At 42.7% G+C, this 55,589-nt stretch carries 46 protein-coding genes, 2 tRNA genes and 1 pseudogene; 23 read left to right on the forward strand and 26 right to left on the reverse strand.

Annotation, left to right across the window (positions count from 1 at the left end):
- Window positions 1-357 precede the first annotated feature (357 nt).
- The 4 genes from NWP21_RS18290 (at window position 358) to NWP21_RS18305 (ending at window position 4,865) form a co-directional block, all read left to right on the forward strand.
- On the forward strand, window positions 358-2,043 hold the full coding sequence (locus NWP21_RS18290; RefSeq protein ID WP_271733165.1) for an ABC-F family ATP-binding cassette domain-containing protein: 1,686 nt from the start codon (window positions 358-360) through the stop codon (window positions 2,041-2,043).
- Between the two features lie 71 nt (window positions 2,044-2,114).
- Window positions 2,115-3,713, forward strand: a complete 1,599-nt coding sequence (gene gpmI / locus NWP21_RS18295) for a 2,3-bisphosphoglycerate-independent phosphoglycerate mutase (RefSeq protein WP_280793790.1) — start codon at window positions 2,115-2,117, stop codon at window positions 3,711-3,713.
- Window positions 3,714-3,869: 156 nt separating this feature from the next.
- Complete coding sequence (gene secG / locus NWP21_RS18300) at window positions 3,870-4,109, forward strand: preprotein translocase subunit SecG (protein WP_280793791.1); 240 nt, start codon at window positions 3,870-3,872, stop codon at window positions 4,107-4,109.
- 18 nt (window positions 4,110-4,127) lie between these two features.
- On the forward strand, window positions 4,128-4,865 hold the full coding sequence (locus tag NWP21_RS18305) for a peptidase (protein WP_280793792.1): 738 nt from the start codon (window positions 4,128-4,130) through the stop codon (window positions 4,863-4,865).
- Between the two features lie 59 nt (window positions 4,866-4,924).
- Here NWP21_RS18305 and NWP21_RS18310 read toward each other — a convergent pair whose 3' ends face one another.
- The 8 genes from NWP21_RS18310 to NWP21_RS18345 all read right to left on the reverse strand — a co-directional run bounded on the left by NWP21_RS18310 (window position 4,925) and on the right by NWP21_RS18345 (window position 17,539).
- Complete coding sequence (locus NWP21_RS18310; RefSeq protein WP_280793793.1) at window positions 4,925-5,893, reverse strand: orange carotenoid protein N-terminal domain-containing protein; 969 nt, start codon at window positions 5,891-5,893, stop codon at window positions 4,925-4,927.
- Window positions 5,894-6,096: 203 nt separating this feature from the next.
- Window positions 6,097-7,245, reverse strand: a complete 1,149-nt coding sequence (locus tag NWP21_RS18315) for a glycosyltransferase family 4 protein (protein WP_280793794.1) — start codon at window positions 7,243-7,245, stop codon at window positions 6,097-6,099.
- 126 nt (window positions 7,246-7,371) lie between these two features.
- Complete coding sequence (locus NWP21_RS18320) at window positions 7,372-8,922, reverse strand: MFS transporter (protein WP_280793828.1); 1,551 nt, start codon at window positions 8,920-8,922, stop codon at window positions 7,372-7,374.
- On the reverse strand, window positions 8,909-9,790 hold the full coding sequence (gene recO / locus NWP21_RS18325) for a DNA repair protein RecO (protein ID WP_280793795.1): 882 nt from the start codon (window positions 9,788-9,790) through the stop codon (window positions 8,909-8,911). The genes NWP21_RS18320 and recO overlap by 14 nt, the downstream gene beginning before the upstream one ends.
- A gap of 42 nt (window positions 9,791-9,832) precedes the next feature.
- Window positions 9,833-10,504, reverse strand: a complete 672-nt coding sequence (gene deoC, locus NWP21_RS18330; protein WP_280793796.1) for a deoxyribose-phosphate aldolase — start codon at window positions 10,502-10,504, stop codon at window positions 9,833-9,835.
- Window positions 10,505-10,628: 124 nt separating this feature from the next.
- Window positions 10,629-12,065 carry a DUF697 domain-containing protein gene (locus NWP21_RS18335; RefSeq protein ID WP_280793797.1) on the reverse strand — a complete coding sequence of 479 codons (1,437 nt, stop codon included), beginning with the start codon at window positions 12,063-12,065 and terminating at the stop codon, window positions 10,629-10,631.
- Window positions 12,066-12,414: 349 nt separating this feature from the next.
- The gene (locus NWP21_RS18340; protein WP_280793798.1) at window positions 12,415-16,761 is read right to left on the reverse strand and encodes a carboxypeptidase-like regulatory domain-containing protein; all 4,347 of its coding nucleotides are present in this window, start codon (window positions 16,759-16,761) and stop codon (window positions 12,415-12,417) included.
- Between the two features lie 148 nt (window positions 16,762-16,909).
- A complete protein-coding gene (locus tag NWP21_RS18345) occupies window positions 16,910-17,539 on the reverse strand; it encodes a hypothetical protein (RefSeq protein WP_280793799.1) in 630 nt (209 codons plus the stop codon).
- A gap of 532 nt (window positions 17,540-18,071) precedes the next feature.
- On the opposite strand from NWP21_RS18345, the gene NWP21_RS18350 reads away from it, so the two are divergent.
- The 5 genes and pseudogenes from NWP21_RS18350 (at window position 18,072) to NWP21_RS18370 (ending at window position 22,926) form a co-directional block, all read left to right on the forward strand.
- Window positions 18,072-18,773 (forward strand): response regulator transcription factor, encoded by a 702-nt coding sequence (locus NWP21_RS18350; protein WP_280793800.1) that lies wholly within the window; start codon window positions 18,072-18,074, stop codon window positions 18,771-18,773.
- Between the two features lie 159 nt (window positions 18,774-18,932).
- Complete coding sequence (locus NWP21_RS18355) at window positions 18,933-19,613, forward strand: hypothetical protein (RefSeq protein ID WP_280793801.1); 681 nt, start codon at window positions 18,933-18,935, stop codon at window positions 19,611-19,613.
- A 370-nt stretch (window positions 19,614-19,983) separates the two neighbouring features.
- Window positions 19,984-20,655: a hypothetical protein gene (locus NWP21_RS18360; RefSeq protein WP_280793803.1), complete on the forward strand. Its 672-nt coding sequence runs from the start codon at window positions 19,984-19,986 to the stop codon at window positions 20,653-20,655.
- 177 nt (window positions 20,656-20,832) lie between these two features.
- Window positions 20,833-21,654 carry a hypothetical protein gene (locus tag NWP21_RS18365; RefSeq protein WP_280793804.1) on the forward strand — a complete coding sequence of 274 codons (822 nt, stop codon included), beginning with the start codon at window positions 20,833-20,835 and terminating at the stop codon, window positions 21,652-21,654.
- 401 nt (window positions 21,655-22,055) lie between these two features.
- A pseudogene (locus NWP21_RS18370) lies at window positions 22,056-22,926 on the forward strand (IS630 family transposase).
- Between the two features lie 102 nt (window positions 22,927-23,028).
- Here NWP21_RS18370 and NWP21_RS18375 read toward each other — a convergent pair.
- The 4 genes from NWP21_RS18375 to rsfS form a co-directional block, all read right to left on the reverse strand.
- Window positions 23,029-23,105 (reverse strand) — tRNA-Met (locus NWP21_RS18375).
- A 48-nt stretch (window positions 23,106-23,153) separates the two neighbouring features.
- Window positions 23,154-24,107, reverse strand: a complete 954-nt coding sequence (locus NWP21_RS18380; RefSeq protein WP_280793805.1) for an asparaginase — start codon at window positions 24,105-24,107, stop codon at window positions 23,154-23,156.
- 83 nt (window positions 24,108-24,190) lie between these two features.
- Window positions 24,191-24,691, reverse strand: a complete 501-nt coding sequence (locus NWP21_RS18385; RefSeq protein ID WP_280793806.1) for a CGLD27 family protein — start codon at window positions 24,689-24,691, stop codon at window positions 24,191-24,193.
- Between the two features lie 5 nt (window positions 24,692-24,696).
- A complete protein-coding gene (gene rsfS, locus NWP21_RS18390; protein ID WP_271732177.1) occupies window positions 24,697-25,149 on the reverse strand; it encodes a ribosome silencing factor in 453 nt (150 codons plus the stop codon).
- A 226-nt stretch (window positions 25,150-25,375) separates the two neighbouring features.
- On the opposite strand from rsfS, the gene NWP21_RS18395 reads away from it, so the two are divergent.
- A complete protein-coding gene (locus NWP21_RS18395) occupies window positions 25,376-26,014 on the forward strand; it encodes a DUF3318 domain-containing protein (RefSeq protein WP_271732178.1) in 639 nt (212 codons plus the stop codon).
- A gap of 60 nt (window positions 26,015-26,074) precedes the next feature.
- Here NWP21_RS18395 and NWP21_RS18400 read toward each other — a convergent pair whose 3' ends face one another.
- Window positions 26,075-26,848 carry a 7-carboxy-7-deazaguanine synthase QueE gene (locus NWP21_RS18400; RefSeq protein WP_280793807.1) on the reverse strand — a complete coding sequence of 258 codons (774 nt, stop codon included), beginning with the start codon at window positions 26,846-26,848 and terminating at the stop codon, window positions 26,075-26,077.
- Between the two features lie 222 nt (window positions 26,849-27,070).
- Here NWP21_RS18400 and NWP21_RS18405 point away from each other — a divergent pair, with 222 nt between their 5' ends.
- Window positions 27,071-28,075, forward strand: coding sequence for an anti-sigma factor antagonist (locus tag NWP21_RS18405; protein WP_280793808.1), 1,005 nt, complete (start codon window positions 27,071-27,073; stop codon window positions 28,073-28,075).
- Here NWP21_RS18405 and NWP21_RS18410 read toward each other — a convergent pair.
- A complete protein-coding gene (locus tag NWP21_RS18410) occupies window positions 28,072-29,514 on the reverse strand; it encodes an AAA family ATPase (RefSeq protein WP_280793809.1) in 1,443 nt (480 codons plus the stop codon). The two genes, NWP21_RS18405 and NWP21_RS18410, sit on opposite strands and share 4 nt — an antisense overlap.
- Window positions 29,515-29,715: 201 nt before the next feature.
- Between NWP21_RS18410 and NWP21_RS18415 the strand changes: the two genes are divergently transcribed.
- From NWP21_RS18415 to NWP21_RS18430, 4 genes are all read left to right on the forward strand, one after another.
- Window positions 29,716-30,564, forward strand: a complete 849-nt coding sequence (locus tag NWP21_RS18415) for a DNA methyltransferase (RefSeq protein ID WP_280793810.1) — start codon at window positions 29,716-29,718, stop codon at window positions 30,562-30,564.
- Window positions 30,565-30,587: 23 nt separating this feature from the next.
- Complete coding sequence (locus tag NWP21_RS18420) at window positions 30,588-31,088, forward strand: helix-turn-helix domain-containing protein (RefSeq protein ID WP_280793811.1); 501 nt, start codon at window positions 30,588-30,590, stop codon at window positions 31,086-31,088.
- Between the two features lie 65 nt (window positions 31,089-31,153).
- A complete protein-coding gene (locus NWP21_RS18425) occupies window positions 31,154-31,648 on the forward strand; it encodes an IS630 family transposase (protein ID WP_280793813.1) in 495 nt (164 codons plus the stop codon).
- On the forward strand, window positions 31,632-31,943 hold the full coding sequence (locus tag NWP21_RS18430) for a hypothetical protein (protein WP_280793814.1): 312 nt from the start codon (window positions 31,632-31,634) through the stop codon (window positions 31,941-31,943). Before NWP21_RS18425 ends, NWP21_RS18430 begins: the two co-directional genes overlap by 17 nt.
- Window positions 31,944-32,047: 104 nt before the next feature.
- On the opposite strand, the gene NWP21_RS18435 is transcribed toward NWP21_RS18430, so the two are convergent.
- The gene (locus tag NWP21_RS18435) at window positions 32,048-33,700 is read right to left on the reverse strand and encodes an ABC transporter ATP-binding protein (protein WP_280793815.1); all 1,653 of its coding nucleotides are present in this window, start codon (window positions 33,698-33,700) and stop codon (window positions 32,048-32,050) included.
- A gap of 149 nt (window positions 33,701-33,849) precedes the next feature.
- Complete coding sequence (gene patD, locus NWP21_RS18440; protein ID WP_271734017.1) at window positions 33,850-34,203, reverse strand: heterocyst frequency control protein PatD; 354 nt, start codon at window positions 34,201-34,203, stop codon at window positions 33,850-33,852.
- A 272-nt stretch (window positions 34,204-34,475) separates the two neighbouring features.
- Here patD and NWP21_RS18445 point away from each other — a divergent pair, with 272 nt between their 5' ends.
- Window positions 34,476-36,746, forward strand: coding sequence for a bifunctional (p)ppGpp synthetase/guanosine-3',5'-bis(diphosphate) 3'-pyrophosphohydrolase (locus tag NWP21_RS18445; RefSeq protein ID WP_271734016.1), 2,271 nt, complete (start codon window positions 34,476-34,478; stop codon window positions 36,744-36,746).
- Between the two features lie 35 nt (window positions 36,747-36,781).
- Here NWP21_RS18445 and NWP21_RS18450 read toward each other — a convergent pair whose 3' ends face one another.
- Window positions 36,782-37,828, reverse strand: a complete 1,047-nt coding sequence (locus NWP21_RS18450) for a hemolysin family protein (RefSeq protein WP_271734015.1) — start codon at window positions 37,826-37,828, stop codon at window positions 36,782-36,784.
- A 119-nt stretch (window positions 37,829-37,947) separates the two neighbouring features.
- Here NWP21_RS18450 and NWP21_RS18455 point away from each other — a divergent pair, with 119 nt between their 5' ends.
- Entirely contained in the window at window positions 37,948-38,664 is a 717-nt protein-coding gene (locus NWP21_RS18455) for a class I SAM-dependent methyltransferase (RefSeq protein WP_280793816.1), read from the forward strand.
- A gap of 29 nt (window positions 38,665-38,693) precedes the next feature.
- Here the strand turns inward: NWP21_RS18455 and NWP21_RS18460 are convergent, their stop codons facing one another.
- Together NWP21_RS18460 and murG are read right to left on the reverse strand one after the other, a co-directional pair.
- The gene (locus NWP21_RS18460; RefSeq protein ID WP_280793817.1) at window positions 38,694-39,620 is read right to left on the reverse strand and encodes a cobalamin-binding protein; all 927 of its coding nucleotides are present in this window, start codon (window positions 39,618-39,620) and stop codon (window positions 38,694-38,696) included.
- 103 nt (window positions 39,621-39,723) lie between these two features.
- The gene (gene murG / locus NWP21_RS18465; RefSeq protein WP_280793818.1) at window positions 39,724-40,797 is read right to left on the reverse strand and encodes an undecaprenyldiphospho-muramoylpentapeptide beta-N-acetylglucosaminyltransferase; all 1,074 of its coding nucleotides are present in this window, start codon (window positions 40,795-40,797) and stop codon (window positions 39,724-39,726) included.
- An 86-nt stretch (window positions 40,798-40,883) separates the two neighbouring features.
- Between murG and NWP21_RS18470 the strand changes: the two genes are divergently transcribed.
- On the forward strand, window positions 40,884-41,798 hold the full coding sequence (locus NWP21_RS18470; protein WP_280793819.1) for a nuclear transport factor 2 family protein: 915 nt from the start codon (window positions 40,884-40,886) through the stop codon (window positions 41,796-41,798).
- A gap of 47 nt (window positions 41,799-41,845) precedes the next feature.
- On the opposite strand, the gene NWP21_RS18475 is transcribed toward NWP21_RS18470, so the two are convergent.
- Window positions 41,846-43,486: an alpha/beta hydrolase gene (locus tag NWP21_RS18475; RefSeq protein ID WP_280793821.1), complete on the reverse strand. Its 1,641-nt coding sequence runs from the start codon at window positions 43,484-43,486 to the stop codon at window positions 41,846-41,848.
- A gap of 555 nt (window positions 43,487-44,041) precedes the next feature.
- Here NWP21_RS18475 and NWP21_RS18480 point away from each other — a divergent pair.
- The 4 genes from NWP21_RS18480 to NWP21_RS18495 all read left to right on the forward strand — a co-directional run bounded on the left by NWP21_RS18480 (window position 44,042) and on the right by NWP21_RS18495 (window position 48,228).
- Window positions 44,042-45,727 carry an NAD(P)H-quinone oxidoreductase subunit 4 gene (locus NWP21_RS18480; RefSeq protein WP_280793822.1) on the forward strand — a complete coding sequence of 562 codons (1,686 nt, stop codon included), beginning with the start codon at window positions 44,042-44,044 and terminating at the stop codon, window positions 45,725-45,727.
- 12 nt (window positions 45,728-45,739) lie between these two features.
- A complete protein-coding gene (locus NWP21_RS18485; protein WP_271734007.1) occupies window positions 45,740-46,147 on the forward strand; it encodes a ubiquinol-cytochrome c reductase iron-sulfur subunit in 408 nt (135 codons plus the stop codon).
- Between the two features lie 580 nt (window positions 46,148-46,727).
- Window positions 46,728-47,459, forward strand: a complete 732-nt coding sequence (locus NWP21_RS18490; protein ID WP_280793823.1) for a hypothetical protein — start codon at window positions 46,728-46,730, stop codon at window positions 47,457-47,459.
- A 235-nt stretch (window positions 47,460-47,694) separates the two neighbouring features.
- On the forward strand, window positions 47,695-48,228 hold the full coding sequence (locus NWP21_RS18495; protein WP_280793824.1) for a hypothetical protein: 534 nt from the start codon (window positions 47,695-47,697) through the stop codon (window positions 48,226-48,228).
- Between the two features lie 72 nt (window positions 48,229-48,300).
- Here the strand turns inward: NWP21_RS18495 and NWP21_RS18500 are convergent, their stop codons facing one another.
- The 4 genes from NWP21_RS18500 to pds all read right to left on the reverse strand — a co-directional run bounded on the left by NWP21_RS18500 (window position 48,301) and on the right by pds (window position 52,661).
- Entirely contained in the window at window positions 48,301-49,584 is a 1,284-nt protein-coding gene (locus tag NWP21_RS18500) for an ABC transporter substrate-binding protein (protein WP_280793825.1), read from the reverse strand.
- Between the two features lie 459 nt (window positions 49,585-50,043).
- Window positions 50,044-50,135, reverse strand: a tRNA-Ser gene (locus NWP21_RS18505).
- 170 nt (window positions 50,136-50,305) lie between these two features.
- Entirely contained in the window at window positions 50,306-51,238 is a 933-nt protein-coding gene (gene crtB / locus NWP21_RS18510; protein ID WP_280793826.1) for a 15-cis-phytoene synthase CrtB, read from the reverse strand.
- The gene (gene pds, locus NWP21_RS18515; RefSeq protein ID WP_271734001.1) at window positions 51,222-52,661 is read right to left on the reverse strand and encodes a 15-cis-phytoene desaturase; all 1,440 of its coding nucleotides are present in this window, start codon (window positions 52,659-52,661) and stop codon (window positions 51,222-51,224) included. Before pds ends, crtB begins: the two co-directional genes overlap by 17 nt.
- 254 nt (window positions 52,662-52,915) lie before the next feature.
- On the opposite strand from pds, the gene nagZ reads away from it, so the two are divergent.
- Complete coding sequence (gene nagZ, locus NWP21_RS18520; RefSeq protein WP_280793827.1) at window positions 52,916-54,010, forward strand: beta-N-acetylhexosaminidase; 1,095 nt, start codon at window positions 52,916-52,918, stop codon at window positions 54,008-54,010.
- Between the two features lie 8 nt (window positions 54,011-54,018).
- Here nagZ and NWP21_RS18525 read toward each other — a convergent pair whose 3' ends face one another.
- Window positions 54,019-54,378, reverse strand: a complete 360-nt coding sequence (locus NWP21_RS18525) for a metal-sensitive transcriptional regulator (protein WP_271733999.1) — start codon at window positions 54,376-54,378, stop codon at window positions 54,019-54,021.
- Window positions 54,379-54,472: 94 nt separating this feature from the next.
- A complete protein-coding gene (locus NWP21_RS18530; RefSeq protein ID WP_271733998.1) occupies window positions 54,473-55,156 on the reverse strand; it encodes a DUF975 family protein in 684 nt (227 codons plus the stop codon).
- Between the last annotated feature and the right edge of the window lie 433 nt (window positions 55,157-55,589).

Consider the following 55,589-nt stretch of genomic DNA (forward strand, 5'->3'; position numbering starts at 1 on the left):
AAAACACCTTTGCGAACCTTTGCGCGTACTTAGCGACCTTTGCGTTTAAACCCCGTACAGGCGATCGCCCCAAAGATACCCGACTTCTAGATAAATTATGGTAGAGTATCGCTAATTATGTGAGAATTCCGGGATCTAGTAGACTGCTAGCTAAATGATGGTAGTCAGATTTATCTGACTTCAGCTATCAGACAGGGGTTTATAACCCCTGACTCCCTGGGTAGCATCAAACGGGGTTTATAACCCCTGACTCCTCTAAATAAAAAACTAAATAAAAAACATAAACTTAAGTTAAATTTTGTTAAAATCAGGAAGAGTGTTAACCTTCACAACCATCCCCTACCCCAGAGAAACTTGATGCTGCGACTCGAACATATCAGTAAAATATATCCCACAGGTGAAGTTCTCAAAGATATTAACTGGGAAGTCAAACCAGGAGATCGCATAGGCTTAGTAGGAGTCAACGGAGCGGGAAAATCAACCCAGCTAAAAATCATCACCGGGGAAATAGAACCCACAGCGGGGGAAATAATTCGCCCATCCAGCTTACACATAGCTTACCTGAACCAAGAATTTGAAGTAGATCCGAGTCGCACAGTCAGAGAAGAATTTTGGCGAGTCTTTGCGCAAGCAAATCAAGTACAAATTTCCCTAGGGGAAGTACAGAGGGAGATGGAGACCGCCAGTTTAGAAGAACTAGATAAACTGATTAACAAACTAGATAGACTACAGCGAGAGTTTGAAGCCTTAGACGGGTATAACCTAGATGCAAGGATTGGGAAGATTTTACCAGAAATGGGCTTTGATAGCGAAGACAGCGATCGCCTAGTGAGTGCCTTTTCTGGTGGTTGGCAGATGAGGATGAGTTTAGGTAAAATTCTCCTACAAAAGCCCGACTTATTGCTACTGGACGAACCGACGAACCACTTAGACTTAGAAACCATAGAATGGTTAGAAAATTACCTCAGAGGACTAACCACCCCCATGGTAATAGTTTCCCATGATCGGGAATTTTTAGATAGACTGTGTACCCAGATTGTAGAAACAGAGAGGGGTGTTTCTACTACTTACCTAGGTAACTATTCAGCATACCTCCAACAAAAAGCGGAAAATCAACTCGCCCAGTTAAGCGCCTACGATCGCCAACAAAAAGAACTAGAGAAACAGCAAGCATTTGTAGACAGATTCCGGGCCAGTGCGACCCGGAGTACCCAAGCCAAGAGCCGGGAAAAACAACTAGAAAAAATCGAGCGCATCGAAGCACCCACAGCCAATGTAAAAACCTTACATTTTCGCTTTCCCCCGTCTCCGCGCAGTGGGAGGGAGGTAGTGATCATTAAAGACCTAACTCATGTCTATGATGATAAGATATTATTCTTAGCAACTAGTTTACTAATTGAAAGAGGCGATCGCGTAGCCTTTCTCGGTCCCAACGGAGCGGGTAAATCCACCCTATTAAGGGTAATAATGGGGACAGAACCAGCAACAGAAGGAACAGTAAAACTAGGGGACCATAACGTTATACCGGGATACTTCGAGCAGAACCAAGCGGAAGCCTTAGACCTAGAGAAAACAGTCATGGAAACCATCCATGATCAAGTACCCCAGTGGACAAACGAAGAAGTGCGCACACACTTAGGGAGATTTCTCTTTAGTGGGGACATGGTATTTAAACTAGTAGCGGCTTTAAGTGGTGGAGAAAAAGCGCGGTTAGCCTTAGCAAAAATGCTATTACGTCCAGCCAACCTCCTAATTTTAGATGAGCCGACTAACCACTTAGACATTCCCGCCAAAGAAATGTTAGAAGAGGCGCTACAAAACTATGATGGTACAGCCATAGTAGTGTCCCACGACAGGTATTTTATTTCCCAAGTAGCCAACAAAATCGTAGAAATCCGGGATGGGGAATTTCGTGTTTACCTAGGAGACTATCATTATTACCTAGAGAAAATTGCCGAAGAAAAAGAACAAGCCAGACTAGCAGCAATAGCTGCGGAAAAAGCTGCTAAAAAAGCGGCAAAATCTGCGGGAAAAAGGAAATAAGTAAAAATTCACTTGCACTGTAGATTAGCAGTGGTATTATTCGGATATTACAGAAAGTAAAGGGCAAGACTATGACCAAAGCACCTGTTGCTCCTGTGGTGCTAGTCATTTTAGACGGGTGGGGCTACCGCGAACAGCAGCGAGGAAACGCAATTACCGCCGCTGAAACCCCCATTATGGAAAGCTTATGGGCAGCTTACCCCCACACCCTCATCAGCACATCAGGAAAAGCCGTAGGGTTGCCAGAAGGTCAAATGGGCAACTCGGAAGTTGGTCATTTGAACATTGGCGCTGGACGAGTAGTACCCCAAGAATTAGTCCGCATCTCCGATGCAGTCGAAGATGGTTCTATTCTCAGTAACCCAGCACTTGTGAAGATTTGCCAGGAAGTCCGCAGTGAGAATGGTAAATTGCATATAGTGGGACTGTGTTCTGAGGGCGGGGTACACTCTCATATCAGCCATCTGTTTGGACTACTAGACCTAGCCAAACAACAGGAAATTTCAGAAGTTTGTATCCACGCCATCACCGACGGTCGTGATACTATCCCCAAGGATGGGATTAAAGCCATCCAGTTATTGCAAGCACAAATAGACCAAAAAGGCATAGGGCGTATAGTTACCCTCAGTGGTCGCTACTATGCTATGGATAGAGATAATCGTTGGGATCGCATTCAACGCGCCTACGATGTGATGACACAAGATGCTAACATTGATCAACGTCCAGCCGTTGAAGTTTTGGCTGCATCTTATGCCGAAGATGTGACGGATGAATTCATTAATCCAGTCCGCATTGCTCCTGGGGCTATAGCACCAGGGGACGGTGTGATCTTCTTCAACTTCCGCCCAGACCGCGCTAGACAGCTGACTCAAGCTTTTGTCAGCCCCAAATTCACCGGCTTTACTAGAGCAAAAATTCAGCGGTTGTCCTTTGCTACCTTTACTCAATACGACCCAGAACTACCAGTGAAGGTAGCCTTTGAGCCGCAAAATTTGAGGAATATTTTGGGTGAAGTCATCGCCAATCATGGTTTACAGCAGTTTCGCACCGCCGAAACCGAAAAATACGCCCACGTGACCTATTTCTTTAATGGCGGACTAGAGGAACCTTTCCCTGGGGAAGACCGAGAACTGGTCAGTAGTCCCATGGTAGCAACTTACGACAAAGCCCCAGGAATGTCAGCGGACGCAGTTACAGATGTGGCGATCGCCGCCATTCACAAAAGAATATACTCTTTAGTGGTGATTAACTATGCTAACCCGGACATGGTAGGGCATACTGGGAAAATGGCCGCCACCATGAGCGCTATTCAAACAGTAGACCATTGTTTGGGTCGCTTACTGAGTAGTATTACCCAAGTGGGCGGAACGGCAATTATTACTGCTGACCACGGTAACGCCGAGTATATGCTGGATGAACAGGGTAACCCCTGGACAGCACATACCACTAACCCAGTCCCCTTCATTTTAGTAGAAGGAGAGACGATTAAAATCCCCGGACATGGTACAAATGTAGAACTGTGCAGGGATGGTAAACTAGCGGATATAGCACCCACAATTCTGGAAATTCTCCAGTTACCCCAACCCTCAGAAATGACCGGACGCTCCCTATTCATCCCGTCCGGGTATCAAGTGCAACCCACACGTACCCCTATCAAAGCTGGTATATAAACCAACCCAGCAGTGAAGACCTTCTGACTCCTCACTGCTTCCCCAAAGCCAGGGCACTACCGCTCAAACAACCTGACCAGAATGTGATATAATCCCTATGATTGGGAAAACATAAATAACCATAAATAACCATAAATTATTACGGACAGCCTGACCATGACAGTTAATATTACTACTATTGTGCAAACTATTTGGGCTCTTTCTGCTTTAGGGTTAATTATTTTAGTGTTACTACATAGCCCTAAAGGCGATGGAATTGGAGCCATTGGCGGACAAGCACAATTATTTAGCAGCACCAAAAGCGCCGAAGATACTTTAAACCGAGTTACCTGGGCGCTGACAGTTATATTTATGGGTTTAACATTGCTGTTGAGTGCTGGGTGGTTACCTAAGTAAAAATCCGGTAAGAGTAGAATGGTATATAAAATAAAATACCCTAAGTCTTACAGCCGTCAAGATTTCTATACACAAAGATTACTAGCAGTTCTGTCTTTATTCATCAGTACCGGGCTGCTAGTTGTCTTGACAAATCTGCCATCTATTGCTACAGTAGTAAATACATCCTATACTACCCATCCACTACCCCCATCCCTGGCGCAATGGCAAGACAACACAAATAGTGGTGATTACTTTGACCAAGTAGCAAAAACAGGGGTGGGTTATTTAATCTGGTCAAAATTTCCGATTCAAGTTTATATACAACCCCCCACAACAGCTAATCATACACAAGCTCAAGCATGGGTCAACACTGTTATAGAGACAGTACAAGAGTGGAATGTTTATTTACCCTTGGTGGTAGTAGACAAACCGGAAATAGCTGATATTACAATTATCCGCCAAGTCCCACCTCTACAATTTACCCGTGGTCATACCCCGCAGGCCCGTTCCGCACAAACTACCTATAAAGTATACGAAAATAATAGAATACTAGATCACGAGTTTACCATCTTATTGAGTCCTAGTCAAACAGGGGTATATCTTCAAGCCGCATCCCGTCACGAACTCGGCCACGCCTTGGGAATTTGGGGTCATAGCGATTTACCCACCGATGCTTTATACTTTTCCCAAGTTAGCAATCCCCCGCCTATTTCACCCAGAGATGTGAACACCCTCAAACGGGTTTATCAACAACCAACTCACCTAGGTAATTAATTAGGCGTTGCTGAACCAGAAATTTAAGCCCCAGCAACACCCCAAACTACCCCATAAATCTAAACCCGACGCAGATTTAGTAATTCTTCAGGAGATGCAAGCATATCAATGGCGACAAAGAAAATTTTGCCTTCGGGATTAATTAAAAATCGCCAAGCAATATTCATTCCCACAGTCACACCAAACCAGGGAGTTTGTACAACACCTGTAATTTTTAGCTGCTTAGACCCATCGGAAAGGTTCTCACAGATACCTTTTTGTGGCATCATGTTTAATCCTTGGGCTTCTTCGCGCATATATTTGGCGATCGCCTGATGTCCGACAATGGGTTTTTGGAATGGTGGTTGTAGCGCACCGTCGGGAGTAAATAGACTAATAGCTTGATCAAAGTTATCAGCGTTCATCGCTTCAATGTAGCCCAGAACCGCCGGTTCTGTAATCCCGTCAATTTTTACTGCGGACACAGGTGGCGCAGTCCGAGTAAACGCTGGTTCCTCTACAGCTTTGGGGTAGCTACTTGGCCCTAAATCAGAGGTATCAAATCCCATGTTAACTACGGTGTTCCGCAGCACTGTAATTTGCTGACCCGGATCAAGTTTCTTGGTGGCTTCTAGTACCAATTGCACACCCGGACTCATTTGATAACCAGTGGGGATGGGAGCGACTACACCCTGCTTCATCAACTCTCCCAACTCGTACCAAAAAGCCAGCTTAGTATTCACACTGAAAAACCCATAGGAACGACTGATGGGTGAGTCAGCACGACTCGCAATATCCCGCATCACTCTTGTTTGCTCTTCCGCTGACATTTGCTTAATTTGGTTGAGCAAACTTTCTGCTAGTTGCAATCTGGCGGCCCCTGGCGCTGCGGGAGTAATTGTTTTCCCCATTTCCGTATACGCAAACCACAGATATGCTAGCTGGTCGTCAACATTGAGTTGGTCGAACAGGGCGATGGTCGCAGGAATCTGACTGGGAACTTGAGTATTAGAAAAGATATTCTGAGCCGACTGGATAGTTAAAGCCATATTCACAAAATAATTAGACGTTTGCACTCTATGTAACAGATTGTAAACTAAATCTTAACTTTTGTAAACTTATTTGATTAACTCTTGACAAAATGGCATAAAAGTCACCTCTGATACAGTATTACCAGTCAAAAAAACACAAAAAATCTAGGCGATCGCCATCAATCCCCTAGCTCAACCTGAATATTTGTACAATTGATAGCTTAACCTCTCGGACTCAGAGGTACAGACCTATCTGCTAAGACTTCCCGATATAATTCCTCTAACTGACTGATATTTTTACTCAGGGTATAGCGCTCTAACACCCGCTGTCTGGCTTTGTTTCCCAGGAGGGTGGTTAACTCAGGATGGTCCTGGAGTAGGGGTAAAAGGGTTCTTAACTGCGATCGCACTGTCTTAGTATTCAGGACTACACCCGCCCCCGCCTCTAATACCTCCCCATCCGCTCCCACATCTGTAGCCAAACAAGCTATTCCACAACCCATTGCTTCCAACAGAGACAGAGATAAACCCTCAACCAGAGAGGGTAAAATAAACACATCAGCACCCCGTAAAATTTCGATTCGCCGCCCTTCATTCGCCACAAATCCTAACCAGATAATCCCCGCGTCTGAGCCATAAAACGGTTCCAAAGAAGACTTTAAAACCCCATCACCCACCATCAGTAACTTGCTCCGAGTTCCCATCTGTGACTGCTTCCAAGCTCGTAACAGAGGTTCCAGGTTTTTTTCTGGTGCTATACGACCTTGATAGACAAACAACCGCTCCGCTTGGAATTGTGCTTTCACCCCTGAAGGTCCGGGGGAATACTTCACCGCATCCACTCCATTGGGAATCACAGCGATTTTTCTGTCCTTTACACCCATACGGGCTAATAACTCCCGCTGAATTTGGGAAAATACAATCACCCGATCATAGTTCGCCAAACAAGGCGCATACAGCTGATAAGCTAACAGCTGGGTTCCCGATAGAAATTTTGCCCCCTTCCCCGCAAAAGCTGTATGAAACGTCGCAATCAAAGGTAAATTCAGTTGCTCGCAGATTTCCGGTAACATAAAGTCCAGAGGCGATAAACTCAAAGAAGCATGGACTACATCCGGCTTGATTTCCCGCAGAGACTCCGTTAATACCTTAGTTGCTTTTAACGTCGGAATTGTGTAAACCTGTGATTTGTAAATAAACGGTAGGGAAACTTCCTGGAAATTTGGACAATTTTCTGTTTCTGATTCTTCTTGAGCAAAGTGGAGAAAACTAACTTGGTGTCCCCTGTCTAGTAAAGCATTTGTTACTTCTCTACTGTAGGTGACATTACCGCAAAATGGTGATTTCTTTCCAATCCAGGCTATACGCATTCTTTATTAGCTATTTTGAAAAGCGGTTTCAATTGATCAACCTTTGAGTTATTCACAGCTCACAGCCTCTGGTATTGTCAACTTCCCCTGAGTTTACCACGAAACCAAGATCATCTGGACTGTTGACTATTGGCGCGAACTATACCAAGTTAATATACCACCACAAAATACAGTAATAGCTAAAATCACAAAAACTGCTGGTAGTCCCATTAAGGTTTCACCTACCCCAGCTAAGGCTAAAGGTAAGGTTAAGGCAATATTAATCACATTATTTTGTAGCCCAAATACTTTACCCCGCATCTCCGCCGGCGTTTCGGTTTGAATCGCAGTTTGCATAGGGATACCTACCATAGACCCAAATACACCCAACAAAGCTACTAACAGTAAAATTATCCCTAACTGGGTTGTAAATACCGATAGCCCAATTAAAGTTCCTGACATCCCTAAGCAACCCCACAGACTCAATTCACAGTAGGAAAAGCGTTGACCAAATTGACCCAGCATTGTCGCCCCCGCAGCCATACCAATCCCACCAAATGCTAGTAAAAAGCCAAATTGAGATGCTTTTAAGTTGGGAATTATTTCCGCCATCCGCACCGCTAGCACCGTTAAAGCTGCAAATACAGAAAATAGAATCGTCAGTTTTACTAAAGCATTGCGCAGTATAGAGTTAGCTTTGAGGTATTTCAACCCATCTCTTAAGTCAGCTAAGACGTGAGGAAATTCTGTGTCCGGATGGTGGGGTTTTTCTTTGGTCACTAATAACAACAAAATTAACGCCGCTATCCCATAACTACCACCTACCAACAGCTCTTTACCTAGTCCATCACTACCACCTATTTCTAACCATACTCTATCGGCGATCGCCAACAGTGGTTCACCCACTGCAAACCCCACAATCACTGAAGCCATCATAGTAGTCGTATATAGAGAATTAGCCGATAGTAAATGCTGTTCTTCCACCACTAACGGGATTGTGGTTTGTTCTGCGGGCGCAAAAAACTGTGTCAACGTGGAGACCAAAAAAGTCACCCCCAAAATCATGATAAAACCCACTGGTAACATCCCCACAGGCCGCCAATCATGTGTTAACCACAGCAACAAGGGTATGGATAACACTAACACCCCCCGGCAAACATTGGTGCTTACCAGTACAGTCTTTTTCCGCCAGCGGTCTACAAATACACCCGCTACAGAACCAAATAGTACCGCTGGGATGGTAAAAGCCATCATCAAAGCTGATACCCAACCGCTAATGCTCTGGTCACTTCCCTGAAATTGAGTATTAATTAAGGCAATCATTAATACTAAGTATACTTTGTCTGCTATCTGGCAAAAAACCTGACCCCCCCACAGCGCCAGAAAATTAGGATTTTTTAACACCGGTAAAAACCCCTGGTCTGGTCTATTTTCCGGCTTACCAGTCCCCTCTAATTGGGGCGGTTTAGTTGGGGAAGTCACTACTGATAAACCTTCTTTCTGACCATTGCTCAGGACTAGGGATTCCCTGGTAAGATCAGCTTTTGCTATTTCCCCAGCCACATCTAATTGACACTGTTCTGGGCTGTGCGGAACAGCACTTAAGTGATTTGTGACGATAGGATCCGATACCCTATTGTGTTTTTTGGTGTTTGGTGATAAAGATGAGATTTTTCTATCTACATCAGACGGTTGCATCATGGTTAGCAGCAAAGTAAGAGTCAATCAAGGTAGCAGAGCGAATAGGGCGACCTAAATGATATTGAGCATATTGGCGCAAAATTTGCTCAATAGATAACCAGCGATAATTTTGGTTAGTATCTGTTGCTATTATCTCTGTTTCTGAGAGATATTGGAGCATAGCTAATTCTGTAGCATCCAACCGAGCACAAATTACCGGTATATCTTCCCTATGCACAACCCTTTGGTAATTTAAGTTAGACTCAAGGGCTGAGGGTTGCTGTTTTTCTTGGCGCAAATTTTCCCACGCCTGTAAACAGACTGTACCACCTGCTGTCACACTAAAGCCCACCCGCCAGTTAGGATCTGCGAAATTTGGCCTGATGGTATAGTTAGTTAAACAGCACGCTTGTACTTGAGGGCATAAACCTTCTAAAGCATAAAAGTGAAACACTGCATGAGCTAAATAAGCATAAATATTATATCTATATCTATCTGTTATATCTAATACCTCTAATTTACGAAGATATTTATGGAGTAACTGATAAATTTCCTCTTGGGGTTGCTCACTCAAGGCCTGACACAGCACTATTTCCGCTAAATATTGCCCCGCGGCAAATTTCCCCACATCCACAGCCAGACCAGGATAGGTTTTTACTCTCTCTGCTTGTATAATTCTATCGAGCGATCGCCCTGGTGCTATGAGTAAGTCATTGACCATAAACACGCCGCTCCTAGCACCTAGGCTAGAGTTTTGCTTCCTCGCCCCCGGCGCTACTGCGCGAATTAAACCCAACTCTCGGGTTAAAATTGTCACTACCCTGTCTGATTCTCCCAGAATTTGGGATTTCAGATTAATTCCAGTAACTTTATAAGTTTTACTCATTAGTCATTAGTCAATTTTTGCCCACCAACCACCCGTGACTACTCAGCTTTTTCGTTCGTCTTGGCTTTGGCGCAGCAAATCCATTGACCGAGATGTTCCCAGTCTGGTAGCACCGGCTAAGATCAGGTCTCTAGCCTCATTGTAGGTGCGAATCCCCCCAGATGCCTTAATTCCCAACCGGTCTTTTGCCATTTCTTTTAACAGTCTGACATCCCCCACCGTTGCACCCCCATGCCAACCTGTGCTAGTTTTCAAGAATCCCGCCCCGGCCTCCATGGATATTTCCGCCGCCAGTTTTTTCTCCCGATCAGTTAGCAGGTTGGTTTCCAAAATCACCTTTACCAGTTGTCCGGTTGCTTCGCAAATTTGGGCAATCTCCCGGTGTACCGCCTCAATTATACCAGCTTTCAACCAACCTAAATTCATCACCACATCTAGTTCCGTAGCCCCATTTTCCACCGCCTCTTGAGCTTCATACAGTTTCACCCCTGAGGTGGTCGCCCCCGTAGGAAAGCCAATTACTGTACAAATGTGGGGATTTTTACCATGGAGCAGTTCTGCTGCTTGCTTCACATAACTAGGGTGAACACAAACCGCCGCAAAATTAAATCTGTACGCTTCTTCACACCATTGCTCGACCTGCTCTGGGGTAGCTGTTGGGTTCAGCAGAGAATGATCGATAAATGGCGCAATATCAATATAGTCTGCTGCCATCTTGTGTTTTGCCTGTGAATGAAAAGTTAATATTTTTTTACTAAGTCACTATGTTAATATATCAAAATTAACGGTTACGCCAAGGCACAAGGTTATTACTTGTCCTTGACGGTTATTTGTGCAATTATTTCACAGTTTCAGTCTGTGGTGATAAGCGTTTGATACTTTCCTGAACTAACCTGGATAACAAGTTCATCTGCTGGTTACTCTCAAAGACTTTTTGCACAGTCTGGCGTAATTTCTCTAAATTCAAGACATTTCCCGAATCTATGGCCTCTTCCTGTTGGGCAAAGTATGCCACTAAACTTAAACCTGCTACTCTGGTTAGGTAGGCTGCACTCACCCCTTGGACTATACCACCAGCCACAAAGGTGATCGCATTACTTTTTAAGACCATGCTCACAGCTTTGGTGGACAGTTCCACTAAACCTAGTTTTAGCATTAACCCCCCCATGGTTACCCCTAGGGTTTGGGCCTGTTCTAGGGAAAATTTTTGCTGGTATATATTACCTAAGTCTATCACCATCTGGGCGTTAATCGCTGCTGTGGCTAAAATGTCTAGGGCTGGTACTGGGTTAGCAAAGGCAGCAGCCGCGCTGATCCATTGATATTGTTCAATAATGGGGATACTGCGATCGCCCCTGGTTTCATTCAGCCAGTTTTTCCCCGCCGCTTTCAACAACTTGGCTTTTCTCCAGGTAGTTGTCCAGATTAGTTGTTGTCTTTGCTGTGAGACAATTTTACTCAGATCCTCAATTAAACCCTCAATATCCGGTTCCGGTTGTTCCATCCACTCTTGGATATTACCATTACTTTCATGCTTGCGTACCTTGCGCGCCACAGGAGACGTTACCGTTCCCACTACATTCTCTGACATTCGCTGTTTTAATGACAGCAAAATACTCTCCCGTTCCTCTGGTAAATACTGGTCTTGTTTGTTAAAAATTAACCGCACCGGTTGATTGGCTGCTTTTAACTGCTGTAAGCTCTGAAATTCCCAATCTGTCAAATCACCATTGGTCAGGAACAACACAAAATCACACTGTTTAACTGCTGCTAATATAGGTATATCTGATTGCTCACCTGTCTGGGTAAATAAAGGGGTCGTTTCCCATAGAGTTACTTTGTTCTGTGTTCCCCCCCATCCCCTAGACTCCAGCAGTGTAACTAAACTACTTTTCCCTACAGATTTACCACCGGTGACAGCTATGGTAATTTCTTCCCTATCTAATTCTATCTGCAACTGCCCCAGTCTTCCTTGGAGCGTCTCTAAGGCCGGGTGGTTGACAGCTTCCTGTTCTAATTGCCTAATTATCGCTTCCCCTTGGGCGATCGCAGTTTCCACAGATGACCTCCCTTTGATCATACCATCCAACTGCTCTGCTTTGTGTTGCGGTTGATTTTTCTGGAATAACCACAAACCACCCCCCACAGCCAGAGCGCCAAACAAACCCACCTCACTCAGCTGTAAAATATAATCATCCCAGCTTTGTAACATCCATAAGCAAAAGGATAGTCCCAATCCTCCCACTAAAATCGGTCGCTGCAACTTCACAACCATTTCTCCGCTTTTTGTCAAGTTTCTTTTTTCAGCATAGATCAAAATTATCCGCTAAAAACACATGGCGAATAAGGAACACCATGTTCCCTGAGCGGAGTCGAAGGGAACAATATCAGGGGCGATCGTGGTTTCGACTTCCCTTAACCACCGGAACGCCATGTTCCCTGAGCGCAGTCGAAGGGAACAATATAGCAACCGCCAAGGTGGTTAGGACACAAACAGAAGATAAAACCATTGAAATTCAAGCGTTTCAAGCCTTCCCCCTGCTCCGGTGCCCCCTGCCCCCTGCTATATCATGGGGGCGATCGTGGTTTCGACTTCCCTCAACCACCGGAATCAATTAATATTTCTACTTTAAGTTGACTTCAATATTCACAGTAGACTGTAAAAAAGATTCCTCGTTAATTTCCAAATACTTGGGACTAGCTTCTAATTCCTCTACTCCTTTTTTAATTTCTATCTTATATCTACCTATAGGCAGATTTTCCAGAATAAACGCACCTAAAGCATTAGTTTCTGATAAAGATTTCCGGTTACTTTCCACATCAGTTAATATTACCTCAACCTGAGATAATCTTGCCCCAGCATCGTCGGTTAAAATACCCCGTACAACATAATTAGCTGCATCAGCGTAAATTTCTTGTTTAAATGCGTTAACTTGCAATGTCATATTATTCTCCCAAGGGGAAGAACTATCTATAATAAATTTCTCCGGTTCAACAATAAAATCACCCACCTTGATTTTATACTCACCTTGAATTAAATTTTGAAACTTAAAAAATCCTTGAATGTCACTAATGGAAGTAAAAATTCTCCCCGATTGAGTATGAATAGCAGTCACTTTAATTCCCTTGAGATTTTCCGCTGCTTTATCCTTGAGATATCCAGTAACCGTATAAGTGGGAACTGCTGCTCGGTCTGCTGTTTGTCCGTCACTGGGAATAAAAACCTGTAACTCTAAAGTATCCTGCACAAATTCCGATTTACTTAGTTGCAGAGTTTTGGGAGTAATATCTAAACCCCCCACATTCAAAGTATATTCTCCCAGTGGGAGATTATCTAAATAAAACGCCCCGGATGGACTGGTAATAGAAAAGTATTTTTTCTGGTTGATCACACTAATAGCCTCTACCCTGGCTCCATTTATCGGTTGACCAAATTGATTTCTCAGCCTTCCCTCCACCGTGGCAGTTTTCACAAATGGAACTTTCACAATTGTATAAGCTCCCGGGGCAACTTCCACAGCAAAGGCTGCTTCCCGTGGTTCCCAACCGACGGGATACCCCGCTGGATCTAAATCTAATCTATGTTCCCCTATAGGTGCAGGAATCACAATCCCATTACCGATGGATAACAAACTTTTATTCCCTTTTAAAGAGAGATTATTCAGCATAAATAAAGAATTATCCTGCGAGGTAATTAGAGCCTCATTCCTGTCCCGCACCCCATTATTATTTTCATCATAAAACGGTTGTACTAAAATTGCTCCATTCCCTTCAAACTGACTAGCATTTCTTTTATCTGTACTGATACCATCTTGCAGATTGAAATTTAAATTCATCACCAACCCCACAGAAAATTGAGAACTCACTCCTTGAACTGAAGCACCTGAATACCCGGCTTTTAAACTTAAACCAGCAAATAAACTCGGTGTGGTCACAGATGCTACTATTCCTGATGATTGGGAACCAAAACCATAACCTAACTCCCAACTCCAATTAGTTCTATCTAACTTTTCCCTGATTGAGGCGGGGTTGCCATTATGTCGCCAAGCTGCTACAATCAGGCTATGATTATCCGACTTGAGATAACGCCCATATATTTGGTCTTTAATAGAATTATTCTTGTGGCGATTCAAATTATTAACTAGATACATCTCTTGATAGGAATTGCTATTTTTCACCGGAAAACTCAGATTATTCCAAATTTCTGACTCTTGGGCATTAAAACGACTGAAAATTACCTGTTTATAAGAGTTAGTTAAATCTAATTGCCAGTTTTTCCACTGAAAACTATTGCGTAGTCGCCAACCACCATCCCCTTCAAAACGACCCTCTAAATTATGAGAGAGATTTCCCCAGCGCCAACGGGTTGATGTTTCTGCAAAGGTTCGCGAAGAGTTGTTTTTTTGTTCATATCCTAAACTGAGGTTACCCGACACCCCAAACAGTGATAAATTGTGAAAGCTCCTGACATTAAGCCCGGTATTGCTTAACTCTGTCTGTAATCTCACATTTTTGATGGGTTCAAAACTGTTGCTCAGTCGCCAAAATACCTGGTCTCCCATACTCCAAGAAATGTTAGAATTTTGATTAAGTCTGAAATTACCGGAAAAAGTTAAACTGCTGGCTTGGTTGGCGGTAGCGGAAAGACTACGCAAACCTAAAGTCAAGGGTAATTTAGAATGAGTATAAATTGCCTCTCCAAACGAGCGGAAATTTACACTATCATAAACAGCACCAAATCCCACAGTTAAATCGTTGGAGATTCCATAACGATAACCCGCTCCCGTGACTAAACCACTAACAGAACCTAGGCTTTGATGTTGTTGACGCTGACGCCATGTACCCACGGAAGTATAAACGGCGCTAGTACCAGCAGGAAGTTGCTGATACTGAGGATCAATAACTTTGATTTCTGTTTGCGGGGTAGCCGCCAGATTACCCTGGGGATAAGATAGAATTGTAAATCTATTCCCTCGAACATTGGGGAAACTATATCTTTGCGTCTGGGTTACCAATACTTCACCTAATAAAACATTACCGCCCCAAATTTGCACTAAACTCCCCTGTACAGCATTACCTTCAATGGTGCGGACAAAATCCCGGTTACTCAGTCGGGAATTTAGGTCAAGGACTGACCCCCCACGACTTGCTTGATAACCAAAGCGACTAATATAACTATAACCCCAAAATTCGCCAAAATTTGAGGAGCCTGGGTAAAATAAGCTCTGGCTTCCAAAAATGTGATCCCTATTTTTGCCTAAATTTTGTATTCTCCAGTCTTGTAGGTAAGCTTGGTTAAAATTTTCTAGGTTTGGTTGAGCAACCCTGGTACTAAATGTAAAGTCTCCCAATTTTCCACTGATGGTGGTTGACCCACTATTTCTCAAAGTATTAGTACGTAGAGAAGAATTGACATTTTGACTCACAGCGGACAAGGCGTACTCAGGAGGAGTCACACGAGGTAAACCTTCTAAAACTACGGGTTTAACTTCTTTCTCCTCTCGACTTCTTGCAAATAGCCAAGACCCTTCAAAGACAATCGCATAGCTATCAATGTCAAATTTAATTTCTACCATAAACTGACGACGTATCTCTGCGATAGTCAAGGCCTCACCAATCTCACTGTCTGCAATCAATAACTTAGGGTCAAATTCCTTGACTAACCCAGTTGATCGCAACTGAACATTACCATTAGATAAAGGAGTGACTGTAAAGCTAAAAGCCTTAAGAAAAGATTCATAGGGTATCAGCCATTCCTCAAAGTTCACAGCTTGACTACCATCTTCATTCCCCTTCACCAACACACCAGATAAAACATCTTTTTTACCAAATTTAATTCCCACCGGTAGAATATCATTAGGGGTACTTACATTACTGGGGGTAGTTAATCCCAATATCTCACGTCTAGCCAAATCCTGACTTGTTGGTGCTGGTGCATCTTTAGCAGGTATATTCTCTGGCCTCGTCACCGGGGGAACATCCCCAGACCGCGCTACCTCAGAATTACCATTAGGGGTTAATACTTGATTACCAGGTATATTCTCTGGTTTAGTCTCCGGGGTAACATCCCCGGACCGCGCTAACAAAGATGAGTTAGAATTAAAAGACGGGAAAACACTCTCAGCAATCGTGTTTTCTGAAATAGTGAACTCTGGAACATCCCCAGACCGCGCTAACAAAGATGAGTTAGAATTAAAAGACGGGAAAACACTCTCAGCAATCGTATTTTCTGAAATAGTGAACTCTGGAACATCCCCAGACCGCGCTAACAAAGATGAGTTAGAATTAAAAGACGGGAGTACATAATTAAAATCTAAATTTTCCGAGATACTAACCCGTGGAACATCCCCAGACCGCGCTAACAAAGATGAGTTAGAACCACCAGAAGGGAGTACATAATTAAAATCTAAATTTTCCGAAATAGTAACCCGTGGAACATCCTCACCAGACCGCGCTAACAAAGATGAGTTAGAACCACCAGACGGGAGTACATAATTAAAATCTAAATTTTCCGAAATAGTAACCCGTGGAACATCCTCATCAGACCGCGCTAACAAAGATGAGTTAGAACCACCAGACGGGAGTACATAATTAAAATCTAAATTTTCCGAGATAGTAACCCGTGGAACATCCTCATCAGACCGCGCTAACAAAGATGAGTTAGAACCACCAGAAGGGAGTACATAATTAAAATCTAAATTTTCCGAGATAGTAACCCGTGGAACATCCTCATCAGAAGTTGCTGATGGGGGTATAGATTTTAACGACTCAAAATGCGTCAAATCCCGGCGCTGTTCCGGGAATACATAGCCAAAATCTATACCAGCAGGTATAGTGACCCGTGAAATATCCTCAGAACACTTTTTTAACGAGGGGATAAATTCTGCTGACTCAAGGTCAGCAAGTAATACATCCTGATTAAGTGGATTTTCTGAGGTAGTTACAACCTGGAAATCACATGACGAGAACATCTCAATCAAGTTTGAAACAAGGGATGAGAAGAATAAACTATCTTCTCAGTAAAACATTAACTAAAATAATTAACTAAAACACTTAACTCATGACTAACTTCTTGTGGTTCGCTAAGGATACCCAACCGATAACCGCTTAAAATCAAGCCTATCTAGGTAAGAGGGTTAATTGAGATTTAAAAGAAAAATCTCCTGATGGCGCCCCTTGTCTGTTGAGCAGAATTTCCATCCCCATCAAAAACCAAGTAGGGTCAGCAAAATTTCTGTTACCAAGGCTATCTGTTAACAAAACCGGGCTACTTTGACTTTGTGTTTTACCATCACCCACTACACTTACCATCGGAGCAAGAGGTTCAGTAGGGTCAAAAGGGTCGATCGTTCCACCCCGGTATAGGGTGGTAATTCCAGTCGTAATAATACTAGATATGTTAGGAAGGCTCGGATCAGCCGGAACAATATATTCAGGAGAAGTAATAATTGCATAGTTTCCCGCGTTGGTTGTACAGTCGATCAGTGCTCGTGCTGCTAAACCTTTTACTACACCAGTGCCATCTCCATTAGCAACTAAAGATGTAGTATCTCCACCACTGTAACTTTCTACAAGCTCTCCCGATAGCGGTCCTGCTAGAAATTCACAGGCTTTCGTAATTGTAGCAACATTGGTAAATTCTGTAGTGGGCGTTGTCAGTGTCTGTGCCATAACTAAAGTACCCCGAACCAGAATGGTGATCCAAATTACGGCAATTAATACAGGTTTAATTAAACGGTAATTACTCATAAGTTCATCAGTGTATAACTAGGAAATTTTGATTCAATTGGTTAAAATGTTACCTAAAATTGCTCAAGTGACACCACCCTAACATTTATGGATCATTTTTACAATCATCATTGAAGTCATGTTGACCGCTCTGTATTCCTTTCCTCCCCAATAAGTTAATGAACAGTTATTAAACACCCTAAAAAGGTATACTGGGTACTAGTACAAATCTAGTACCCAGTACGATATTCACAGCCTATTCATAGCCTATTCAGGAGGGGAGAATTTGGTGAAAAACCTTTATCTCAATATTACCATAAATATTTCCAGCGTAATCTCTTTTAGTTACCAGTAGGTTGTTTATAGGAAAATATATTATATTCAACTATGGTTAATGTGACTACCACAAAATTAAGATCTAATTGCCATTCAACTCATCAACTGCCCTTTAATCCCTCCCTTTGATACATTTATACACACAATATTAAAGTACAATATGCAAATCAATTAAAGGCTATATCAACCATTTTACCCTTATTTTTGTTCTCTGATTATGATTACTATACTTCTAGTCGAAGATGAGAATCTCATCCGCCAAGGCTTAAAGGCTTTGCTGCAAAGCAATGCAGACTTACAGGTTGTTGGTGAAGCCGAAAACGGTATCCAAGCCATTGAACAGGTAGAAATATTAAATCCAGATATCGTGATCATGGATATTAATATGCCCGAAATGGATGGAATATCAGCCACTCAAATCATCACTCAAAGGTTTCCCCAAACTAAAGTGATCATCTTGTCTAGCTTTGACAATCAGCATTATGTGCATCAAGCCATCAAGTATAACGTCAGTGCCTACCTGCTTAAGAATATCTCTCAGGAAGACTTAGTACACTCCATTCGTCTAGTTATTAAGGGCTACACCGGGTTTAGCCCCGGTGTCTTCCAAGGGTCAACATTTGGCTTTCAAAATCTTACCGACATAGGTCAACCAAATTTACCCACCCATGGCAACATACAGTTAACACCAGAACTAGATAAGTTAAGCAAACGAGAGCGAGAAGTTCTATGTTTAATAATTATCGGCTACACTAATCGCCAAATTGCCGAAAAACTTTTTATTTCCGAAAGAACAGTCAAAAATCATGTCACCCGGATTTTAAATTCCTTAAATGTCTCTAGTCGCTTTGACGCCGGAAAGTTAGCTAGTCCGTTTTTATCTGTTTTATTAACTCCTCAAAACATCCATAATTATTAGGTACTAGTACCGTCTTATTTAATCGCTAATTTTTTGGTACTAAATTTAGGATGGTAGGATCGATGTGATTTACAGACACAGATACTTATAGTGTTACTCACGTGATTAAAAATCACGTATGAAAGAAAAATAACACTCATTAAATGAAAAGAATCATTTATGTCTAACTTATTGCGCAAAGCTTCCATGCTGACCGGTATGGTAATCGCATCCGGTTCTATGATGTTGGCTGCAGCTCCTAGCTACGCTGGTAACGAAATCCAAATGGAAGCGGTGGCTGATGTCATCCCCGCTTGCGACATTCTCGGTCAAACCGTTGGTAGACTTGTTGAGTCCGTTCCTGGTGATGGTTCCGGCGGAGCAATCTTGACCCGCGGTCGTCTAGTTTCTGCTCCAACACGGACTGTAACAACAGCCGGTTTTGAACCTGAAAACGGAGCAGGTCAATTAGCTTATGTGGGCTTATCCTGCACCGGTGGTACCAACACCCTTGCTACCGTTACCTCCCCTGTGCAAATCAGTGGTGAAGCTTTAGATATCAACGTCGCCACCACTCGGATGTACGCTGCTACTACCGTTGTTGAAGCCGCTGAGGTTGTCACCCAGACCGTAGACGCTTTAAACACTGACTTTGAAGACGCTAACCCCGTCGCCTCCGTAACTAGCGGTGCTGACGGAGCAGTTGCTACCAGTGACGCTGCACTGATCCTGGGAGAAAACTCAGCATATGCTCAACCTGGCGCCACATTTGGATTCGGCTTCAACATTGAAGTTAACGGCGCCCGGATTCCTGCTGGTCAATATGGTATCGCCACAACCTTAACCGTAGTTCCTCGCTAATCTCTAGTTCTACAACCAAACCTGCAGGTAAGTGTACAAGGGGTGCGTTCATATGTTAGTTTTACCTATGGCTGCACTCCGGTTTTTTACCCCCAAGGCTTAAACCGCTGGTTAGGCAGCCGTTGGCAAGTGTGAGCCAATGTCAACAGCAAAACCACTTAATTTTTAATTAATAATCGCTACCACTGGTAAATAGGTAAAGTATCGCAATTATATTGATACTTAATTAATTTCCTTCAATCAATATAGCACCACTCCCATCATTGTTACTTCCTAGATAGCTAATTGTATCGATGTCATGCGGGTTGAAACTTGCCTAAACTATTCCAGTGTGACTAGGAAATCACCCAGCCGTCTTGAGGCAATTACTATGTTGAATTGGGCTTTACTGCGCAAAATACCAGTACCGAGCATTATTCTAGTTTCTCTGACCATGGTGTGGGCGACTCCCGCCCAAGCAGGTAACAGAATTCAAATTGAAGCCATTGCAGATGTCATCCCCGCCTGCGACATTCTCGGTCAAACCGTAGGTAGACTCGTAGAGTCCATAGATGGGGATGGTGGAGATATTCCAGATGAAGAATTCACCCGTGGTCGTCTGATTAGTAGTCCAATCAATGGCGACGGATTTCGCAACGGTCGTGGTCAGTTGGCTTATGTGGGCTTGTCTTGTAACTTCGGTGGTAACAGCACCCTGGCGACTATTACCTCCCCTTACCAAATTTCCGGATCACCTAAGCTACCCCTGCTGACAGCCACAACCCGGATGCATATTGCTCGATTGCGTGTTCCAGCGGACAGGATAATTACCAGGACTATCACTGAATTAAACGAGGCATTTACACAATCCAACACTGTAGCCGCGGTCGTGGGGGATCAGGACGTTAAAACCAGCAGCGCTAGTTTGATTTTGGGAATCGGTTCCGCCTACGTAGATCAAAACGGTGTATTTGGATTTGCCTTTGACATTAGCACAGACCTCGAGCGTATTCCCGCTGGTCAATATGGCTTCGCTACCATGTTAACCGTAGTTCCCAGATAAGCACTCAGATTTTGTTGAAGGTTGAGGGTTGACGGTTGACCGTTGACCGTTTTCCACCCTTACAAGAGGGGATTAAGGGGGGTAAAAATCCGGAAACAAAATTACTTTTTACCATGTCACAATTATTGTTAATCTAGTACCATGGTTCCGAAGTAATTCTTACCATAAATAACCGATATGTGGCGACAATTTAAATACATAAGTTTTTTAGCCCTAAGTTTGGGTTGTGCATTATTAATCGTCTTATTTTCCCTACCCACCCAAGCTCAAGTCAGTATGTCCCCCTTGATGGTGGTCATGGATGTGCAAAACGGGCAAGCACAACAACTAATCACCGTTCGCAATCGTACAAACAACCCCTACCGCGCACGAGTCTACGCTGAACCCTTTACTTATACCTCCAATGGCTTAGAGTCACTCAAAAGCAGTGACATGGACCTTACACCCTATCTAGTCTTTTCACCTAGGGAAGTAGAACTGCAACCCAGAACAGAAAGGAATGTGCGCCTAGTAGCCAGAGTCCCCCGGGAAATTCAAAACAAAGAACTCCGCGCCGTCCTCTATGTCCAAGACCTCCGAGAAGTAGCATTAACCAGCCCCGACTCCATAGCCCAAGCCGCCATCAGCAGCCGCATTGGTATGCCCATCTATGCTAGAAGTGGCGATGTAGCACCCGACTTAAACATCCTTAAGGCTACCTACGACCCCGATAAAAAGCGAGTCGCCATCAGAGTTAAAAATACCGGCTCAGGCTCCACCCGCGCTTGGATAAATTGGACCGTATCCGGTACCGGACAACAACCCCTGGAAGGTAGAGAAACACCCACCTCCATAGTGGCAGTTTCCGAAAGAGATGTTTACATCGAAAATAATCCCAACCTGCAAAATCTTAAACCAGGTACTTACGAATTTAAAGGTTCTCTAGAAACCGAACGGGAAAAGAATAACCTCACCTTTCCCTTCAGCCTAACCATCACAGTACCCAACCCCAAAACTTAAAAATTACCTAAAAACCCTGACAAAAACCTTGACTATGGGTCGGGCCTCCCCTTACAAGGGTAGGTTTTTTACATTGTCGTGAGGGCAAGACTTGGAAGACAAGGAAGTGATGACAAGGCGTGAAAAAATACCCCTTTAAGAGCTATTAAAAGCAATTGATTGAGTATTGGAGGTGGGAATGGAAGCCATTTAAACAAATGCCTTTGCCATTAAGTAAATCAGCAATAATGGTGAGTAATCCTTGCAGAAAACAAGAAATTCGACGGCCAGTTTCCCGGACAACAGAGGGTTTGTTTGACTGATGACGAAGAGGAAGTTGTTCTATAGCAACCGCCAAGGTAATTTAAGCATAAACTATAAGTAGTCCCTTTTCATGTGAAGCGATCGCTTAGTACAGGTATATGCCCAAGCCGTACAGTTACGACCTTCGTCAAAAAGTAATCCAAGCGATTGAACTCGATGGCTTGAAAAAAACTCAAGCCAGTCAAATGTTTAATATTAGTCGCAACACCATCACCCTATGGTTGAAGCGAAAAACCGAAACGGGGGACTTCCAAGCCTTGCCTAGTCAGCGTCCTGGGAATGGTCACAAAATTACCGATTGGGCAAAATTTCGTGAGTTCGCTTCCGTACATGGCGATAAAACCCAAGTAGAGATGGCCTCACTTTGGCCTGGAGAAATTAGCGATCGCACAATCTCAAGAGCTTTGAAAAAAATTGGTTTTACGCGAAAAAAAAGACTTATGGCTATCGTGAGCGCGATGAGGTTAAACGACAGGCTTTCGTAACGCAGTTGTCTAAGTTACCTGTGGAGAAGATTGTATACCTCGATGAGTCAGGAATGGACAACCCAGACCAGTATGATTATGGTTGGAACCCAAAAGGGCAGCGATTCCATGCAATGAAATCAGGTGGTCGTGAAGGTCGGGTGAACATAATTGCCGCATTATGCAACCAAAAGCTGATAGCTCCTTTCACTGTTGAGGGTGCGTGTAATCGAACAGTGTTTGAGACTTGGCTTGAAGCTTGTTTGCTTCCCACACTCAAACCGGGACAGGTTGTGGTGATGGATAATGCCACATTTCATAAAGGTGGGCGCATTCAACAACTGATTGAGTACGCAGGGTGTGAAGTGTTCTACCACCTTATTCTCCAGACCTGAATCAGATTGAAAAATGTTGGTCTTGGTTAAAAAGTCGAATCCGCAAAAAACTTGAGCAGTTTGATTCTTTACGAGATGCCATTGAGGATGTCTTGCTTTTTGCGTCCTAACCTCCTTGGCGGTTGCTATACAACTAGGGTGGATCCACAAGTCACAGAAAAAACAAAACCCTGGGAACAATAAAGTTACCAGGGTCTTATTTATCTTTGATGTGGTGGCGGGAAGTGGATTTGAACCACTGACCTTCGGGTTATGAGCCCGACGAGCTACCAGGCTGCTCTATCCCGCGTCGCTTCTTGACCTTTACAGTATAACCATAAAGCCAGAAGTTTGTCAACTATAAAAATGATAATTCTCCAATGACTTCTAAACGCTTGTATTTACCCAAAATCATAAACTGCTCACTCAGACTTTGGGCGGCGCTGGGACTAATCCAACCCATTTGTTGCAGTAGGTGAATAGCCACGGCATATTTAGCGCGTTTTGCCCCATCCATGACCTTAATAGTTAGCCCCATACCTTCCCCCAGCCTGCCGATACATTGCACTCCTTCGGCACCTGACTTACTGATGAGTTCGCCGGGGGCTAAACCCATGAGTTCGGTGTCAAATTCCCCTACACCGGCTACCATGGCGGGGTGATGAGTCATAGCCCGGACAATGCGCTCCATATCGACATTGCTACTAGAAGCCAACAGAGCATATAAGGAGGCCATTTGACTGATTTGCATTAAATAGGTGGGAGCGCCGCAGTCATCATGGGCGCTGAGGAACTCCTCGGCCGGCATACGTAGCAGTTCGGCGACTTTGCCTAAAACCAGCTGCTGTACGGGGTGCTTACGTTCTAAGTAGTTGTGTAAAGGCCAATGGCGTTGTTGACAAACAGCTAACATCCCGGCGTGTTTACCGGAGCAGTTATATTCTAGGGGGCTATTTTTACCTTCAGGTTGGGGACATTGGAGAGATTGGGGGTCAAGGTCAGCGCGCCAGAGAACATTAAAGACTTGTCTGACCTGTTGGATGGTACCCTTGTGGGAACTGGTAATTATAGCCAAATCCCGATCGCTCAGATTATAGCGTTCTAGGGTGCCTGTAGTAGTAACTGCCAGTGCTTGAAAAGGTTTGAGTGCGGAGCGGACAAAGGCGGTAGTTTCGGAGTTACCAGCCACAGACAGCACCCGTCCCCGGTCATCGCAGACAACAGCCTGGACTATATGGCGAGATTCGACAATTCCTTCCCGTAGGAGACGGACTTCCAGAGGTATGGCTTGAGTGCGTTTTCCCATTGTCATGGGTGAAAATTTATTACCTTTTGTGATGAATTAGATGATTTAATTGTTAGTCATTGGTAACTTACCAATGACCAGATGAGGATTTATGAGAATTGCCAAACTATAGTACCAATAGCAAACATTCCCGCCAAGACAGCGGCAGTAAATGTTAACCGCTGGAGAATAGGCTTAATTTCGTAGGAGACAATTAAGCGATCGCGCATAATTACCTCTTGGGGCTTAGTCCAGGTTTGGCCATCATACCACCCCGACTCTTCATAAAACACAGTGGGATTATAGAGGCGATCGCGAATATAAAGCCAGCCCAAGAACAACCGAGCCAGCACCAAAATCACCCCCACACTAGCACCTGCGGAACCACAGAGGAGAAAATGGGCCAGATGTTTATGTGGGGGGAAACTAGCCGCGGCCACTGGACCTGCCACCAACCAAGACAAACTCCAAATCCCCACCAGCCTTGTGATATAATCGCGCCTATTCAAGATACAATCACAAAATAGCCAAGATGTTTTTAACTGTTCATATTCATTGAGCGGTTGTTGCTCGATAGGAACTGGACAATAAGAAACCGAAGGCCTAATCATGTTAGCTAACCCCCACCCTGTTGAGAACTTGTCAGAGAAACGTGTTCTGCATGACCCCAGAATGCTTCTAAATTATAAAATTCCCTCTCTGTAGGCATCATGACATGAACAATCACCTCACCGTAATCGAGCAGCACCCAACTAGCATCAACCTTACCCTCACTGTGGAGAGGTAGCCTTTGCCAATCAGCCTTTACCTGAGCCTCAATAGCATTGGCGATCGCCCTGACCTGTACCCGAGAATAACCGGTCATGATCACAAAGTAATCAGCCAGATAAGAGACATCTGCCACCCTGAGAACTAAGATATCACCCGCCTTACGTTCCTCAGCAGCAGCGGCGATAGTCGCCGCCAAATCTTCACTCACCTCTTTGGTTTCAGCCTTAAGTCCCCGGATTGCACTTTTGATCTGGGAAACGGACTGTAATGGTAAATTTCCTTGGAAATAATCAGACATTAAACCTCAGGTGTTTTGTCCATTGTGTTACAATTCTACCCAATCACCGACCTACTTGCCAACAAACTGCCTGGCAAGTGTGATGTGTTGGTTTTTTTGCATCCTAACAAAAAAACGGGGTTTCTGGTTTAAAATGCACATTAACAGAGCTAACCAGTGAGCAAGCCAATCATCACTGAAATAGCTATACTCCAAAGTATACTGAATTTTTCTAGGGCTGGACTTTATGACATCCTACGCAACCTCCTTTGCTAGAGCAGAAATGGGCGAACTGCGGCGCTTAAAAGGCTTACTACCGCCGGAATTACAAAGCTGGGTGACAGTTGAAGGAACAACCGAAGTTAACCCACCCCTAATCCGCTGTGAAGAAATTAGTAAAGACCAAGTAGAAATTCAAATTGACTTGGTGAAATGGGATGCTCTAGCAATGGATCAGCGCAATCTATTGTTTTGGCACGAAGTAGCGCGGATTCAAAATGATACAATTCCTAAAGATGGTTGGGAAATGGCAGCATTAGCCATTGGGTTAGGCGGTGCCGTGGGTGAATTGTGGGTACAGGATGGATTATTGCTAGTATTAGCCTTAGCCCTGTGTGGAGTTTCCGGCTGGCGATTATATCAAAAAAATAATGGCGAAAAGCAAATCAGAGAATTAATTGCTGCGGACGAAAAAGCGATCGCCCTAGCGACCCGTTTTGGTTATAGCTTACCTAACGCCTACAAGAGCCTAGGTAGCGCCTTAAAAACCATGATTGACACAACACCTAGTAAACGCCAACGGACTCGCTACGAAAACCGACTATCTGCCCTCAAACGCAGTGCAAATAAAGCCAAAGCCAAATCTAGAAGCAGCGACGAAGGCTGACCGTAAAAACAGGGGGGCGGCAAACTCCCCCGAAAAATTACCAAAAAATAGACGTGTAACTTACAATTGATTTAACATCTTGTGGGTTTGAGGTACAACCCTAACCTGGGGTACCAAAGGTTTAATCATAGCTTGCCATAATAAAACCTGTTGGGGAGTAGGTGCTAAGACACCCCCCAAAGGTGTCACCGGTTGTAAAAATATGGGAATATCTGGACTCACACCCGCCACCAATTCCGCCGAGCGTTGCAACTCCGCCGGGTCTGTATTCTCAGAAATAATTATCTTGACAAAAACCTCAACTTGTGCATCAAAGCATAATTGTAAAAAGTTTGTATGTTCTAGCCAATAGGTTTCACCGCTGACACTAGGCAGTTTTAAATCCATACCCACAGAGTCCAGATAGGGCAAAATCATAGCCAGCTGTTCTGGGCGATGTCCTCCAGACTCCAAATATATAGGCAATTGGGTAAGAGATCGCACCGGGGGCAAAAATTCCTTTAAAAAGGCTGCATGAAGCAGGGGTTCGCCGCCAGTGAGGCTAATGCTATCGTGGAGAAAAGGTAAATTTTGCCGTTCCACCCATGCCATTAAAGTGGGGAGAGGGACAGGGTTAGAGTGAAATTCAAAGTCGCGCAATCCAGGCGATCGCTCTATGCGACAATTAACCGGTGCATTCCAAGTATGAACGCTATCGCAGAAGTGACAGCGCAAGTCACATAAAGCAAAGCGAATAAAAAGTTGACGGGTCCCAACATGAAATCCTTCCCCTTGAATAGCAGAAAAGACCTCCATCAGGCGTGCTGTAGATTTTACCGTAGTTTTAGCAGTCATGGGATATGAGTAACGCGATCGCGCTGCGTCGGCACAAAAGCGGGTATGTTTTCTTTACTTCTTGTTCTATTGTGAATCGTCGCGGGCAATATCGGCTCTAATCTTCATCAACTAACTTCTGAATCCTTCAGTCCACAGATATCAGACAAAGTTAGGTAACCTGCTAGGACAAAACAATTTTTCCCGGCCGAAATTTAGATAGAAACGAAAGTGCGGAGCCTCATGACTACCCAACTCACACAGGAAGACTTTTTAGTAACTTCCTTCCAGGAAACTGTAATAGTGCGGATACCAGCCCGGTTAAGCGTACTTGAGGCGGTTAGCTTTAAACAGACCTGTGAGGATTTAATTCAAGGAAACACCCCTCCCAAAGAGATTATTATTGATTTTGAGCAAACTACTTTTATGGATAGTAGTGGCTTAGGAGCCTTAGTCAGTAACTTCAAACAGACCCGTGTAAAAGGGATTAGTTTAACCTTGCGGAATATTACCCCCCAGGTAATGGCCGTACTCAACCTCACAGGGCTAGATCAAGTCTTTCCCATAGAGTCTAGCAGGGAAATTACAGAAGCTGAAAACCTCACACCTAACCAGCGCCTGGAACAATTACCACAGACTCATCCCTCAATAGCATCTTGGATGAAAAGATTTATAGATATTATCGGCGCAACAGTGGGTTTAGTAATTACAGGAATTTTATTTATACCCATAGTCCTAGCGATTAAACTCGATGACCCCGGCCCCATCTTCTTTAGTCAAGTCCGCTGCGGTTGGATGGGAAAACAGTTTAAAATTTGGAAATTTCGCTCCATGTGCGTAGATGCAGAGGCGAAAAAATCCCAAGTTAAGAACGAAGTCGAGGGAGCATTTTTTAAGAACGAGAACGACCCCAGAATTACAAAAGCAGGTAAGTTCTTACGGCGTACCAGCCTAGATGAACTACCGCAATTTTGGAATGTCCTCCGGGGAGATATGAGCTTAGTAGGTACTAGACCACCCACACCGGACGAAGTAGAACGCTACGAAGTGCCAGAATGGCAGCGTTTAGATGTCCGACCCGGTATGACGGGAGAATGGCAAGTTAATGGAAGGTCTAAGGTACGCAGTTTTGAGGATGTGATTCGCCTAGATTTGCAGTATCAAAAAAATTGGAGCTTACTATATGATTTTAACTTAATTCTCAAAACCATCGCCATTTTATTTAATAAAAACAGTGGCGCAGCTTAAGTAACTTTACTTAGTTTAGTAGTCATATCCCCGACTTCTGGAAGAAGTCGGGGATCTAAGATATATTGCTGTAAATAACCCAGAAACACTGAATCTAAACTAAACATGACTGTATCCGCTGCTATGTTTTTAATCAGATAACGCTGAGATAATGATTGTAAGCCATTGATTAACTCTGTAGATGACAGTGATAAATTTTTCCGTAAATATTCCCTAGATACAGGTTGTTGAGATTTACTCATTCCTAAAACTATTTTCTGTTCTATAGGTGATAATCTCTGGAATAACTCAGTTAAATAAATATTCATATCTTGAGTAATTACTAGGTTATTTTCCCCTAAAAACTCCCTCACACTACCAGCAAATAAATTGCTGATTAAACCAGCAATATCGCCCAGATAAATAAAATTACCGTTATAGAGTTTGATTAGTTGTATTAATTCCTGTTCCGAATGGGATGTTAAACCCATACTTTGGAGAAAGTCTATATTATATAAACCCGACAATTCCCAACATTTACTTACAGATAAACTGGGGAATAATTCCTGATTTCTACAACGAATATTTGGAGGTTGTTCTTGACTAATTAGAATTATAGTGCTTTGATGTTCAAATTCTGTGAACATCTGAAATAACCCTTGATAATCTTGATATTGAGGTTGATATTTTCCTGCAAATTCCCCGCGAGTAAATAGGGTTTGGACATCATCAAAGACAATTAAGCACTTTTGCTCGCGCCATAACTGGGAAAATTGGTAGATGAGAGATTTATCAGGTAAATTAGGTGTGATAGTTCCCGAATATTCTGTAATGACTTGATGTGATAACTCATTCACGGAAGATGGATATATTTTGAGATTTCTCCAGATAATTAATTCAAATTTCTGTAAGTTGATATCAATAAACCTTTTAACTAAGGTGGTTTTCCCAGTTCCCCTTTGTCCCAATATGGCTATTAAGGGAATATGATCATTTAATGTCCAGTCTTGTAATAATTCTAGCTCTTGTTCTCTTCCGTAGAACTGGGTAACTTTTGGCGCTAGCTTTAAATCATAATAAGTTTTTATAGGTTTTTCAGTGTTATCAGGTTGATTCGGTGGTTGATTTTGGGGATGATGAGGTTTTTCATAGTTAGAATACCAAGTAATATTATTATTTCCATAATTAAGAATTTTAGAAAAATCTCTAACTCGTTCTAAAGTCCAACAGAAATTAGACTTATTAATATTTTCTCCCAAGTGTTGAGATAAGATTTTAAATAACTTGCGACTTTCATCACCAATATAACCCTCATCGTAATCATAGGTTTCTGCAATTTGTTTATAAGTTCTTCCTTTAAACACCTCTTCAATAATCTTTTTTTGTAAATCATCTAAATGCTGTTCTGTCTCACTAAAGACTAAATTATCTACAAATTGTAAAATTTCTGCAACATTCATAAAACCTAGACTCAGTAGCACCTGTAGGAATTATAACTTAAGTTGCCAGGAGATAATCAGGTTTTTTCAGGTATTTGGTTAATATTTTTTAATATAACATCAGATAATATCAGGTATTTTCTACTACAGCAAAAAACAATTTAAGTATAAAAAGGGTTAATCAGGGTTCAACTAAGCAAAGCAGCATACCACAGAAACATCATGGTTAATCAACTTTATTATGGAGATAATTTAGAAGTTTTAAGACGCTATATAAAAGATGAGTCTGTTGATTTATGTTATATTGACCCGCCTTTTAATTCTAAACGCAATTACAATCAAATTTACAATAATATTGGCTCAGAAGATAAAGCCCAAGCTCAAGCATTTATAGATACATGGGAATGGGACGACCACGCCATACATGGAATAGAGGAAATTATTACTAATTACCATGGTTTATTTACTCAGCAATGTATTGATTTAATTACTGGGTTAAGGAATGTTTTAGGGAAAGGTAGTTTACTTGCTTATTTAGTGAGCATGACTTTAAGAATCACGGAGATTCACCGAGTTTTAAAACCTACGGGTAGTTTTTACCTACACTGCGATCCTAATGCGAGTCATTATTTAAAGTTAGTATTAGATGCTGTTTTTTGTTCTCAGGGTGGTGATTTTAGAAATGAAATTATTTGGAAACGTACATCAGGTCATAATGATTCTGGCAAATATGGTAATGTTCATGATGTTATTTTTTACTATTCTAAAAGTTTGAAATATACCTGGAATCAGGTATATCAAAAATATGACCAAAATTATATTGATAAATATTACAGATATCAAGATGATGATGGTAGAAAATGGATGTCTGGTGATTTAGGCGCGGCTGGTTTAGCTGGTGGTGGTTATCAATATGAATGGAATGGAATAGTTAAACTTTGGAGATGTCCTAAAGAAACGATGGAAAAACTTGATTCTGAAGGTAGAATTTACTACACCAGAAATCGTGTTGCTAGAATTAAAAGATATTTATATCAATTTACATTGAAGTTGCATATAATAGAGATATGAGGGTTAAGTGAGACAAGACAAAAATGGCACGTCAGCTAAAAATAGAAATTACCGAAAGTGCAGACTATCTGGAGAAAACACTAAAACAGACAAGAAGTGCAAGCCAGAAAGAACGGCTACAAATGCTTTGGTGGTTCAAAATAGGACAAGTGCGCTCACATCATGAATTGGCGCAAAGACTAGCACGTGACCCATCAACGATAACAAGATGGTTACAGAAATACCGAGTACAGGGATTAGCTGGGTTACTGAAAATGAAAAAACCACCCGGACAAGAGCCAAAAATCAAAGGTGAGGTACTCGAATCGCTCAAAACTCAATTAAATTCGTCCGCTGGTTTTGCGAGTTACGGAGAAATTGTGAGTTGGCTCAATGACAATTATGGATTAGATGTAAGTTACCGAATGGTACATTACCTAGTGCGATACAAGCTCGGTTGCAAGCTGAAAGTACCAAGACCATGCAGTGTCAAGCAAGACCCACAAGCAATAGAGACATTTAAAAAAACATTGCACAAGCAGTAATAGTTTGGCAAAAACTATTTGGTCAAGGCAAACGGTTACGTTATCTATGTCAAGATGAGAGCCGATTGGGATTAAAAACCGAACCTAGACGTGTTCTGACTAATCCTGGTGTTCAACCAGTAGTAAGAGTTTCATGGAAGCGAGAAAGTTTTTGGCTGTATGGTGTTGTTGAACCATTGAGTGGATGGCATTTTTGCTTGGAATATCCAAAGCTTTGTGGAGAACATTTTCAACAATTTTTAGATGCGCTTTCATCTCAACTCGCAGAAGATATTGCACTCCTTCAAATTGACCAAGCCGCAGCACATTTGACCTCTCAATTGAAGTGGCCTGAAAATATTATTCCTCTGTGTCAACCAGCCCATTGTCCACAACTTAACCCCATTGAAAGATTTTGGTTGTTTCTCAAATCTCAAATCAAAGGACAAGTTTTCAACACACTTGATGAACTTCGCGCTCGCCTCAACGAACTTCTCAGTCAAATCACATCAGAACGTGTTATTTCCTTGACTTCTTATGATTTTATTCTCGAAGCTCTTTTTTATGCAGCTTCAATGTAAATTGATATTAGCACACCTCAACATCTGGCAACACGACAGCTTACCAGCAAAGCTGCAATGGTTGAAACTGCCATCAGAGCGACTTTTGGAGATTCATATCTCTGACAATGATGGGCGGCAGGACATCCATTCTCGGATTACACCTCATACTTGGTGGGTATCGCAGATTACTCAATTTTCACCCGGAGTTCCCATTGTCCTAGAGAGCCGATTGAATCGGTTGCCTGTCTCGGTGGTGCGGCAAGAGTACATACACGTGCAGCGCCTTGTCGCTAACATCGGATTGTTGCCCTGATTAGATTCGCTTAACATTTTTGCCTTCTCACTCACCTGAATTACAAAGCGCACTACACCCCCATAGTTAGAAACCAGGGGCACTGTGCGCGGTTTCTGGTAGACCTAAGAACGAGCTAATAAGGGAGCGGATGCTAGTAAGGTTTGAGTGTAGGGATGTTGAGGATTGGTAAATATTTCCTTTGTACTACCCATTTCTACAATTTTACCATTATGCATAACGGCAATGCGATCGCACAAAAACCGCGCCAACCACAAATCATGAGTAATAAACAAATAAGTTAATTCAAATTCTGCCTTTAATTCTAACATCAAATCCAGCACTTGGGACTGTACACTAGCATCTAACATACTCACAGGCTCATCACAGATTAATAGTTGGGGACGGGTAATTAGAGCGCGAGCAATGGCGACTCGTTGCTGTTGTCCCCCGGATAAATCCGAGGGATAACGTTGATAATAAACTTCTGCTGGTGTTAATCCCACCCTTTCCAGCATCCATAAAACTTCTGATTTTGCTTTTTGTGCATCAGCTAGCTGATGGATAAATAAGGGGTCAGCTATACTTTGTCCCACTGTCATTACAGGATTAAGACAAGCATGGGGGTCTTGAAAAATCATCTGCATTTGTCGCCGTGAAACCCGGATTTCCTGGGGCGATAAACTCATTAAATCCTGTCCCAAAAATTCCACTTTCCCCGCGGTGGGACGAATCAGCTGTAATATTGTCCTGGACAGTGTACTTTTGCCACAACCTGATTCCCCAACTAAACCGAAAATCTCCCCGGGATAGAGTTTTAAGTTAACCTCATCTACGGCTTTAATTGTTTCCCTTGGTTTATTCAATAATCTTTGGATAAAATTCGGTTCTATAGTGTAGTGCTGCTTTAGTTGTGTAATCTGCAAGATTGGTGATGGTGAAGCTTCCCCATTTCCTGGTACAGAGGGCATAGTTTTTACATCTATACTTTGAATATGTAAAGCTGCTTGTAATAGCGATCGCGTGTATTCATGTTGGGGTTGTCTCAATACAGTTTCTGTCGCCCCCATTTCTACCATCTTCCCTTGATACATCACACCCAGGCGATGGCAATACTCCCCCACCATAGCCAAATCGTGAGAAATTAGCAACAAGGCCATATTTTCTTCACTGCATAGACGGCTTAATTCTTGTAAGATTTGCGCCGAGACGGTGACATCTAAACTAGTGGTGGGTTCATCAGCGATAATCAACTTGGGATTGAGCAGTAAAGCCAAAGCAATGGCTACCCGTTGACGCATTCCGCCGCTAAACTCATGAGGGTACTGATACCAACGGCTTGCAGGAATGTTCACTTTTTCTAAAGTGGCGATCGCTTGTGCTTTAGCTTCCCTAGGTGATAATTTTGGTAAATGGGCTTGTAGGGTTTCCATGCAATGGTCACCAATGGTCATCAATGGGTCAAGGCGTGTCATGGGATCTTGAAAAATCAAAGCCAAAGACTTACCCCGAAATTTACGCAACTCCTCAGGTATTAAATCAAACACTGATTTACCCTGAAACCTTACCCGCCCCTGAATGTTACTATCAGGGGGTAACAACCCCATTGCAGCCCTTCCCAGAGTCGATTTACCACACCCCGACTCACCCACCAAACCCATTCTTTCCCCTGCTTGTAAGGTGAAAGATACATCATCAACCGCCCAATTTACTACCTCCTCATTACTTTGAGGATAAGCCACACGGAGATTTTCAATGGTCAATAAAGCTTCACTCATGTAATTTCTGTTAGGAAGATGTTTTTGACACTCACCGCTATACCTTTGACCTCGGAAATTCCTGTTTGGGGAAATAGTTACAAAAATAACTGTCAATTGTCCCACAAATATGAGATCATGTCAGGAGTAGAGCAAAAGGTAAAGAATTGTTATGTTTGCGCCTCTGGTGGTGGTTGCACAATAGCCTCACAGTATTGGATGAGAGTCTGCAAGCGATCGCGAATCAACTTGAGCCTCTCATTAGTCGTGGATGCTTGCCGTGCTCCTTGGAGGAACATGATATCAATTTCCAACAAGCGCAACTGCTTACTGATCTCAGTCTGATATGACTGTACCCGGTAACCCGCATCAGGTAAAGGTACAATCTCCAGGCGAAACACCTGCTGCAACAAAGCCACACCCTTTCGCAGTTCAGGTGGATTGACTGGGGTGACACAGGTATCAGAGCGTATTTGCTCGAGTAAAGTTGCGAGTCTGTGATATTTCTCAAGATTTAGAGACATTCAGTGCTAGTTAAGATAGTATTAGTTTCAATAAATTATCTTTTAAAATAAACTTTCTCAACTTCTGATGACAAACCGCAGTGCCTCAACTCCAGCTTTGAGGTTTTGCCATAATATAGATTTATCATTGCTGTATGGATAATTACCACAGGCAACTAGAAAATTATCCTCATTTTTCTTCTTAACTGTAGCAGATAGGATTTTCCACCCTTCCTGCTACCCATAATCTTCATCTCTCACTTATCTACTGATTACGTTTAATCCCTAATTGTATGAGCAGCACACTTGTAAATTCCACAACTACACTCGCCCTTCCGGAATGGCTTCACAAATGTTTACGAGAGTCATCAGCATATAGGGGTGATCCAGAAGAACAGCAAAAGTATAGTGATGAAGTTTTAATTGGTAAGGCCTTTGAATTTGCCTATCAACTGCATGAGGGTCAATACCGCAAATCGGGAGAACTATATATTAGTCACCCCGTAGCCGTAGCCGGATTACTGCGAGATTTAGGTGGCAGTGCTGCCATGATAGCAGCTGGATTTCTTCATGATGTAGTGGAGGATACAGATGTCACAAGTGAAGACATAGAAAAACACTTTGGAGCAGAAGTACGCCAATTAGTAGAAGGTGTCACCAAGCTTTCTAAAATAAATTTCAACAGCAAAACCGAAAGCCAAGCGGAAAACTTCCGGCGGATGTTTGTAGCTATGGCTAAGGATATTCGGGTAATTGTGGTGAAACTGGCAGACCGTTTGCATAATATGCGAACTTTACAGTATATGTCAGAGTCTAGTCGTCTGCGCACCGCCCAGGAAACCAGAGATATTTTTGCCCCCTTAGCAAATCGCCTGGGGATGTGGCACATCAAGTGGGAACTTGAAGATTTGTCCTTTAAATACCTGGAACCGGAAGCCTTTCGGCAAATGCAGGATCATGTTTCCGAAAAACGGACGGCGCGGGAAGAAAAATTGGCTAAAGCTACAGAGATACTGCGGGAGCGTTTGCAGCAAGCGGGTATTAAATGTCAGGATATCAGTGGTCGTCCTAAGCACCTTTATAGCATTTATCAAAAAATGCAAAGGCAGCAAAAAGAATTTCATGAAATTTATGATTTGGCCGCCCTGCGGATTATTGTCCAGACTAATGAGGAATGTTACCGGGCTTTGGCAGTGGTTCATGATACTTTTCGCCCTATTCCCTCTCGATTTAAAGATTACATCGGCTTGCCCAAGCCTAACCATTACCAGTCGTTGCATACTGGAGTGATTGGGCTGACTGGCCGCCCTTTGGAAATCCAAATTCGCACTGTGGAAATGCATCATGTGGCTGAATATGGGATTGCAGCCCATTGGAAGTACAAGGAAACAGGTGGTTCTACTAGCCAACTCACCAGCGCTGATGAAAAGTTTACTTGGTTAAGACATCTGCTGGAATGGCAAAGTGATCTCAATGACGCTCAAGAATATCTTGATAGCGTCAAAGATAATTTATTTGGAGATGATGTCTATGTCTTCACCCCTAAGGGGGATGTTATACCTTTAAGTCCTGGTGCAACCTGTATAGATTTTGCTTATCATATTCATACCGAAGTCGGTAACCACTGTGCCGGAGCCAGGGTAAATGGCCGCATGGTACCTTTGTCAACTCCTTTGCAAAATGGCGCTATTGTAGAAATTATTACCCAGAAGAACAGCCATCCTAGTTTGGATTGGTTGAATTTTGCGAGAACTTCGGCAGCGAAGTATCGCATTAAACAATGGTACAAGCGATCGCGCCGCGATGAAAATCTGGATCGGGGACGGGAATTATTGGAAAAGGAACTAGGTAAAACAGGTTTTGATAACTTGCTCAAATCACAAGCCATGCAAACTGTGGCCGAAAAGTGTAATTATCACAGCGTCGAAGATTTACTAGCAGGTCTGGGTTACGGTGAAACTACCCTCAACTTAGTTCTCAATCGCTGGCGAGAAGTAGCTAAAGAACAACAACCTGCTAACGTTGTTTCTTTATTTCCCGGTAAAGAAATACCAACAACATCAAAAATTGTCCGCGATACCCCTCCCCTGAATACCCGTCCTTGTGATTCACCCATTATTGGCGTAGAGGGATTGGTATATCATCTAGCTGGTTGTTGTACTCCCCTTCCCGGTGAAGCAATTATTGGTGTGGTCACACGGGGTAGAGGAATTTCTATCCATCGTCAGGGGTGTAGTAATCTCGAAAGTGTGGAGTTTGAGCGCTTAGTACCCGTCAGTTGGAACTGTGCTGTTGAACATATCAGTCGTCCCCAGACTTACCCGGTAAATGTGCAAATCGAAGCTCTTGACCGTGTGGGGGTCCTCAAGGATATTTTATCCCGGTTGAGTGACCAGGGAATTAATGTGCGTCATGCACAGGTGAAAACTTCTATTGATCAACCCGCTTTGATTGATTTAGGAATAGATATACGCGATCGCTTGCAACTAGAGCAAGTGTTTACTCAAATTAAGAAAATGAGCGACATTTTAAACATCCGTCGCCTTGGTCAAATTGACGAATAGTATTTACTAGGCTGTGTTAGAGCAGATTATAAAACTTAGCTGGGATGACTAACATTAATAGACTGCAACATTTTTTCCCGCTTCTTGCGAGCAATTTCTTGTAAATCAACTGTTCTATCAGTCTCATCGACAATTTCACCGGTGATCACTTCTAGTACATCTTCCAATGTTACCACACCAGCCACATCTCCATATTCATCAACCACCACAGCCAGATGTTCCCGCGCTGCGATGAAATTCTTCATCAGTTTATCAGCTCGAATTATTTCGGGAACAAAGTGAACTTTTCTCGCTAAATTAGCAATTTTTTCCTGGTTATTACCTTCAACCATAGCTGTGAGTAAATTATGCTTTAAAGCAAATCCAATTACCTGGTCAATCGACTCATCAACTACAATAATACGGGTATGTTGAGAAGCAATAATGTCTTTTTTTGCGGCTTCAAGAGTGAGATTTCCGCGGATATAAGTTAACATAATCCGGGGTGTCATCAAGTCTGCTGCTGTGACATCATTTAATCTAAATACCCGTTGAATCATTTCTGCTTCATCGCTTTCAATAATCCCCTCTTGTTGACCAATATTCGCCAGCAACTTGATTTCGGCCTCATTTGTGGTTGGTCGCTTTTTGGTTTTAAAAAAGGGTGCAGTGACGTTTTCGATAATCCAAACCAGAGGTGTGAACACTAAAGACAGTCCAGTTACAGGTAAAGCCGTCACCATAGCGATTTGTTCACAATAGCGCTCTCCAATTGTCTTGGGAATAATTTCTGCAAACATGATAATCAACAAAGTAAGTATTGCCGAAAATATTCCCAACCAAGTATCTCCCAAGACTTGACTAGCAATACTACCTGTAATAATACTGCCAACAATATTAAAAATATTGTTCATGATCACAATTGTGGCAATCGGTCGATTCATATTTTCCCGAATTGCCAACAGTGCAAGGGTGGCCGGATGATTGGACTGTGCTAATTGTCTGACTCTCAGGGGAGAAACAGAAAACAACGCTGTTTCCGTAGCAGAACAAAGCGCTGAACCGAAAATCACAACAAATACAATTATTATTAGCTGCAACATAAAAGCTAGGAGTTCTTACCCATTTTATCAAAATCCACAGCAAGATTCCCGCTCCAATCAACAGCATCCTGTTTTAATGTATTTTGGGTCAATATAAATAATAATAGTTTGAGATTCTTATGTCACAAATATTTCCAGGAGAGGTATTCGCTAACACTGCCGATTTTGACAACGGTATTCGCCAACTCTTACCCCGCTATGATGAAATGTTGGAGGTAATTACCGAGTGTCTTCCAACTACAACTCGTCGGATTTTAGAACTAGGCTGCGGTACAGGGGAACTAACCCTGAAAATCTTCCACTGCTGTCCCAATGCGGAAATCACAGCCTTAGATTACTCACCACGCATGTTACAATTTGCTAGGGAGAAAATCACCAATGCTGGATATCAAGAACGGTGGACTGGCATACAAGCAGACTTTGGTGAATGGGCCAATCATCCCGAAAAGTTCGATATAAGTAGCGAATTTGATGCCTGTGTCTCATCTTTGGCAATTCATCATCTCCATGATCAGATGAAGCTGAAGTTATTTCAACGCATTGCTGCGAGTCTTCACCCTGGGGGTTATTTTGGCAATGCAGACCCAATATTACCAGAATCACCTGTACTGACAGAAGTTTATCAGGCCGCACGAGAAAAATGGGCAGCACAACAGGGAAATACTTTAACCGAGGTACGGGCTAGGCTTGGTAGTAGTACTGAGCAAGGATATTCTAGCCAAGACCAACTCGCTACTTTGGAGACACATTTGCAAATGCTCACTCAATCTGGATTTAAAACAGTAGCAGTACCTTGGAAATATTACGGTTTAGCTGTTTTTGGCGGCTGGACTTAACCCATATGAACCGCTTCCGGATGCTGCGTTTAGAGCGTATCCCAGGCGGTTCCTTTATAGCCATAATTAAAAATTTCTGGGTGTAAAATTTCTGCTAAAATCTCTAAAGAATCTGCAAGTCTTGGCCCGGGACGATTGAAAAAAGCATTGCCATCAGCAACATAAACTCTACCACTCTGGGTGGCGTGAAGTTTTTCCCAGTCTGGACGTTGAATGAATAACTGGGCGGCTTGACGAGTCCGATTTAAATCAAAGCCACAGGGGATAAAAATGATAATGTCTGGATTGCTTTTTAACAGTGCTTCCCAGGATATATAACTAGAAGGCTGACCTTTGACGCTAAATTGTGACTGACCTCCTGCTAAGTTCACCAATTCGGGAATCCAATTCGCAGCAATTATTAAAGGATCTGTCCACTCAATACAGGCTACTGTGGGTAACTCTGTTGAGGAAAGCCCCTGGAGTTTTCGCTGACAAATCGTGACACGAGCTTCTAAATTTTCCAAGACATGAACTGAGTCTACACCAAAGATATCACTTACTCGCTCAATATCTTGCCAAACATCCTCAAGAAGATGCGGTTTTAAGGAAATAATTTGAGGTGAGGTGTGGACAACACTAGCAAAGGCTTTTTCCACATCTGCAAGGGTGACTCCACATAAATCACACTGGTCTTGAGTAATAATGTGGGTGGGTTGTAATTTCTCTAAAATATCGGTTTTGATTTCATATATACTTAAGGCGGATTGTAACAAGTCGTTGATATCATCATGAATCTTACGGCTTTGCTGATGGTAATTCCAGCGTGCTTGAGTACAAACCGGGCGATTTTTGATTTCCGGAGGGTAGTCGCATTCATGCGATCGCCCGACAATGTGATTAGTCAGGCCCAGTGCGTCCAAAATTTCCGTTCCACCAGGAATCAAAGAAACAATCCTCACACTACTATTGGCCATCGGGCTACCTCCAGAACAGCTACTATAATTTCAATTCTGGCAAACTTTAACTGTTGCGGTATCTTTCTTTAGGTGAACACCTGTGTTCATTCATAAAACAAAATCACATATGAAGTATTTCACGGACTAAAGAAGCTAACTTGTCAGCACTATCAGGAACTGCGACCGCTTTGGCATTTTCTGCCATTGTGGCTAATTCATGGGGCGATCGCAATAAATGTAAAACTTCAGTTTGTAATATCTGTGTTGTTAACTCCGATTGCCGAAAACTTAAAGCCGCGCCAGCTTGGGTAAATACCTCTGCATTGTATGCTTGATGGTCTTCGGCAGCAAAGGGGTAAGGAATTAATATCGCTGGCGTTCCACATACTGCTAATTCTGTTAAACTGCCTGCACCAGCGCGACTAATGGCTAAATCGGCTCGTCTTAACAAGGCCGCCATGTTGTCGTAAAAGGGTAATGAGATATATTGCGAATGCTGGAGACTATCCGCCTGGGGATCTTGATTCCCTGTTAAATGTACCACATAAGCACCAGCATCAAACCAGGACGGAGCCGACTGGCGCACTAACTGATTCACCGCCACCGCCCCCTGACTGCCACCAAAGACTACAATTAAAGGCGCACCATCAGGAATAGGTAAATCTAGCAATTTATCTAGTCCTGGTTCCAGGAATTGAGAGCGCACGGGAGTACCCACATAAACATTTTTGCAGCGAGGTAAATACTGACTAGCGACCGCAAACCCTAAGGCCACCGCACTACACCAAGGGCCAAAAAACCGGCTGACTTTACCAGGTAAGGCATTAGATTCATGGAAAACTACAGGTAACCCCAGGGAACGCGCCGCAATGACGCTAGGAGCCGCTATATAACCCCCTGTGGTGAAAACACCTTGAAAATTCCCTTCTGTGAGGATGCGTCTGACCTTCAAAATCCCCGCCACCATACCGGCTATGATCCGGAGTGTAGACAATCCAAATCCTTGCTGAAACCCCTCAACTGCAATAGTATTCAATAGATACTGTGTGGGCACAAGTTGAGTTTCTAAACGATTGGAGACACCCAGCCATTCAATCTCATAATCTGGTAATTTCTCAGCCAGTGCGATCGCTGGAAACAAGTGTCCACCAGTCCCACTAGCAGCTATTAATAATTTTATCGGTGCGTTTGCCATGAACAATCTAAAGTTTAGCGCCTAGCATATCTAAAGATAAAACAATTTCCTGACCTTCTCTACTTAAATCAGCAAACTCTTACCAAATGACTAACATTACTGCCTTATTACTGAAACACCAACAGAAATTTCCTCATAGTATTTGGTTCTTTATATCACTAATACTATTGAATGTAACTAGTAATTGGCAACCGGCTCAAGCTAGGACAATACAACCATTACAACCTGTGTCTACTGTTGTCCAAGGCGGTGAGATGTCCTTAAAAGACAGGCTACGCCAATGGCAAACAGCCAACAGCTTATCTCCCATCATTTCCAGCGGTACAGCCTCTGAATTGAGCAATCTGTTAGCACAAATGGATGCAGCAGCTACCCGTGCTAACATCAAAGAAGTCATGCAATTTTACAGTCCCAACTTCAGCAATACAGATGGTTTAAATTACCAATCCCTAGAAAAATCCTTAATTGTATTCTGGAAACGTTATCCAAATTTGCGATACACTACAAAGTTGCAATCTTGGCAAGTTGAAGGCAATACCATCGTTGCCGAAACAGTCACTAATATAGTGGGTTCACCATCTACCAACAGCAGTAATTTCGCTCTCAATACCACCATTACATCCCGTCAACGGATTCAGGGCACAAAAATAGTCGAGCAAAAAATTTTATCAGAACGTAGCCTACTTACTTCTGGTGAGCAGCCTCCCCAAATTGATATCAACTTACCAGATCAAGTAAAAGTAGGACAGAAGTATTATTTCGATGCCATCGTCCAAGAACCACTCGGCGATGAGTTTCTACTGGGAACAGCAATAGAAGAACCAGTCCACGTCAGTAAATATCTCAATCCCACATCTGTAGATTTGGAAAGACTCAAATCTGGGGGACTTTTTAAAATCGGACAGGCCCCAGTTATTCCTGGTCACCGTTGGGTGTCAGCAGTGATTGTCAGATCTAATGGGACTACCATCGTCACTCAACGTCTGCAAGTGGTTAGATAGTTAAAATTCATCGTACCAAAAAGCTTGTTTGTGTGTACACTCCGCCCCTAGCGGCGGAGTTTCAATTCTTCGATCACATCAGCCGGAATCTCAGTCACTAAACGAATGGGAAATCCTTGGGTAGAAGCATATTGGGCGTACTCTGGGGTGAGGAAGATTTTATATTGCTCCCTTTGAGGAGTCATTTGTGCCGCAAATGCTAAAGTAATAACTTTCATATACCTATGAATCTCAGCAGCTTGGGCACCAACTACCTCAACACCCCCCTTCTCCTCCCTCTGTGCAGTAGAAATGGGATCTTTGATACTACCGTGAGTTGCTCCCACAATTCCAATTAGCCATTTTGGTGCTGGGATTTTGCTAAAACCAATGATTTGTTCGGTTAACGCTGGGGTTACTTGATCGGCTGATGATGCTAAAATTAGGATGGGAACTTTCATATTTTCTAACCCAGTTTCACCAAACATAAGGGAAGTTGTGGGGTTAAGAGCGATCGCCTGTTTAATGCGGGGGTCTCGTAATATGTAGCGCTCTTGTGGCAGAGTTTTGGCAACACATTGCAAACCCTCCCCGAAATTAACAGTAGTATCTAGGAATTGAGCACAGCGTTCTCTTAAAGAATCTACTTGTAATTCTCCCCCAGCAATAGACATCGCTGTCCCACCCCCAAAAGAATGACCGATCACCATAGCGTTATTGGTTGTTAACTTACTTTGTAGCTGGTGTTTGTCTTGTTGGTTCCACTTTGCCAACTGGTCTAAAATAAAACTGATATCTTTAGGTCGCTCCAAAAATTCCTGCGGTTTCATCAGTAATGCAAGACCCCCCTGCATTGGATCGATTCGGTAATCTTGATTACTGCCAATATGTTCTAGCGCTGCTACTACATATCCATGAGATGCTAAATGTTCTGCTATGTAGCGCATATCTGTGCGATCAGAGGAATAACCATGTGATAAAATGATCACAGGTTTAGTAGTTACGGCTGCATCTGACCAATAAATGTCAACAGGAACAAGACGTTGGCGTTGTTCATCTTTTAATCTTGGTAAGTTGATCACCTGTACTTTCCCAGTTCCTGCTTCCCCAGGATCAAAGGGTAAATTCAATTCTGCAGGCTTTGCAGCCAGTCTGGGAGTAATGGCTTGTATAAACTCGTTGCTTTGTTGATAGGACAGGTTAAAGTTACTAAAAACCCCAGGTACTTCCGCCACATTAATGACAAGGTTTTGACTGGGGTAATTTTGGATAAAGCTAATAACAGAAAGTCCTTCTGAAGTTTTAGAACCATGTACCAGCGCAGTTCTCAGGGCTTGCATTCCCGCCTCATCTTTGCGGAATGTGAGTTTAGAGAAGTCTTGGAGGATACTACTACCAACCGGAGTATATAATAATCTACTTAAATTTACAAAATTTACGGTAACTTTCTTACGTAGTACTTCTAAAAATTTTTGCCGATCTTCAGGGGGAAATTTATTCGTATAAACTTGATATTGCTGAGGTACTATTCCTGTTGCGGCAATTCTTTGCAAGTCTTCAACTGATATTGATTCCTCTAGAATACCATAACGCAAAATAACATTCTGTGCAGGATTGGCCGGTTTAATTCTCAGTAAGAAATATGTGTTAATAATGGTGATTAATAAAAAAATCTTTATTGTAATGTTTGATAGTAGTGTATATCGCATAATTTGACACCGAACGACATTTTTATTTATGGGTTAGAAACTTTTGAACCGGTTAAAGCTTTTTTGAAAATTTTATCATAAATATTCAGATAATTACCGGCTGAAATTTCAGCTAATTCCATACCTAATGCACCCTAGAGGCTCAAGTCAAAGTCACCCATAAGCGATCGCCTATTCAGCATTTAAGCTTTTGAGAATTTTCTTAGCTAACAATTTTTATATAACTCTACTATATTTGAAAGGATGATTCCTTGCCAGATCAGCGATAGCGCAAGCGCTGCTGCTAAAGCAGATCGCCTATTTCACATTACCATCATTTCACTTTCAACACTATCGATTAGTATCAAGTGATATTACACTTATGTTAGTGTAAATACTTAGTAAATGACTATTTCCAGGGAATCTTTGCATAAACCATCCTATGGTTTGGTGGTTAGGCCTGCCTGTGAGTAAGGATAGTAATTTTCTTATGCCACCCATAGTTATTAAGATATTATTAAAAAGTTTAATAATATGAGATGATAATTAAACTAAGTATTATTCATTAGATATCCGATGACAGATGAATTTCCCTGGCTGAGTGTGATTGTCTTGTTACCATGCATTGCTGCTCTGGTGATCCCTGTTCTTTCCGATAAAGACGGCAAGTGGATACGATGGTATGCGCTAGGAGTGGGAGTTGCCGATTTAATCTTGATGTGCTACGCCTTTTGGCGGCATTATGATGCCAGCAGTGCTGTATTTCAACTAGAAGAAAATTATGCCTGGATGCCTCAGTTAGGCCTAAGTTGGGCGGTTGCTGTGGATGGTTTATCAGTTCCCTTTGTACTTCTAGCCGGACTGGTAACAACACTGTCAATTTTTTCGGCTTGGCAAGTTGACCGCAGGCCTCGTCTTTTCTATTTCCTAATGCTAGTGCTCTACTCAGCCCAGATTGGGGTATTTGTCGCCAAAGACCTGCTGCTGTTTTTCATTATGTGGGAAGTGGAGCTAATTCCCGTATACCTGCTGATTTCCATTTGGGGTGGGCAAAAGCGTCGCTACGCTGCTACAAAATTCTTGATATATACGGCGGCAGCTTCTATATTTATTTTAGTAGCAGCATTGGCAATGGCGCTCTACGGTGGGGGTAATATCACTTTTGACTTAGCACGGTTGGGATTGAAAGATTACCCACTAAATTTAGAACTTTTACTGTATGCAGGATTGTTAATTGCCTTTGGTGTCAAGTTGGCTGTGTTCCCCATGCATACTTGGTTACCTGATGCTCATGGAGAAGCTTCATCTCCAGTATCAATGATTCTGGCAGGTGTGCTGCTGAAGATGGGAGGATACGGACTAATTCGCCTGAATATGGGAATTTTGGCTGATGCACATATTTACTTTGCACCAGTTCTGGCAATTCTGGGGGTTGTTAACATTATCTATGGTGCGTTGAATTCCTTCGCCCAATCTAATATGAAGCGGCGGCTGGCCTATTCGTCCATTTCTCACATGGGATTCGTACTGCTAGGTATTGCTTCCTTCACTGATTTGGGTATTAACGGCGCCATGTTGCAAATGATTTCCCACGGTTTAATTGCGTCCGTGCTGTTTTTCCTGGCAGGTGTCACCTACGATCGCACTCGTACAATGATTATGGATGATATGGGCGGTATTGGTCAGGTAATGCCAAAAGTATTTGCATTATTTACCATCAGCGCCATGGCCTCCCTAGCTCTCCCAGGTATGAGCGGCTTTGTGGGGGAACTTGCTGTCTTCGTTGGTATAACTAGCAGTGATGTCTACAGTTCCGCCTTCTGTATTGTCACGGTTTTCCTGGCTGCCATAGGAGTTATCCTCACACCAATTTATCTACTTAATTTGCTGCGTAAGGTGTTTTATGGTACTAGTGCTGCAGTCTCCTGTGACGTTAATAATGCAGCCTTGGAGAATCAGGAGGACGAGGGAACAGCTTGTTTTGGTACTGACTGTCTGCTGCCAACTCAAACGATCTATAGTGATGCTAGACCCCGTGAAGTATTTATTGCTGCCTGTTTTCTGTTGCTGATTATCGGTATCGGGTTTTACCCCAAGTTGGCTATGCAGATGTATGACGTGAAGACCGTGGCTGTGAATGCTCAGGTGCGCCAATCTTTGATGACTATCTCCCAAGCAAATCCCCACATCTATGCTCAGGGATTGTCAGTTCCTACTATTCCCCCATCTGAAATAAAACCCGTTTTGGGAGTTGTTAAGTAACTTTATTGACTTATGAAACGTCGCGATTTTATCAATTGGGTAGGTTTAAGTACAATCGCTAGTAGTTTACCTGTAGCTATAGCTGCTTGTGCTTCTAAAAAAGTATCTAGAGATTGGCAAACTGTGGGTACTGTGACGGATTTGGATAAAGATGGCCAATTGCTAGTTCAAAAATCCCCTACTTTCAATGTTTTAGTAGTTGGTACATCGGTCAGTGAAAATCTCATCGCTGTTGACCCTACCTGTACTCACTCAGGTTGCACAGTAACATGGGACGGGAAAGGTAATAAGTTTGCCTGTCGTTGTCATGGTGCAGAATATAACACTAATGGTCAAGTGCGAAGGGGACCGGCTAGAGAACCACTCAAAACTTACTCAGCTAAGATTGAGAATAATTCAGTATTAGTGAAGCAAAATTAATAATTTCATATCAAACATCCTCTGAGAGAATGGTGGATGCTCTCAAAAACAAGGCTGGAAGAGCCATTAAAAAAAAGCTCAATTTTTGGCAAAAATTGAGCTTTTTATAGTTAAATTTCGTCAGGTGATCGGAATACCTATTTATTTAGTATTAATCAACACTACTTTAACTCCTCCTAAAGATAGATAAATACTACGTCCATTTTTTCATACTTCCTGAAAGTTTTGCTAGGCAATGGATGGAACAATAGTATCAATTTTAATTGCCATCTTATAAATTTCATCCTCAGTTGTAGTAATTAAGCCCCATGATTACAAAAACCTTCTGATAGTATTTATTTTTGACCCCCTAGTTTTGCCTTGTTACATCAAATATGGGACTTATGTGTATTTCGTAATTATTGATACTACTATTCTTATGACTTCATCTCTACTACCTAGTAGACAGTATGTTGATCAAGACTTCTGTCTACTTAAGGATGTAATGGTGATTTTATGATGTTACAGTTTAAATATCGCCAAATTTGGTGGAATCATCGTACACAATGTCCATAGCGGCAATATTTTGTCAGGAGTGAATGTGAATATTATTTCCCTTGTCTACTACAAGCTAGACAAATACAAAAGTTTGTTTTACCTACCCAGCGTAGCTGCTCTGACAATGTTAAGTAGTGGTGTGTCTGCTATTGCTGAAACAGTAGATACTCAACTGTTACATGAGGCTTCTGTGAATGCAATATCTATGGCTACGCCATGCAAGGTAGAAGTTGCTAATGAAACATTCACACCTGTACAGGGGACGGTGGAAACCTCATCAGCATCCCTGATTTCTCAATCAAAACTTACTTCTCATCATCAGATAGCACAAGCAAATATAGATTTTGGTAGACCTAGCCGTGCCGGTAAAAACTATGTCGGTATTGCTGGTAACCTTGGTTTAGAAGGTAGCAACTCATCTTTAGGTGATGCCAATGTTGCCGTTGTCGGTAAAGTGGGATTAACAAATACCATATCTGTAAGACCATCTGCTCTATTTGGCAACAACACCACTATCTTGCTTCCCGTTACCTATGACTTCAGCTTACAGCAGCCAAGTCCCTTTGAGGAGCCATTAGCGATCGCACCTTATGTTGGAGTAGGTGCAGCTCTTAAAACTGGTGATAATTCTAAGACTGCTTTATTAGTATCTGTTGGTCTTGATTTTCCTCTCAATAGTCGATTTACCGCCACAGCTTCCGCTAATGCCGGATTTTTTGACCAAACTGATATCGGTTTGTTATTAGGAGTTGGTTACAATTTCAGCGGTTTTTAACTGAATCATCTCAAACATAAAAGGCAAAAGTTATTCTCACTCTTGCCTTTTACCTAATAATGCAACTTTGTATTTAGGGATGTAATCTTGATTTTTGCAGTAATTATTCCAGTTTGCATAACAACAAATAATTCTTTCAGCTAAAAATAACCCTTATATATATATGAATAAACAGCGGCAATCATCAAATCAGACTAAAAATGTTATAAAGGAAAATGAAAAAGAAGAAGAACTCATGCATGATGTTCTTGTGTTGCTGGAAAACTTGATTTCTAGGGAAGAGACTACAGTCAAGTTAATCATGGATTCTCTCTATGATGTAGGCTCAATTAACCTGATTAACCATAAGTTTCATTGTCGGACTCTCAATAGACTTCTCAAACTCATTTCCAGAACATCCAAGCCAGTATTTAGAATTTTTGCTTGGCGGTGGTTTCAAAATAATGGTCCTCAATTAATTACTAACTGGATACAAAACAAGATTGCTTTCAAAAGCACCCAAACAGCAAAAATACCGACAACACAAGTTGTGCTGGCAAATCCCGACACAAATGTTAATCCTCTAACAAAACCTCAGTATCAACTTCAGGAAGTAAAACATCTTCTTTCCCAAGTGACATTACTAACTGGTATTTTGGCTGGGTTCGTGACTGTGTTTGGTTGTAGCTTTGTTTGGTTAAGTTATTCTCTAGAGCGATCGCATATGCAAAGAATTGTAGAATTACAAAATCAGGTGAAAACTCTGGAGGCTAGCGTCCAAGAACATTAGCTGAATCTGGAAGTAGCCCGGTAATGATTGTGGCGGGCTACCCCCATGTCCTTGCTGTTTCCGTGGGAGAGACTATTGAGGATTAGGACTAACTTTATCTATCACATTAATTTTACCATCTGCTTCTACAGTCCAAACATCGTAGACACCCACAACATCGCCATTGGCATCAATATCCACATTACCACTTGCCCCTTGGTAGTTAATGTCTTGACCCTCTCGAAGTAACTTCAGCCCCTCGCATACATTAGTAACTTCTATACCAGGTGCATTAGCAACATCACGTATCTTCTGAGCAATACCAACCCCTGTATTTTCCTGGGCGGCTTGGGCGGACAGTACCAACAAAGCCGCAGCATCCCAGGCTTGGGGAGCATATTCCCCCGGTGAACCGCCTTTTTTTTCTTGCCACAGTTGATTAAAAGCTGCTAGGGCTTGGCCATCAGAACCGGGTACTGTACCCAGGGCTCCCGCCAAGAGATATTTCCCATCTCCACCTTTACCTACTTGGTTTGGGAAAGTAGGTGATTTTACTCCATCTGTCAGTAAAATCTGCACCCCATCAGTTAACCCTTGTTGATAAGCAGTTTTGAGGAGGAGACTACCTGTTTCAGCGTAGAGAACCGCTACGACTGCATCCGGTTTACCGGCGAAAGCCGCAGCGGCTTCAGTATCAAAAGTTTGGGCTTTGGGATCGTAGCGGACAGGATTATTTTTATTAACTACAGTTCCGCCCAATTTCTCAAAAGCCTCTACAAATGCTTTTTCAAACCCCACGCCATAGTCGTTATTAATCACAACTGTAGAAACTCGCCGAAAACCTTTTTGATTAGCTAGTTCAGCTAATGCTAATGCTTGGTAGGTATCAGGAGGAGCTGTACGCGACCAAAAGCCTTTAAATTCACCTTTTTGGGCTTTTTCTGTAAAAACTGGACTGGTACTACCAGGAGAAACCAGCATCACTTGATTCGGCACAGCAACTGAGACAGCAGCAGTAGAAACGCTACTAGCAAAGGAACCAACTACCCCAGCTACCCGGTCTAAAGTTGCCAATTTGGTCATACCCGCCGCACCAGCTCTGGGGTCAGTCTGGTCGTCCACTTCTATGAGGGTAACTGGTTGTCCATTCACTCCCTCGCAAGCGTTAACGGTCTCTACCAGCAAGGGAATGGAGCCTATCATTTGCTGTCCAACCGATGCTAGGTCACCAGTACTTGGTAGTAAGGTACCAATTTTTAGCCCGGAACTACTCTCCCCTGTGGTATTAGTGTTATTGGCATTTTCGCAAGCTCCTAAAAGGAACCCTGTTGTTAGGGTAGCTATACTCAAGCCTACGGCAGTATTAATTTTTAGCACAGTTTACTTTTTCCCCTGAGGTATTTAAGACGATAAAAGTAAGATTCAACCTAGCTTTTTCTTATACTAGGCAAATCTTCACACTCCCCTATGTAAACAGAGGGGGATTGTTGGTTCAATTACTCGAATAAATAATAGCATCTACCCACGGGAATAAAACTTTTCACCAAAATATCAATATTTATTGATGTATAACATAGGTAATTTTCATCCCTAGACCTAACATTAAGAAAAAAGTAATCACTTTGTTCTCAAGGGTTATCGGCATTCTCGTTATAAATATAGCATTTCCCATGCTCGTGAGGTACAAAGTTGTTTAGTTTCAGGGAACAGGGAACAGGGAACAGGGAACAGGGAATAGGGAATAGGGAATAGGCAATTGATGTGTACTTCATTAGCCTGAAAAAGGCTTTAAGTTAAGAAGGCAAGTTACTTTTTAACTTAGGCGTATCGCTAAAACGGAGAGAGAGGGATTCGAACCCTCGGTACGGAGTTACCTGCCGTACAACAGATTAGCAATCTGTCGCTTTCGACCACTCAGCCATCTCTCCAGATGGGCTACAGATTTTAAATATAGCAGAGTATTTTTAGTTAGTCAACTATCATTTATAAAATTGTTTGAAGTATCGGACGCAAATATAGAATCTCCTGACTTATAGTCAGGAGACTGGCAGGTGTTGCAAAACTTACGGGTTACGAATTATTCTGAATACGGAGTTAACTAAAGAACCTGCGATCGCATCCACGCCCCTGGTAAAGAAAGTAACTTTTGCCACTGAGGTACATAGGCACGTTGGGTAAACGCGTTGTAATCGTTACGTTCAATGATGGTTAAAATTCGACTGTAATGCATGAGAGCCGCCCATACAGGCCAACGAGCATCAGGGGATAGATAACTAATACCTCTTTCAGCTTTAGTATAAAATTCTCTAGCTCTGTTAATTTCAAACCGCATTAGGGAGCGCCAGCGGTCATCAACTACACCTTTAAATAAATCGTCCTCAGTGTAATTGAATCGTGCCAAATCCTCTAGAGGAATATAAATTCTCCCCCGTCGTGCATCCTCCCCTACATCTCTGAGGATGTTGGTGAGTTGCTTGGCTATTCCCAAGGCGATTTCTTCAGCAGTGGGCAGATAAGGCTGTTGTTTACAGTTCCACGGCGCTGAATTTCTGGTTTCATCCAGTCCCATAATCGAGGTTGACATTAAGCCAACAGTACCGGCGACGCGATAACAGTAGAGGTATAAATCCTCAAAGGTTTCATAGCGACTGCGATACAAATCCATCTGCTGACCAGCAATCATATCCCGGAAGGGCTGAATGTCGATGGGAAAGCGTCGAACAGTATCAGCCAAAGCTACATCATAATCTTCCACTGGTTCCCCAGCGAAAATGGACTCTAGCTGCTGCTCCCATAAATCTAGGGTTTCTGGCGTAGTCATGGCACATCCAGGCCCATCTACCAATTCATCTGTGCGGCGACACCATGCGTAAATCGCCCAAATAGCAGGACGTTTTTCTTCGCTCAGGAGCAAAGTGCTTAGGTAAAAAGTCGCGGAATACTTGGCTATAAGTTGCCGACAAAGTTTGTAGGACTCGTCTACAGAGACCAGCGTTTTCATGCGCGGTGGGGAATCAGGCAGTTGCAGCATTCGTTGCGGGCGGTCGGGTTGGCGTTTGCAGGTCTGAGGAATTTTCTACCGGGGGGGCTTCCGAGATTGCTTGCGCTGTCAGCTTACCAGAAAGTACAGCACCTTCCATACTGGCTAAGTAGCGCTGCATGGTGTAATCCCCAGTGAGATAAAAGTTGTTGATGGGGGTTTGTTGTGAGGGGCGGTACTGTTGGCGACCTGGTGTCGCTTTGTAAACTGAGCGCGGTGTTTTGACCACATGATACTTTAATAATTTAGCGTTATTTTCTTGTCCAAAATGGTCAGGGAAGAGTTTCTCTAACTCAGCAAGAGTGGCGGTAACAATTTCCTCATCTGATTTAGTGATCCAATCTTTTGCCGGAGCTAAAACTAATTCCAACATTGAGCGATCTGGATTAGCATATTCACGACAGGCATTGCTCATATCAGCATAAACGCTCAGGAGCGGCGATCGCGAGAATAATAAGTGATCAATCTCTGTCAGTTTACGATCAAACCACAAATGGACATTAATTACAGGTACCCCTTCTAAACCTTCTAGCTTTTGGAAAAACTCCATTTCCTGCCAAGGTTTTGGTAGCATTACCTTTAACGGGTCAACGGGCATAGCTGACACATACAAGTCAGCTGTAAATATTTCATCCTCAGCCCCATTTAACCCTCTGAGTAAGAATCCCTTAACTGTACCGTCAGGGTTGAGCAAAATTTCCTTGAGGGGAGCATTTAGCCGCACTTCCCCACCCCGCTGAGTGATGTAATCTACTATCGGCTGACACAATCTTTCGGTGGGTGAACCGTCTAAAAATGCCATTTTAGAGCCGTTCTTTTCCTGAAGGAAGCGATTCAGCGCTGTGAGGAGGATCGTAGCAGAGATTTCATCAGGTCCAATGAAGTTTAATGACTTGCACATGGCAATGAAAACTTCTGTATTCACCCGTTCGGGAATCTTCTGTTTACGTAGCCACTCTGTCCAAGAATATTTATCCATCTCCTCAACATATTTTTGCCCCTGAACCATTGCTGGAATCAGTCCTAGACCAAATTTAATTTTTTCTGGCCATGTGAGCATATCGTTGTTTCTGAGAATCGCCACCACACCATTTAAGGGCGCTGGCAAATCTGGGAAGTCAAAGCGGCTGTATGTTCCTGGTGCTTCGGGCTGATTGAAGATCATTGTGTGTTCTTTCCACTGCAATCGATCTTCAATATCCAGTTCTTTAAATAGCTGCAACATATTGGGATATGCGCCAAAAAAGATGTGCAAACCCGTTTCGTACCAGTCTCCATCAGCGTCTTTCCACGCGGCCACTTTACCACCCAATACATCCCGGCGCTCCAAGATAATGGGAGTATGACCTGCGTCTGTGAGATATTTCGCGCAGGATAGCCCTGCTAGACCAGCACCCGCGATCGCGACTCGCATTTAAACTTACTGCCTTTTAATATTTCTTTATGGTTTTGTCGTTCTCATTATAAGTTGCAATCCGTTACATTTGGCAGCAGTTGTACGATCTGTTCTCAAAAAACTTCTCTCAGGAATGCTCTTACTCACATCCAAAGGTGCTAACACCATCACAATTGAATCTTTTCCTGATTTCCACCATCTAACTGAGTTTATGTAATTTTCCCGAAGATAAATTAAAATATTTAGTATATTTTATAGTTCTTTTTTTTCCTATGCTCACATCTCAAAAGCTACAAACCTTTGGTAATCATTTAATAGTTGGTATTTCTGGGACGACATTAAGTGATGATGATAAACGTATACTGAGTGACTTAAAACCAGTTGGGGTGATTTTTTTTGCTAAAAACTTTGAGGATGGTAACCCTTACGAAGTATGGCTAGAAACTTTCGGGCAACTTAACCACCAAATCCGAGAATATGCTCAACGTGACTCTATGTTTATGACATTAGACCACGAAGGAGGAAGGGTGGTGAGGACACCATTACCAATTACCAGATTTCCTTATGCCTTACTGTGTCGATCACACGCCTACGAAGTAGCAAAAGCCACAGCATTAGAACTTAAATCACTGGGGATAAACTTATCCTGGTCTCCCGTAGCAGATATTTTTTCTCATCCTCAAAACCCCATTATCGGACCTCGTGCCTTTGGTCACACCCCAGAAACCACAGCTAAAGCTGTATGTGAATACTACAGAGGACTTAAGGAAGGGGGAATATTAGGATGTGGGAAACACTTTCCTGGACATGGAGACACTAGTAAAGATTCTCACATTGAATTACCCATACTCAATCTGACCCTAGAAGACCTGCACAAACGGGAGCTAATACCATTTAAAGCCCTGATTGCCGAGCAAATTCCCCTAATCATGACAGCTCATATCTTATTCCCGCACATAGACCCCAAATTACCAGCCACACTTTCCCCAGCTATCCTCAAAAGCATACTCCGGGACGAATTGGGCTTTGAGGGTGTAGTTGTATCCGACGACCTGGATATGAAAGCTGTTTCCGATATGTTTACCCACAGTGGTACAGTAGCCCAAGCCTTTAATGCTGGCTGTGATTTATTTATTGTCTCCCGTAATCTTAATTCCTTATCCATAGAACGTACCTATCAGATGGCTGAAGATTTTGCCGATTCGTTAAATCAAGGTAGTCTAGATCAATCAACAGTAGCCGCAGCCAGAAATAGAATCGAGAAACTACTAGGGGTGACTCCTCAATATACCATTCAGACTTTGGATCAAAATACCCTACAGGAACACGCCCAACTAGCGATCGCCTGTTGTTACCAGGAGAGATAAAATTAGTACTAAGGCAAAAACCGATCCAAAGCAGCTTTTAACTGTTGAATTTCCACCTCCATATTCCCCTCTTGAGCCGCTCTAGCAATACACTCAGTTAAATGTTCATCCAAAACAATTCTCGCCACCTTATCCAAAGCGCCCCGCACCGCCGCAATTTGTAATAAAACATCAGGACAAGGGGTATCTTGCTGCACCATTGTTTTAATACCGCGAACATGTCCCTCTATCCGTGACAACCGATTGACAATTTTCCGCAGTGACTCTTGACTATGAACGTGAGCATGAGCCGACTGTCCATGGTTATGCTCTATTGGGGGATGGGATATAGATAAAGATTCTGTTGCTAACCGGTTGGGTTTATTCATGAGCCTTCTAAGTACTGTTAATAGTTAAATCCTAGCCTAGAGGATCGCAAATCAAGGGAAAACTCTTTCCCAGGAGTTAACCCCAGTCAAACAGTTAAATTTCGTGGTCTCGTAGTTTTAAACCTAAACCCTCCCGGCGACTGCGCAGGTCGTAGTAAATGACAGATGTGAGAGTTTGATAAAAGGGTAAAATCATAGCACTAATACTAAAAATGATGGCTAGTAGCAAAAATACAAAATAAAGTAAAGCATATAGACCATATTCATCTAGTATGAACGGTGAGAAAACTAATTGTAAAAAACTAGTCATAACTTGCAGCATAATCTGAGCCGGGATGGTAATTATTAAAGAACCCACAAAGTAAATCAACAACAACCGCCAGCCGTAACCCTGAGTTAATTGCCAACTGCGACTAATGGCTGACACCCCGTCAACATTTTCTTCAATAGCCAAGACCGCATCTACTAAGTATAACCTGATTATGATCCATAAACAGGCTAAGATTACCACAATCAGAGTCGCCAAGGTAATCAGACCCAACAGAAGAACAGCAGCAGAATTTTCGTCTGGAAATATCAAGCCCCAGAAAACCCCTAAGATGCCAAATATAATCACTATACCTAGGCCAAGTCCCACACCCACAAGAAATAATAACAGCACCGCCACCAAAAACTCCCACAACCGAGAATTAACAAAGCGTTGACCAGATGGGATACTTTCTGGCTGATTTACCAATTCACCGAAAGCCAAGCGGGAAATCAGAGATATCAGAGCCATAAACTTAGCCCAACCATAGACGGGAACTAGGACCCACAGGTAAGCCTTGAGTGCTAGGAAAAAATAGTCTACAATAATTTAATGAATTTATAGTCATTTATGTACATTTGTAGTATAATATAATTATGAATGTACGATCATTAAATGAATGAAACTATCTGATTATGCAAAAAAGGTAGGGATAAGTTATAGAACTGCGTAGGGATAAGTTATAGAACTGCGTGGCGTTGGTACAAATCCGGCGTAATCACAGGTTATCAACAACCTACAGGAACCATAATTATTAATCTACCAGGACTTACGCAACTGGCACAAATAGGGAGCGGAGGGAGCCGCGCCACGGGACAATTTCAATTAAACCAAGCACATAGGAATACTTGGGCGTTTGAGTTGCTGTATTAAATAATTAGACAGCAAATTATGCTTGATTTGA

It is taken from the genome of Anabaenopsis sp. FSS-46, from assembly GCF_029891665.1.
Lineage (GTDB): Bacteria > Cyanobacteriota > Cyanobacteriia > Cyanobacteriales > Nostocaceae > Anabaenopsis > Anabaenopsis arnoldii.

Bases quoted from the DNA above. Each gene is read 5' to 3' on its own strand.
- NWP21_RS18290 (WP_271733165.1), top strand. From the start codon at position 358: ATGCTGCGACTCGAACATATCAGTAAAATATATCCCACAGGTGAAGTT.
- gpmI (WP_280793790.1), top strand. From the start codon at position 2,115: ATGACCAAAGCACCTGTTGCTCCTGTGGTGCTAGTCATTTTAGACGGG.
- secG (WP_280793791.1), top strand. From the start codon at position 3,870: ATGACAGTTAATATTACTACTATTGTGCAAACTATTTGGGCTCTTTCT.
- NWP21_RS18305 (WP_280793792.1), top strand. From the start codon at position 4,128: ATGGTATATAAAATAAAATACCCTAAGTCTTACAGCCGTCAAGATTTC.
- NWP21_RS18310 (WP_280793793.1), bottom strand. From the start codon at position 5,893: ATGGCTTTAACTATCCAGTCGGCTCAGAATATCTTTTCTAATACTCAA.
- NWP21_RS18315 (WP_280793794.1), bottom strand. From the start codon at position 7,245: ATGCGTATAGCCTGGATTGGAAAGAAATCACCATTTTGCGGTAATGTC.
- NWP21_RS18320 (WP_280793828.1), bottom strand. From the start codon at position 8,922: ATGCAACCGTCTGATGTAGATAGAAAAATCTCATCTTTATCACCAAAC.
- recO (WP_280793795.1), bottom strand. From the start codon at position 9,790: ATGAGTAAAACTTATAAAGTTACTGGAATTAATCTGAAATCCCAAATT.
- deoC (WP_280793796.1), bottom strand. From the start codon at position 10,504: ATGGCAGCAGACTATATTGATATTGCGCCATTTATCGATCATTCTCTG.
- NWP21_RS18335 (WP_280793797.1), bottom strand. From the start codon at position 12,065: ATGGTTGTGAAGTTGCAGCGACCGATTTTAGTGGGAGGATTGGGACTA.
- NWP21_RS18340 (WP_280793798.1), bottom strand. From the start codon at position 16,761: ATGTTCTCGTCATGTGATTTCCAGGTTGTAACTACCTCAGAAAATCCA.
- NWP21_RS18345 (WP_280793799.1), bottom strand. From the start codon at position 17,539: ATGAGTAATTACCGTTTAATTAAACCTGTATTAATTGCCGTAATTTGG.
- NWP21_RS18350 (WP_280793800.1), top strand. From the start codon at position 18,072: ATGATTACTATACTTCTAGTCGAAGATGAGAATCTCATCCGCCAAGGC.
- NWP21_RS18355 (WP_280793801.1), top strand. From the start codon at position 18,933: ATGTCTAACTTATTGCGCAAAGCTTCCATGCTGACCGGTATGGTAATC.
- NWP21_RS18360 (WP_280793803.1), top strand. From the start codon at position 19,984: ATGTTGAATTGGGCTTTACTGCGCAAAATACCAGTACCGAGCATTATT.
- NWP21_RS18365 (WP_280793804.1), top strand. From the start codon at position 20,833: ATGTGGCGACAATTTAAATACATAAGTTTTTTAGCCCTAAGTTTGGGT.
- NWP21_RS18380 (WP_280793805.1), bottom strand. From the start codon at position 24,107: ATGACAATGGGAAAACGCACTCAAGCCATACCTCTGGAAGTCCGTCTC.
- NWP21_RS18385 (WP_280793806.1), bottom strand. From the start codon at position 24,691: ATGATTAGGCCTTCGGTTTCTTATTGTCCAGTTCCTATCGAGCAACAA.
- rsfS (WP_271732177.1), bottom strand. From the start codon at position 25,149: ATGTCTGATTATTTCCAAGGAAATTTACCATTACAGTCCGTTTCCCAG.
- NWP21_RS18395 (WP_271732178.1), top strand. From the start codon at position 25,376: ATGACATCCTACGCAACCTCCTTTGCTAGAGCAGAAATGGGCGAACTG.
- NWP21_RS18400 (WP_280793807.1), bottom strand. From the start codon at position 26,848: ATGACTGCTAAAACTACGGTAAAATCTACAGCACGCCTGATGGAGGTC.
- NWP21_RS18405 (WP_280793808.1), top strand. From the start codon at position 27,071: ATGACTACCCAACTCACACAGGAAGACTTTTTAGTAACTTCCTTCCAG.
- NWP21_RS18410 (WP_280793809.1), bottom strand. From the start codon at position 29,514: ATGAATGTTGCAGAAATTTTACAATTTGTAGATAATTTAGTCTTTAGT.
- NWP21_RS18415 (WP_280793810.1), top strand. From the start codon at position 29,716: ATGGTTAATCAACTTTATTATGGAGATAATTTAGAAGTTTTAAGACGC.
- NWP21_RS18420 (WP_280793811.1), top strand. From the start codon at position 30,588: ATGGCACGTCAGCTAAAAATAGAAATTACCGAAAGTGCAGACTATCTG.
- NWP21_RS18430 (WP_280793814.1), top strand. From the start codon at position 31,632: ATGCAGCTTCAATGTAAATTGATATTAGCACACCTCAACATCTGGCAA.
- NWP21_RS18435 (WP_280793815.1), bottom strand. From the start codon at position 33,700: ATGAGTGAAGCTTTATTGACCATTGAAAATCTCCGTGTGGCTTATCCT.
- patD (WP_271734017.1), bottom strand. From the start codon at position 34,203: ATGTCTCTAAATCTTGAGAAATATCACAGACTCGCAACTTTACTCGAG.
- NWP21_RS18445 (WP_271734016.1), top strand. From the start codon at position 34,476: ATGAGCAGCACACTTGTAAATTCCACAACTACACTCGCCCTTCCGGAA.
- NWP21_RS18450 (WP_271734015.1), bottom strand. From the start codon at position 37,828: ATGTTGCAGCTAATAATAATTGTATTTGTTGTGATTTTCGGTTCAGCG.
- NWP21_RS18455 (WP_280793816.1), top strand. From the start codon at position 37,948: ATGTCACAAATATTTCCAGGAGAGGTATTCGCTAACACTGCCGATTTT.
- NWP21_RS18460 (WP_280793817.1), bottom strand. From the start codon at position 39,620: ATGGCCAATAGTAGTGTGAGGATTGTTTCTTTGATTCCTGGTGGAACG.
- murG (WP_280793818.1), bottom strand. From the start codon at position 40,797: ATGGCAAACGCACCGATAAAATTATTAATAGCTGCTAGTGGGACTGGT.
- NWP21_RS18470 (WP_280793819.1), top strand. From the start codon at position 40,884: ATGACTAACATTACTGCCTTATTACTGAAACACCAACAGAAATTTCCT.
- NWP21_RS18475 (WP_280793821.1), bottom strand. From the start codon at position 43,486: ATGCGATATACACTACTATCAAACATTACAATAAAGATTTTTTTATTA.
- NWP21_RS18480 (WP_280793822.1), top strand. From the start codon at position 44,042: ATGACAGATGAATTTCCCTGGCTGAGTGTGATTGTCTTGTTACCATGC.
- NWP21_RS18485 (WP_271734007.1), top strand. From the start codon at position 45,740: ATGAAACGTCGCGATTTTATCAATTGGGTAGGTTTAAGTACAATCGCT.
- NWP21_RS18495 (WP_280793824.1), top strand. From the start codon at position 47,695: ATGCATGATGTTCTTGTGTTGCTGGAAAACTTGATTTCTAGGGAAGAG.
- crtB (WP_280793826.1), bottom strand. From the start codon at position 51,238: ATGCTGCAACTGCCTGATTCCCCACCGCGCATGAAAACGCTGGTCTCT.
- pds (WP_271734001.1), bottom strand. From the start codon at position 52,661: ATGCGAGTCGCGATCGCGGGTGCTGGTCTAGCAGGGCTATCCTGCGCG.
- nagZ (WP_280793827.1), top strand. From the start codon at position 52,916: ATGCTCACATCTCAAAAGCTACAAACCTTTGGTAATCATTTAATAGTT.
- NWP21_RS18525 (WP_271733999.1), bottom strand. From the start codon at position 54,378: ATGAATAAACCCAACCGGTTAGCAACAGAATCTTTATCTATATCCCAT.
- NWP21_RS18530 (WP_271733998.1), bottom strand. From the start codon at position 55,156: ATGGCTCTGATATCTCTGATTTCCCGCTTGGCTTTCGGTGAATTGGTA.